General features: G+C 68.6%; 45 protein-coding genes, 2 tRNA genes and 1 pseudogene (2 of these 48 cut by a window edge). 20 read left to right on the plus strand and 28 right to left on the minus strand.

All coding sequences use genetic code 11. The features are described from left to right. A protein-coding gene (locus GPX89_RS23000; protein ID WP_157389631.1) for an isochorismate synthase crosses the window boundary here: on the minus strand, positions 1-274 show its beginning. The gene continues 818 nt to the left of window position 1, outside the view; only the first 274 of its 1,092 coding nucleotides appear in the window; its start codon is at positions 272-274; the stop codon falls past the left edge of the window. Between the two features lie 135 nt (positions 275-409). After that, positions 410-898, minus strand: coding sequence for a universal stress protein (locus GPX89_RS23005; protein WP_157389632.1), 489 nt, complete (start codon positions 896-898; stop codon positions 410-412). A gap of 234 nt (positions 899-1,132) precedes the next feature. Between GPX89_RS23005 and GPX89_RS43905 the strand changes: the two genes are divergently transcribed. Both GPX89_RS43905 and GPX89_RS23010 read left to right on the plus strand, forming a co-directional pair. Beyond that, positions 1,133-1,573, plus strand: a complete 441-nt coding sequence (locus tag GPX89_RS43905) for a hypothetical protein (protein ID WP_198347545.1) — start codon at positions 1,133-1,135, stop codon at positions 1,571-1,573. Further along, complete coding sequence (locus tag GPX89_RS23010; protein ID WP_198347546.1) at positions 1,570-2,904, plus strand: ADP-ribosylglycohydrolase family protein; 1,335 nt, start codon at positions 1,570-1,572, stop codon at positions 2,902-2,904. The genes GPX89_RS43905 and GPX89_RS23010 overlap by 4 nt, the downstream gene beginning before the upstream one ends. Before the next feature lie 14 nt (positions 2,905-2,918). Here GPX89_RS23010 and GPX89_RS23015 read toward each other — a convergent pair. Together GPX89_RS23015 and GPX89_RS23020 are read right to left on the minus strand one after the other, a co-directional pair. After that, positions 2,919-2,990 (minus strand) — tRNA-Val (locus GPX89_RS23015). Positions 2,991-3,100: 110 nt separating this feature from the next. After that, positions 3,101-4,423, minus strand: coding sequence for an acetyl-CoA C-acetyltransferase (locus tag GPX89_RS23020; protein ID WP_328602198.1), 1,323 nt, complete (start codon positions 4,421-4,423; stop codon positions 3,101-3,103). 174 nt (positions 4,424-4,597) lie between these two features. On the opposite strand from GPX89_RS23020, the gene GPX89_RS23025 reads away from it, so the two are divergent. Next, positions 4,598-5,956, plus strand: a complete 1,359-nt coding sequence (locus tag GPX89_RS23025; protein ID WP_328602199.1) for a 3-oxoacyl-ACP reductase — start codon at positions 4,598-4,600, stop codon at positions 5,954-5,956. Then, positions 5,953-6,822, plus strand: a complete 870-nt coding sequence (locus GPX89_RS23030; RefSeq protein ID WP_157389635.1) for a MaoC family dehydratase — start codon at positions 5,953-5,955, stop codon at positions 6,820-6,822. The genes GPX89_RS23025 and GPX89_RS23030 overlap by 4 nt, the downstream gene beginning before the upstream one ends. Before the next feature lie 271 nt (positions 6,823-7,093). On the opposite strand, the gene GPX89_RS23035 is transcribed toward GPX89_RS23030, so the two are convergent. From GPX89_RS23035 to gnd, 7 genes are all read right to left on the minus strand, one after another. Continuing rightward, the gene (locus GPX89_RS23035) at positions 7,094-8,695 is read right to left on the minus strand and encodes an FAD-dependent monooxygenase (protein ID WP_157389636.1); all 1,602 of its coding nucleotides are present in this window, start codon (positions 8,693-8,695) and stop codon (positions 7,094-7,096) included. 55 nt (positions 8,696-8,750) lie between these two features. Then, positions 8,751-10,550, minus strand: a complete 1,800-nt coding sequence (locus GPX89_RS45530) for a DUF5685 family protein (protein ID WP_328602200.1) — start codon at positions 10,548-10,550, stop codon at positions 8,751-8,753. Positions 10,551-10,610: 60 nt separating this feature from the next. Then, a complete protein-coding gene (locus GPX89_RS23045; RefSeq protein WP_235947765.1) occupies positions 10,611-11,594 on the minus strand; it encodes a zinc-binding alcohol dehydrogenase family protein in 984 nt (327 codons plus the stop codon). A 2-nt stretch (positions 11,595-11,596) separates the two neighbouring features. Continuing rightward, a complete protein-coding gene (locus GPX89_RS23050) occupies positions 11,597-12,052 on the minus strand; it encodes a MarR family winged helix-turn-helix transcriptional regulator (protein ID WP_157389638.1) in 456 nt (151 codons plus the stop codon). 160 nt (positions 12,053-12,212) lie between these two features. Then, the gene (locus GPX89_RS23055) at positions 12,213-12,821 is read right to left on the minus strand and encodes a TetR/AcrR family transcriptional regulator (RefSeq protein WP_157389639.1); all 609 of its coding nucleotides are present in this window, start codon (positions 12,819-12,821) and stop codon (positions 12,213-12,215) included. A gap of 146 nt (positions 12,822-12,967) precedes the next feature. Next, positions 12,968-14,134 (minus strand): glycoside hydrolase family 3 N-terminal domain-containing protein, encoded by a 1,167-nt coding sequence (locus GPX89_RS23060; RefSeq protein ID WP_157389640.1) that lies wholly within the window; start codon positions 14,132-14,134, stop codon positions 12,968-12,970. 72 nt (positions 14,135-14,206) lie between these two features. After that, complete coding sequence (gene gnd, locus GPX89_RS23065) at positions 14,207-15,235, minus strand: phosphogluconate dehydrogenase (NAD(+)-dependent, decarboxylating) (RefSeq protein ID WP_157389641.1); 1,029 nt, start codon at positions 15,233-15,235, stop codon at positions 14,207-14,209. A gap of 346 nt (positions 15,236-15,581) precedes the next feature. Here gnd and GPX89_RS23070 point away from each other — a divergent pair, with 346 nt between their 5' ends. Then, on the plus strand, positions 15,582-17,273 hold the full coding sequence (locus tag GPX89_RS23070; RefSeq protein WP_157389642.1) for a VanW family protein: 1,692 nt from the start codon (positions 15,582-15,584) through the stop codon (positions 17,271-17,273). Between the two features lie 122 nt (positions 17,274-17,395). Here GPX89_RS23070 and GPX89_RS23075 read toward each other — a convergent pair whose 3' ends face one another. Next, a complete protein-coding gene (locus GPX89_RS23075) occupies positions 17,396-19,222 on the minus strand; it encodes an acyl-CoA dehydrogenase (RefSeq protein ID WP_157389929.1) in 1,827 nt (608 codons plus the stop codon). A 471-nt stretch (positions 19,223-19,693) separates the two neighbouring features. Here GPX89_RS23075 and GPX89_RS23080 point away from each other — a divergent pair, with 471 nt between their 5' ends. After that, positions 19,694-20,299, plus strand: coding sequence for an alpha/beta hydrolase family protein (locus GPX89_RS23080; RefSeq protein WP_157389643.1), 606 nt, complete (start codon positions 19,694-19,696; stop codon positions 20,297-20,299). Positions 20,300-20,308: 9 nt separating this feature from the next. On the opposite strand, the gene GPX89_RS23085 is transcribed toward GPX89_RS23080, so the two are convergent. Next, positions 20,309-20,881: a TetR/AcrR family transcriptional regulator gene (locus GPX89_RS23085; RefSeq protein ID WP_157389644.1), complete on the minus strand. Its 573-nt coding sequence runs from the start codon at positions 20,879-20,881 to the stop codon at positions 20,309-20,311. Positions 20,882-20,959: 78 nt separating this feature from the next. Between GPX89_RS23085 and GPX89_RS23090 the strand changes: the two genes are divergently transcribed. After that, positions 20,960-21,850 (plus strand): SDR family NAD(P)-dependent oxidoreductase, encoded by an 891-nt coding sequence (locus tag GPX89_RS23090; protein WP_157389645.1) that lies wholly within the window; start codon positions 20,960-20,962, stop codon positions 21,848-21,850. 92 nt (positions 21,851-21,942) lie between these two features. On the opposite strand, the gene GPX89_RS23095 is transcribed toward GPX89_RS23090, so the two are convergent. From GPX89_RS23095 to GPX89_RS23110, 4 genes are all read right to left on the minus strand, one after another. Next, the gene (locus GPX89_RS23095) at positions 21,943-22,671 is read right to left on the minus strand and encodes a class I SAM-dependent methyltransferase (RefSeq protein ID WP_157389646.1); all 729 of its coding nucleotides are present in this window, start codon (positions 22,669-22,671) and stop codon (positions 21,943-21,945) included. Positions 22,672-23,057: 386 nt separating this feature from the next. Further along, positions 23,058-24,146 (minus strand): DUF4185 domain-containing protein, encoded by a 1,089-nt coding sequence (locus tag GPX89_RS23100; protein WP_235947920.1) that lies wholly within the window; start codon positions 24,144-24,146, stop codon positions 23,058-23,060. A gap of 174 nt (positions 24,147-24,320) precedes the next feature. Further along, on the minus strand, positions 24,321-25,079 hold the full coding sequence (locus GPX89_RS23105; protein WP_328602202.1) for a crotonase/enoyl-CoA hydratase family protein: 759 nt from the start codon (positions 25,077-25,079) through the stop codon (positions 24,321-24,323). Between the two features lie 9 nt (positions 25,080-25,088). Further along, positions 25,089-25,868: an alpha/beta fold hydrolase gene (locus GPX89_RS23110; RefSeq protein ID WP_157389648.1), complete on the minus strand. Its 780-nt coding sequence runs from the start codon at positions 25,866-25,868 to the stop codon at positions 25,089-25,091. Positions 25,869-26,035: 167 nt separating this feature from the next. Here GPX89_RS23110 and GPX89_RS23115 point away from each other — a divergent pair, with 167 nt between their 5' ends. From GPX89_RS23115 to GPX89_RS23130, 4 genes are all read left to right on the plus strand, one after another. Further along, positions 26,036-26,260 carry a hypothetical protein gene (locus GPX89_RS23115; RefSeq protein WP_157389649.1) on the plus strand — a complete coding sequence of 75 codons (225 nt, stop codon included), beginning with the start codon at positions 26,036-26,038 and terminating at the stop codon, positions 26,258-26,260. Further along, a complete protein-coding gene (locus tag GPX89_RS44755; protein WP_235947768.1) occupies positions 26,247-26,543 on the plus strand; it encodes a hypothetical protein in 297 nt (98 codons plus the stop codon). The genes GPX89_RS23115 and GPX89_RS44755 overlap by 14 nt, the downstream gene beginning before the upstream one ends. Before the next feature lie 49 nt (positions 26,544-26,592). Next, positions 26,593-26,931: a hypothetical protein gene (locus GPX89_RS23125; RefSeq protein WP_328602203.1), complete on the plus strand. Its 339-nt coding sequence runs from the start codon at positions 26,593-26,595 to the stop codon at positions 26,929-26,931. A gap of 77 nt (positions 26,932-27,008) precedes the next feature. Further along, the gene (locus GPX89_RS23130) at positions 27,009-27,443 is read left to right on the plus strand and encodes a hypothetical protein (RefSeq protein ID WP_157389651.1); all 435 of its coding nucleotides are present in this window, start codon (positions 27,009-27,011) and stop codon (positions 27,441-27,443) included. A gap of 53 nt (positions 27,444-27,496) precedes the next feature. Here the strand turns inward: GPX89_RS23130 and GPX89_RS23135 are convergent. Further along, positions 27,497-27,567, minus strand: a tRNA-Gly gene (locus GPX89_RS23135). Between the two features lie 302 nt (positions 27,568-27,869). Between GPX89_RS23135 and ctaD the strand changes: the two genes are divergently transcribed. The 3 genes from ctaD to GPX89_RS23150 all read left to right on the plus strand — a co-directional run bounded on the left by ctaD (position 27,870) and on the right by GPX89_RS23150 (position 31,758). Continuing rightward, on the plus strand, positions 27,870-29,615 hold the full coding sequence (gene ctaD, locus GPX89_RS23140; RefSeq protein ID WP_157389652.1) for an aa3-type cytochrome oxidase subunit I: 1,746 nt from the start codon (positions 27,870-27,872) through the stop codon (positions 29,613-29,615). Between the two features lie 15 nt (positions 29,616-29,630). After that, a complete protein-coding gene (gene dcd / locus GPX89_RS23145) occupies positions 29,631-30,203 on the plus strand; it encodes a dCTP deaminase (protein ID WP_328602204.1) in 573 nt (190 codons plus the stop codon). 226 nt (positions 30,204-30,429) lie between these two features. Beyond that, positions 30,430-31,758: an Hsp70 family protein gene (locus tag GPX89_RS23150; protein ID WP_157389653.1), complete on the plus strand. Its 1,329-nt coding sequence runs from the start codon at positions 30,430-30,432 to the stop codon at positions 31,756-31,758. Positions 31,759-32,080: 322 nt separating this feature from the next. Here GPX89_RS23150 and GPX89_RS23155 read toward each other — a convergent pair whose 3' ends face one another. Continuing rightward, positions 32,081-32,530, minus strand: a complete 450-nt coding sequence (locus tag GPX89_RS23155) for a hypothetical protein (RefSeq protein WP_235947770.1) — start codon at positions 32,528-32,530, stop codon at positions 32,081-32,083. Between the two features lie 255 nt (positions 32,531-32,785). On the opposite strand from GPX89_RS23155, the gene GPX89_RS23160 reads away from it, so the two are divergent. From GPX89_RS23160 to GPX89_RS23170, 3 genes and pseudogenes are all read left to right on the plus strand, one after another. Continuing rightward, positions 32,786-34,162 (plus strand): ABC transporter C-terminal domain-containing protein, encoded by a 1,377-nt coding sequence (locus tag GPX89_RS23160; protein WP_157389654.1) that lies wholly within the window; start codon positions 32,786-32,788, stop codon positions 34,160-34,162. Between the two features lie 46 nt (positions 34,163-34,208). Then, entirely contained in the window at positions 34,209-35,471 is a 1,263-nt protein-coding gene (locus GPX89_RS23165; RefSeq protein ID WP_328602246.1) for a pyridoxal phosphate-dependent aminotransferase, read from the plus strand. A gap of 416 nt (positions 35,472-35,887) precedes the next feature. Continuing rightward, positions 35,888-37,171 (plus strand): annotated as a pseudogene (locus GPX89_RS23170) (YibE/F family protein); the annotation flags it as partial. Between the two features lie 590 nt (positions 37,172-37,761). Here the strand turns inward: GPX89_RS23170 and GPX89_RS23175 are convergent. The 3 genes from GPX89_RS23175 to GPX89_RS23185 form a co-directional block, all read right to left on the minus strand. Then, positions 37,762-38,610 (minus strand): lytic polysaccharide monooxygenase, encoded by an 849-nt coding sequence (locus GPX89_RS23175; protein WP_328602205.1) that lies wholly within the window; start codon positions 38,608-38,610, stop codon positions 37,762-37,764. A 250-nt stretch (positions 38,611-38,860) separates the two neighbouring features. Next, a complete protein-coding gene (locus GPX89_RS23180) occupies positions 38,861-39,619 on the minus strand; it encodes a copper homeostasis protein CutC (protein ID WP_157389655.1) in 759 nt (252 codons plus the stop codon). A gap of 183 nt (positions 39,620-39,802) precedes the next feature. Beyond that, positions 39,803-42,982 (minus strand): (Fe-S)-binding protein, encoded by a 3,180-nt coding sequence (locus GPX89_RS23185; protein ID WP_157389656.1) that lies wholly within the window; start codon positions 42,980-42,982, stop codon positions 39,803-39,805. Positions 42,983-43,356: 374 nt separating this feature from the next. Here GPX89_RS23185 and GPX89_RS23190 point away from each other — a divergent pair, with 374 nt between their 5' ends. Beyond that, entirely contained in the window at positions 43,357-44,115 is a 759-nt protein-coding gene (locus tag GPX89_RS23190; RefSeq protein ID WP_157389657.1) for a hypothetical protein, read from the plus strand. A 166-nt stretch (positions 44,116-44,281) separates the two neighbouring features. Here GPX89_RS23190 and GPX89_RS23195 read toward each other — a convergent pair whose 3' ends face one another. The 6 genes from GPX89_RS23195 to GPX89_RS23220 all read right to left on the minus strand — a co-directional run bounded on the left by GPX89_RS23195 (position 44,282) and on the right by GPX89_RS23220 (position 54,086). After that, positions 44,282-45,115 carry an NRDE family protein gene (locus GPX89_RS23195; RefSeq protein ID WP_157389658.1) on the minus strand — a complete coding sequence of 278 codons (834 nt, stop codon included), beginning with the start codon at positions 45,113-45,115 and terminating at the stop codon, positions 44,282-44,284. Positions 45,116-45,338: 223 nt separating this feature from the next. Further along, positions 45,339-46,679, minus strand: coding sequence for a S1 family peptidase (locus GPX89_RS23200; RefSeq protein WP_235947773.1), 1,341 nt, complete (start codon positions 46,677-46,679; stop codon positions 45,339-45,341). A 171-nt stretch (positions 46,680-46,850) separates the two neighbouring features. Continuing rightward, positions 46,851-48,203 (minus strand): S1 family peptidase, encoded by a 1,353-nt coding sequence (locus GPX89_RS23205; protein WP_157389659.1) that lies wholly within the window; start codon positions 48,201-48,203, stop codon positions 46,851-46,853. A gap of 117 nt (positions 48,204-48,320) precedes the next feature. Then, positions 48,321-49,460, minus strand: a complete 1,140-nt coding sequence (locus GPX89_RS23210; RefSeq protein ID WP_157389660.1) for an Hsp70 family protein — start codon at positions 49,458-49,460, stop codon at positions 48,321-48,323. 44 nt (positions 49,461-49,504) lie between these two features. Further along, on the minus strand, positions 49,505-52,471 hold the full coding sequence (locus GPX89_RS23215) for a LuxR C-terminal-related transcriptional regulator (protein WP_157389661.1): 2,967 nt from the start codon (positions 52,469-52,471) through the stop codon (positions 49,505-49,507). 22 nt (positions 52,472-52,493) lie between these two features. Next, positions 52,494-54,086: an Hsp70 family protein gene (locus GPX89_RS23220; protein WP_198347547.1), complete on the minus strand. Its 1,593-nt coding sequence runs from the start codon at positions 54,084-54,086 to the stop codon at positions 52,494-52,496. A 468-nt stretch (positions 54,087-54,554) separates the two neighbouring features. Here GPX89_RS23220 and GPX89_RS23225 point away from each other — a divergent pair, with 468 nt between their 5' ends. Next, positions 54,555-56,657, plus strand: coding sequence for an IniB N-terminal domain-containing protein (locus tag GPX89_RS23225; RefSeq protein ID WP_157389663.1), 2,103 nt, complete (start codon positions 54,555-54,557; stop codon positions 56,655-56,657). Positions 56,658-56,710: 53 nt separating this feature from the next. After that, positions 56,711-57,671: the 5' portion of a dynamin family protein gene (locus tag GPX89_RS23230; RefSeq protein WP_407939472.1), read on the plus strand. It continues 932 nt past the right edge of the window; only the first 961 of its 1,893 coding nucleotides appear in the window; it begins with the start codon at positions 56,711-56,713; its stop codon lies beyond the right edge, outside the window.

The following is a 57,671-nucleotide window of genomic DNA, read 5'->3' on the forward strand; positions in this document are numbered from 1 at the left end:
CGACATGCTCTGTGGCGCTGGGTATTTCGGAGATGACCCGGACTTCCGGCAGCTCCGGCAGCGCCGCGGGCCGCCACGGTCCGGCGGTGTGGGCGGCCTGTTCGGGGGCGACCAGGGCGGCGGGACGGCGGGGATCGAAGGGCAGCGCGCCGACGATCAGCTCGTGCACGCCGGAACGCAGCGCCGCGCTCGCGGCGGCCGCCGAGGCGAAGGCGGCGCGGGTGCCCGAGGTGCGGACGACACCGTCGGGTGTCGCGAGCAGAAATCCGTCCATGGTCCGAACATAGTCCCGGCCGTCGGCGTCGCGCCCCGGGGAGCGACGCATATCTCAAGGTGCCGGAGGTCACGAACGGGCTAATGTGCTGCGCCCCAGCATCTTTCCCGCAATTCCGGATCCGGGCCACCGCGTTCAGGTGTGTTTCGCGTCCGGCTCCCGTCCCGGCGGCACCATGAGGACCGGCCGGTGGCAGTGCTTGAGCACCGCGTCCGCGACGCTGGAGTGCATGAGGGCGCGGATGCCGGTGGCTCCGCGGGTGCCCGCCACGATGATGTCCACGTCCAGCTCGTCAGCGACCTCGACAATGGCCGTCCAGATGGTGGTGGTGCACTCCACGGTGCGCGCCTCGGCGTTGAGACCGGCCAGTTTGGCCAGTCGCACGCCCTCGGCATTGATATTCCGGGCGTCCGCGAGCGCGACGTCCTCTATTTCGTCGTCGGTCATCCATTCGGGCTGCATCACCCCGGACAACCCCGACAGCCGTGCGGCCTGCCGCACCATCGGCTCCCACGCGGTCAGCACCACGGCTCTGTCGGCGGCCAGGAACCGTCCCGCGTATTCGACGGCCCGCCGGGCGTTCTCGGAACCGTCGTAGGCGATCAGCATCAAATCGCAGGGCATGACGAACCTCCTGGTGGGAACGTCTGTCTGTACCCCTGAGGCTACCTCTGAAACCGACCGTTCAGTGGACTTGGCAATCCTCGCCGCGTCGCAAGTTCTCCACAGTTCGCCAACGATTTACCCAAACCGGTGGTGTGCCGGGGGCTCTGGGTTTTCACTGAATTCGTCGGTTGTTGCCGGCGTTCGACATCGCCGTCGTTGGAGCAGGGCCCGAACGAGGGGTGGAATGTGCGGTTGGACGAGCTGACGACCCCGCAGGAGTGGGCGCGTGTATACCGCTCCCTGTTCGGTCTCCCCTACGTGCACGTGACCACCCCCGGATTCGTGGTGCTACCGCTGAACGACACCATCGCCGCGCTGAATACTCCGGAATCGCTGGGGGCCTTGATACTTGACGAGCTGGTCGGGCAGGGGGTGCCCGGTCCGGTGCTGGTCCGGGACAAGCCCCCGCGCCGAACATTCCTGGCGGTCTTCGACGGCTATCCCTCCGACGAATGCCTGGAAGTGCTGGAGCGCAACAGCATCGACATCGGCCCGCATCGCAGCAACGTCATCCTGCCCACCGGATTCGGCCGCCACACCCACGAGGGCCGGTGGTGGGCGCGGCCGCCCCAGCGCGACGAATCCCTGCCCCTGCTCTCCGAGGTGGTCGCGGCCGCCCAGGCGGTGCTGTGACCATAGAGTCGGCCTTCTTCGGCCACCACGAGGCGGATCCGCGCGCCCTGCTGTACTACGAATGGTGCCAGCGCACCGAATCCGGTTACGCGGTCGATGATTTCGCGGAGGAAGTGCGGGAACTGACGCACACCGAGCATCCGCTCCCGGGCGCGTGCTGGCGCCTGCTGGATCGCGTCGAGCGGGCGCGCAGGCTGCCGGACTGGCCCTACACCGAATGGGCGGACGCACCGTGGAGCGCGAATCTACCTGATGACGAGCAGGATTCGCCGAACTCGATCCCCGCGGCGGAGCTGCTGGACCGGATCCACGGCGGCTGGCTCGGCCGCTGCACCGGTTGCACACTCGGCAAGCCGCTGGAGAACGGCTTCATCTGGACGCCCGAGAGCATCCGCAGCTATCTGGAGCCGTTCGGCGCGTACCCGTTGCGCGATTACGTGCCCGTCTCCGATCCGGTGCCGTCGGAGATCACCAGCCGGAGGGATTGGCGCGCAGCCACTCTCGGCGGCATCGACGGATGCCCGCGCGACGACGACATCGACTACACCATCCTCGAGCTGCACCTGCTGGAGCAGCGCGGCCCCGGCTTCACCGCCGACGACGTCACCGACCTCTGGCTCGAACGCCTGCCGTTCCTGCAGACCTACACCGCCGAACGCGTCGCCTACCGCAACCTCATCGACGGCTATGCCCCACCCGACACCGCCACCTACCGAAACCCCTACCGCGAGTGGATAGGTGCGCTCATCCGTGCCGACATTCACGGCTACAGCCATCCCGGTCAACCCCGCCGCGCCGCCGTGGCGGCCGCTCGCGATGCCTCGGTCTCCCACGTGGGCAACGGTTTATGGGCCGCGATGTGGTCGGCCGCTCTGGTCGCGGCCGCCTTCACCACCCCCGGCCCCGGTGCCGCCCTGACCATCGCCGGATCGGTCATCCCCGCCCGGTCCCGCCTGGCCGTGGCCCTGTCGGAAGTGCTCGACGACCACCGCCGCGGCGACTCCTGGGAACAGGCCGTGGCCGCCGTCCGCAGCCGCCACGCCCACTACAGCTGGGTCCACGCCATCGGCAACGCCTGTCTCATCGCCGCCGGGTTGCTCTGGGGCGAAGGAGATTTCACGCGCACGATCGCCCTCACCGTCGAGGGCGGCTGGGACACCGACTCCAACGGCGCGACCGCGGGCTCGGTGGCGGGCATCCTCACCGGAGCCGCCGGGATCCCCACCCACTGGACCGCCCCGTTCCACGACACCGTGCACAGCTCGGTGGCCGGCTACGACGGCAGCCGCATCTCCGACCTGGCCCGCCGTACGTTGAATCTGGTGCGCTGACCGACGAATCGGGGCCATGGAGGCGGGGATCGAACCCGCGCCCTCCGCCGTGTCGTGCCGGTGATCTACCGCTGATCTACTCCATGGCCGCTACCCACGATAGCGACGAGGGCGGTGCCCCGGTTCGCGATATCCGACCGGGGCACCGCCCTCGTTATGGTCCGCGCCTACCGACCGGCGCGAAATCGGTTGTGCGTCAGCGCTCGACGATCGCGACGACGCCCTGGCCGCCCGCGGCGCAGATGGAGACCAGCGCGCGGCCGCCACCCTTCTCGGCCAGCTGCTTGGCGGTCTGGGCGATGATGCGGCCGCCGGTGGCGGCGAACGGGTGGCCCGCGGCGAGCGAGGAGCCGTTCACGTTCAGCTTGGAGCGGTCGATGGAGCCGAGCGCGCCGTCCAGGCCCAGGCGCTCCTTGCAGTACTTGTCCGACTCCCACGCCTGCAGGGTGGCGAGCACCACGGAGGCGAACGCCTCGTGGATCTCGTAGTAGTCGAAGTCCTGCAGGGTCAGGCCGTTGCGGGCCAGCATGCGCGGCACCGCGTAGGTGGGGGCCATGAGCAGGCCGTCGGGGCCGTGGATGTAGTCCACCGCGGCGACCTCGGAGTCCACCAGGTAGGCCAGCGGCGACAGGTTGCGCGAGGCCGCCCACTCCTCGGAGCCCAGCAGCACCGCGGACGCGCCGTCGGTGAGCGGGGTGGAGTTGCCCGCGGTCATGGTCGCGTCACCCAGCTTGACGCCGAAGACCGGCTTCAGGGTGGACAGCTTCTCGATGGTCGAGCCGGGACGCAGGTTGTCGTCGCGGGTCAGGCCGAGGAACGGGGTGATGAGGTCGTCCATGAAGCCGCGGTCGTAGGCGGCGGCCATGTTCTTGTGCGACAGGAAAGCCAGCTCGTCCTGCGCCTCGCGGGAGATGCCGAATTCCTTGGCGGTCTGCGCGGCGTGCTCACCCATCGACAGGCCGGTGCGCGGCTCGGCGTTGCGCGGGATCTCGATGCCGACCATGGACGGGCGCAGGCGGCCGACCAGCTTCACGTAGTCGGAGTTCTTCTTGGCGCGGTTGGCGTCGAGCATCCACTCGCGCATGCCCTCGCTCACGCCGATCGGCGCGTCGGAGGTGGTGTCGGTGCCGCCGCCGACGCCGTTCTCGATGCGGCCCAACGCGATTCCGTCGGCCACGGTGACGATGGACTGCAGGCCGGTGCCACACGCCAGCTGCAGGTCGTGGGCCGCGGTGTACGGCGACAGGGTGGAGCCGAGCACGCTCTCGCGGATCATGCCGTGCTCGCCGACGCGCTTGAGCACCGCGCCGCCGACGACCATGCCCAGGCGCTCGCCCTGCAGGCCGAAGCGGGAGACCAGGCCGTTCAGCGCCGCGGTGAACATGTCCTGGTTGGAGGCGTGGGCGTACTTGCCGTCCGAACGAGCGAACGGGATGCGGTTACCGCCGAGGATGGCAACCGGGCGCGCCTGCTTGGTGGTCTTGGCCGCGGCCTTCGCCGAACGGGCTTTGGTGGTCACTCGAGTCTCCAGTGTCTCGTCGGTGGAATTTCCGCCACGCGCCATCCCTGGGGACGCGCGTCACTCGGTTTACATTAAACTTACTCTGGAGTAAGTTCATTTGTCGACACCGTACCGCGCATGTGTGCGCAATACCGCTTTTGGCGGGCCGAAACCAAGGAGAAGGTAGGAAACGTGGCTGCCAGCAAGAGCAAGGGCGCTCCCAACCTCTACGGATCTTTCGTTCACTCCGCCCCCGGCGCGTTCCTGGCCTCGAAGCTGGGCCTGCCGCAGCCGGAGACGCTGCGCCGGTACAAGCAGGGTGAGCCCGCGCTCCCCGGTCCGGTGCTGCTGGGCGGCAAGGGCCGCGTCGCCGACGCCGTGCGGAACCTGCTGGGCGACTACACCTTCGTGGACTCGGTCACCCCCGGTGTGAAGTTCGGCGCGCTGGTGTTCGACGCCACCGGCATCAAGACCATCGAAGAGCTCGAGCAGCTGTTCCAGTTCTTCCAGCCCGCCATGCGCAGCATCGCCGCCTCCGGCCGCGTGCTCGTCGTCGGCACCACTCCGGAGCTGGCCGGTTCGGTCGACGGGCAGATCGCGCAGCGCGCGCTCGAGGGCTTCACCCGCTCGGTCGGCAAGGAGCTGCTGCGCGGCGCCACCTCCAACCTGGTCTACCTGCACCCCGAAGCCGCCGCTGCCGCAACGGGTCTGGAGTCCACCCTGCGCTTCGTGCTGTCGGCCAAGTCGGCCTTCGTCGACGGCCAGGTCTTCCGGGTCGGCAAGGACGACGCCACCGCCCCGGCCTCGTGGGACAAGCCGCTCGAGGGCAAGGTCGCCGTGGTCACCGGCGCCGCCCGCGGCATCGGCGCGACCATCGCCGAGGTCTTCGCCCGTGACGGCGCGACCGTGATCGTCGCCGACATCCCGGCCGCCGGTGAGGCGCTCTCGGAGACCGCCAACAAGGTCGGCGCCACCGCGCTCGCCCTCGACGTCACCGCCGCCGACGCCGCGGAGAAGCTGGCCGAGTTCGCCACCCAGCGCTTCGGCGGCATCGACATCGTCGTCCACAACGCCGGCATCACCCGCGACAAGCTGCTCGCCAACATGGACGAGGGCCGCTGGAACTCGGTGCTGAACGTGAACCTGGCCGCGCCGCACCGCATCACCGAGGGCCTGGTCGCCCGCGGCGCGCTGCGCACCGGCGGCCGTGTCATCGACGTGTCCTCCATCGCGGGCATCGCGGGCAACCGCGGCCAGACCAACTACGGCGCCTCCAAGGCCGGTGTCATCGGCATGGTGAACGCCGAGGCCCCGAAGCTGGCCGAGCAGGGCATCACCATCAACGCGGTGGCCCCCGGCTTCATCGAGACCGCCATGACCGCCGCCATCCCGCTGGCCACCCGCGAGGGCGGCCGGCTGCTGTCCTCGCTGCTGCAGGGCGGACAGACCGTGGACGTCGCCGAGACCATCGCCTACTTCGCCTCCCCGGCCTCGAACGCGGTGAACGGCAACATCGTTCGCGTCTGCGGCCAGGCCATGATCGGAGCATGATGACCCAGACGCTCAACCTCACCGAGGTGCCCAAGAACAGCGGCCTGTTCGTCAAGGCCGCCCTGGGCGCGCTGCCGGTGCCGGGGCTTTCGGCCCGCAAGTCCACCGTGCCGGACCGCAGCGTCCGCCTCGAGGGCTTCAAGGTCGACCCGGACCACCTGGCCGCCTACTGCCGGGCCACCGGCCTGCGCTTCGGGGACTCGCTGCCGCTGACCTACCCGTTCGTGCTCAGCTTCCCGCTGGCCATGCAACTCGTGGTGGCGCGTGACTTCCCGTTCGTGGCCGTGGGTGCGGTGCACGCGCAGAACGTCATCGAGCGCACCCGCGAGATCTCGGTGTCCGAGCCGCTGGACTTCGAGACTCACATCGAGAACCTGCGCGAGCACCCCAAGGGCCTGCTCGTGGACGCCATCACCGAGGTGAACGTGGGCCGGGAACTGGTGTGGCGTCAGGTCACCACGTTCCTGCACCAGCAGCGGACCTCGCTGTCGGGCGGCCCGAAGCCCGAGCCCAAGCCGGACGAGGTGCCCCCGCCGCCGCTCAAGGCGCTGCGCGTCGATCAGAAGACGATCACCCGCTACGCCTCCGCCTCCGGCGACCACAACCCGATCCACACCTCGGCGTTGGGCGCCAAGGCCTTCGGCTTCCCCAAGCCGATCGCGCACGGCATGTGGTCGGCCGCCATGGTGCTCGGCTCGCTCGAGGGCCGGATTCCCGAAAAGGTCACCTACGAGGTGAAATTCGGCAAGCCGATCTTCCTGCCGTCCACGGTCAACCTCTACGCGGACCAGGTTCCCGGTGGGTGGGACGTCTCCTTGAAGAACCCGAAGAAGGGCTACCCGCACCTGACCGCTACGCTTCGCTGACAGTGACGAGCGTGTCACCCAAGAATTCGGGCCGGACCGCCCAGCGGCGTCCGCCCGGATGGGGGTGAAGGGCCGCACACTGTTTCGCACTCGGATGTCGCCACGCAGGGGTTTCTACATCCGATCGGGACAGTGTGCGGCTCTTGTATTTCCGTGCTCCCCGCCTCCCCGGAACTTCAGCGCACGGCTGAGAGCCGTTGGCGTTGGGCACGCGTGCCGGCTGCTGGGAGCCGAATCCATTGTGGACGTCCCCGGGGAGTCACCCCGACCGTCACCAAATCAGTGGTCGCGCTGGCATACGGGTATCGGTGATCAACTCCAGCGCATCGGCGAGCCATGCCGGGGTCAGGCCCGAATCCGGGCCCGCCGCGATGTGATGGTCGGGCCGGACCAGGAGCGCCTGACCCGGCGCCAGATTCGCGTGCTCGGCGCAGTCGGCCGCGGGGAGCGCGTGCACGGCGATATCGATGCCGGTGGCGCGCTCGGCCCGCGCGGCCGCCTCGCGCCAAGCCCCGGCGGGGCCCGCGATCAGCAGGGTGAAGCCCGGACCGCACAGGTCGAGGGTGGAGGTGGTCCACCACCCGGCGTCGATCCACCAGTGCGGCAGGCGGGTTCCCGTCTGGCCGCGCAGCGCGGGCACGTGCGGGGACGCATCGGAGGGGTCGAGCACGGCCGCCGAGGCGTACCGGTAGCGGGTCATCACCGTCGACAAGCCGAGCCGCCGGGCCAGATCCTCGGCATTGTCCGGGGTTTCGACGCCGTAGCGGGTCCGGAAGTCGGTGGCCAGCCGGGACTGCTCGATCGCGATCTCGGCGCGCGGCCGCCGCTCGGCCGCATAGGAATCCAGCAGCGCGGGACCGGCCGTGCCGCGCAGGGCGGCGGCCAGCTTCCAGACCAGATTGTGGGCGTCGGCGACGCCGGTATTGCCGCCGTACCCGCCCCAGGGCGCGTGCCGGTGCGCGGCGTCACCGACCAGGAAGACGCGGTCGCGACGATAGTCGTCGGCCACGAAAGTGCCCGTGTCCCAGGCGCTTCGGGCCAGAATCTCGACGTCGATATCGGGTGTGCCGATCATGGTGCGGATCGCCTCGACGCAGCGCCGATCCGACCAGTCGGCCGGTGATTCGAGGGCCGGATCGTATTCGATGTGGAAGGACCACTCGTCGGTGTTGTTCTTCGCCAGCACCAGTCCCCGCACCTGCGGGCCGGTGATCTCACACTGGCTGAATCCGCGTCCGCCGAGAATGCCCGTGAGATCGGTGCGGGCGAACACATTCAGGTAGTGATGCGTCGCGGGCAGCTCGGTGCCCGTAATGCCCAGGGCCCGCCGAATCGGGCTGCCCGCACCGTCGGCCGCGATCAGGTAATCCGCGCGCAGCATCGAACGCTCGCCCGCGCCGTCCCGCAGCACCGCGGTCACGCCCTCGGCATCCTGCTCGAATTCCACCAGCTCCGTGCCGAATCGGAGATCACCACCGCGTTCCCGCGCGGCCTTCGCCAGCACCGGTTCGAGCTGATCCTGCGGCAGGAACAGGAACTTCGCCGGACTCGGGTCCGTGTCCGCCCCGGTCGTGCCGAACGCCGACAGATCCAGCGACTCGGCCGTCCGCACCGACGATCCGGTCAACGCCCCACCGAACGTCCCCGCCTTCAGCGCCCCGGCCGCGGCCTCCAGAATCCGGCCCTCGATCCCCACCTGCCGATACATCTCGCTGGTGCGAACGTGCAGCCCCCGCGACCGCGGCAGCGTGGACGCCGCCGCCCGCCGCTCCACCAGAACATAAGGGACACCGTGATCTTCGAGGAACAGCGCCGCGGACAATCCCACCAGACCGCCGCCGACCACCAGAACCGGAACCTGTGCCGTCGTCATGCCCCCACCCTGTGCTCGACCGCTTGCACGCCCCTTGCACGGTGATTACACGGCGTCAGCAGTTGCAATCGCAACCGCAGCAATCACAGTCACAGCAATCGCCGTCGCAGCAGTTGCAGTCGCAGGGACCGCAATCGCAGCCGCAGCACCCGTTGCCGTCACAGCAACCGCCGCCGCCGGCGCTCGCGGCATGGTGGTGACCGTCGCCGCAGCAGTCGCACGGGTTGCAGCAGTCGCAATCCTCTATCCACGGCCGCTTGCGCTGGCCGCTGCAGGGACCGGTGTGCCATGCGCAGCAGGCGTAGCCGGTGCAGTACTGGGTGCAGATGATCCCCAGCCCCTCCAGCAGACTCGGCGGCTGCGGCGGGGGAGGCGGAGGAACCCCGGGCCCGGGCGGCACCATCCCCGGCTGCGGCGAGAACGGCGCACCCGGCTGCATCGGCGGTGCGAATTGCGGCCCCGGTCCGGGGTATCGCGGTCCGCCCGGCGGGAATTGCGGCCCGGGCCCCGGCTGCCAAGGCTGCCCGGCGCGCGGTGTCATGGCCGCCCGCCCGGTCCGGAGCCGAATCCGATTCACCGCATCCGAGGCAAGAAATGTTGCGACCGCACGAGCGCGACTGGTCCTCCCGGCGCGCTGGTGACCGGAATCCGACGCGGTCAGGTGGATTCCACCCGAAGCGAAGTCGGCAGTACGGGATGGTCCGGTGAATCCAGACGCGGAGCCGCTATCGCGTGTGCTCCCCGGCAGACCCGTCGGCATCGCGTCGGATATCGGCGCGGTGCCCGTGTGGCAGGCACCCGACGCGCACACGTGGGCGGCGCCTTCGGGCTGGCCGCCGCCCTCGAACAGGCCCGGTCGAGTCTCGATCAACTCGGTCGGGACGTGTGCCACCATAGGTCCCGTTCCGGCCGGTGGCCCGGTGACATCGGCGGCGGTCGGGTCCGTGCCGGGCACGGCCTTGGCATGAGTGCCGCAGGCCCGGGTGGCGCAGGTGTGGGCGATGCCCGCGGCGCGGCCGAGCTTGCGGACCACGCCGCCGAGGGGGTCGAGCAGGATCCATCGGATCTCGGCGGTACGGTCCAGGGCCACGCGGGTCAGTGCGGCGCGCAGCAGTGAATTCGATTCGGCGACAAGGTCGTGTGCCTGTTCGGGCGTGGTGCCGGTGGCGAGCAGCGGGTTGTAGTGGCCCTGGGCGCGGTCGGTGTCGAGGTCTTCGATGGCGTCGGCGAGGTGGGCGATGCGGCCGAAATGCCATCCGGCTTCGCGCAGGGCGTCGGAATTCTCGGGCCGGTCGGCGAGGATCGCGGTGTGCGCGAAGAGCTCTGCCGCGCAGAGCTGGGTCGGTGCGGTCAGCTCGTCGAGGGTGCTGTCCGGCGAATTCTCCAGGTGCAGCTGGGATTCGATGGCCGCGAGGAGCGGTCCGACATCGAGTCCGAGGGGTGCGGCCGCCGCGCGCGCACTGGCGTGCCAGTGGGTGGAGACGCGGGTGAGGGGGCGGCGGGCCAGGCGATGGGTGTCGCCGTCGTCCACGTGGTCGCGAATCTTGGCCGCGCCCAGCAGGAGTGACGCGGTGGCGGCCAGCCGCACGCCGGGCGCTTCGGCGGCGACCACCTCGGTGCGCCGCATACCCCGCAGCGGGCAAGGCCCGGCGGCGGTGCGCGCGGAGGGCAGGGCCTGCTGGGCCTCGGTGAGGATTTCGAGCACGATGGCATCGGTATTGGTGGCCGCCCGAGCCATCTGGCCATGGCCGTCCCGCAGACCGAGGCACAGCCCGCACATATGCGTCTGCCACGCCGACGGGTCGATTCCATGCCGTGCGGCACTGTGCGCGCACGGTTTCAGCAAGCCGAACAACTACATCCCCGTTCCCCGGCCGCGTCGACCGTCCACGAACTCGATCGCAGCGACTCTAGTTCAGGGAACGACCACGAGCTTGCCGGCCGCCCGGCCCTCCTCCATGTAGGCGTGCGCCGCGCGGATCTCGTCCATGGCGAACACCCGGTCCACCGGAACGGTCGCGGTGCCCGCGGCGACGGCGTCGAGGAAGTCCTGCAGTACCGCGGCGGGCAGATCGCTCGCATCGCCGCCGTACGAGGTCAGCCGGACTCCGTTCGGGATGTAGCCGGTGGGATAGAACTTCTCGACGATCCACTCGTTGGACAGCATCCCGGTGAAGCAGACGGTCCCGTGAACCTTGGTGGCGCGCAGGGTATCCGGCAGCGTCGGGGTGCCGACCAGCTCGAGCGCCGTGTCCACGCCGTCGCCGAGGATCTCCCGTACTCGCGCCGCCACCGCGCCGTCGTCGATCACCACGTGGTCGACGCCGACCTTGGTCAGCGCCGCCGCCTTCGCCGGATTGCGGGTGGTCGACAGCACGGTCATGCCCCGCTGTTTCGCCAGGATCGCCGTCGCCATGCCCACCGAGGAGGTGCCGCCGCGAATCAGGATCGACTGCCCCGGCTGCCCGTCCAGGCCCACGGTCAGCGACCCGTAGGCGGTCTGCAGCATCTCCGGCACCGCACCGAGCGTCGGCCAGTCCAGCTCGCTGTGGAACGGAATCACCTGTGCGACAGGCACACACGTGTACTCGGCATAACCGCCGTCGAATACCCGCCCCATCCCGCCCATCATGGCCATGACCTGCTGTCCGGGTTCGAACTCTCCGCCCGGACTGTCGACCACGACCCCGGTCGCCTCGATTCCGAGTACCCGGGGAAAGGTCACGCCCTCGGCGAGCCCGAGCCGGGTATGCAGTTCGGATCTGTTGAGCCCGAACGCCTGCACCCGGATCAGGACCTGACCGGGCTCCGGGGTCGGGATCGGCAGTTCCCGTATGTGCAGTGCCGCAACGGGTCCGGGTGCGTCGAGTACGACGGCCCGCATGGTCTGTTCGGACATCGCTATGCCTTCCTCGCGTCGTCTTCGGCCCGATTCCAGGCACGCAGCAATCCGAGCATCGCGTCCAGCCGCGCCAGCGCCTGATCGCCGAGCACGCCCGCGAGCCGCCCGGACAATTCGTCCTCGACGCTGATCCGCGCCGCCCGCAATACCTTGCGCCCGTCCTCGGTGAGCGTGATGAGCGTCGAGCGCCCGTCGGCCGGATCGGCTTGCCGCCGTGCGTATCCCGCCGCCTGCAGCCGATCCACCAGCTTGCTGGACCCGCCCTCGGTAATGATCAGCCGCTCGGCGATGTCGCGCACCCGCGCCTGCCCGAGCTCGTCGATCACCCGCATGTGGTCGTACCAGGTGAGCGGTAGATCGTGTGCGGTGCGCAACCGCCGATCGACCGCGTCCCAGAGCAGGATCTGCGTGCGGACCAGATTCTCGAACACCGCCGCGGGTGTCGGCTCGCCCATGCCGTCGCCTCCGTGAATGCATTCCTTGTCAACGTATTCTGCTCACAAGATGGCTGTATTCGGGACCAATTCATCTTCCATGGAATGGAACATGGAGGCGTGCGCAAGCATTCCCGGGATATGAAAGAGCGAGTGAGGCAGGGCTGCGCCCCACCTCGGGTCAGACCTGTTCGGCCTTCTTCTTGCTGCCGGACAGACCCCGCCAGGCCAGATCGTCGAGCAGGTCCACGGCCTCGGCCATGTCGATCTGGCCGCTGGCGACCCGGTCGGCGATGGCCTCGCCCGCGCCGATGACCGCCACCGAGACCACCTCGAAGTTGGTGCCCGGTTCGGCGTACTTGGCGCTGGACTCCAGCAGCTTGGCGGTGAGCTCGATGACCCGGTCGCGGCTGTTGGAGATCTCCGAGGCGAAGGGCTGCTGACCCAGCGCCTGCCGGTAGAGGACCTGCCAGGACAGCCGGTTCTCGTCGACGTAGGTGAGGAAGGCCTCGAGGCCCGCGCGCAGCTGCTCGTGCGGGGTGAGCTTGGGGTTGCCCGCGACCGCGACCGCCTCGATGAAGCGCATGGCCTCGCGGTGGATGCACGCCCGGAACAACTCGTCCTTGGACCCGTAGTAGAGGTACAGCATCGGCTTGGAGATCTTCGCCTCGGCGGCGATCGCGTCCATGGAGGTGTCGTGATACCCCTTGCGCGAGAAGACCTCCACGGCGGCGTCGAGCATCTGCTGCTCGCGCACAGCGCGAGGAAGCCGTTTCGTTCCGCCTGCCATTCACTCTCCTAGGACCGGACAGTCGACGCCCTTGTGGAGCGTCGAAGCCCTTATCTTACTCCATGGTAAGTTCCGCGAGTGCGAATTGCCGGGGAATTGCCGATACCCGGTGGGGCTTGGTGCTGTGGCACAGTCGGGCGAGATTCCTAGCAGTGCGGCGCGGAGCCCTTGAACTTTGCCATGCGCAACACCGAAGCATCCACTTGGGCTCCCGACAGGCGGCCGGACTTGACCGCGTCCTCGAGCCGGTCGAGCACCTTCGGCACCGCGTCGGTGGTGATCCACAGGGCATTGTCGGCCCCCGCGATCAGGGCGTGTTCCACCGCTTCCTCGATGGTCATGCGATTGGTGATGGCCGCCATGCCGCCCAGATCGTCGGTGAAGATGACGCCCTCGAAGGGTGCCGCGCCGTAGCCGGTTCCCTGCCGCAGCAACTTCATGGCCTCCGGGCTGATGCTGGCCGGCACGTTCGGGGTGGTCAGACCGGGCACGTCGAGGTGGCCGACCATGACCGCCGCGCCCGAATCCACCAGCTGACGGAACGGCACCAGGTCCTTGTCCTGCATCTGGTCCAGCGGCGGCGTCTGGACCGCGCCGGTGTGCGAGTCGCCCGAGCCCGAACCGTGGCCGGGGAAATGCTTCATGACGCTGCCCAGCCCGGCGTCCTTCAGCGCCCGGATGAACGCGCCCGCGTACTGCACCACCGTGTTGGGATCGTCGGAGAAGGAGCGGTCGCCGATCACCGAATCATCGGGCTGGGCACTGACATCCACATCGGGCGCGAAGTCGACCGTCACCCCCAGCGCCTTCAACTTCTTCGCGCGATCCAGGCTGAAGTCGTAGAACTGATCCGGGCTCATGGTCTGGGCGATGACACGCGCCGAGGGCGCGACCCCGATCAGGTCCTTGGCCCGCGAGACCCGCCCGCCCTCCTCGTCGATGGTCACCATGAGCGGAATCCGCGAGGCCTTCTGGACCGCGTCGACCTGATGCTGGGCCAGCATCGCCTTGTCGGTCCAGCTGCCGATGAAGATGCCGCCGATCTGCTCGGTCTTCACCACGTTCGCGGCGTCCGCCTCGCCGGTGACGCCGACGGTCAGCAACTGGGCCAGCTTCTGCCGCTGCGTGAACTGCGACAGGTACATGGCCCCGCAATCCCCTTGCGTCGGAGTCGTCGTCGGCGGCGCGGTGGTGCTGCTGCTGGGTGCCGCGGTGCTGGTCGAGGCCGATTCGGTGGACGAGTTCGAGCCGCTGGAGCAGGCGGTCAGCGTGAGGGCGGTCACCGCGAGGACGATCCCCGGAACAAGGCGCATGCCTACCGACGGTAGTGGCAAACACCGAAACTCCGCCCACCGACACCGGGTGTGCCACGGCGCGTGGCGAATTCAGCCCTTGGGAAGCTCGTGATGCCCGCCGAAGGCCTGGCGCATGGCGGAGAGCAGTTTGTCCGCATAGACCGCATTGCCGCGAGAGGCGAAGCGCTGGAACAGCGCCGCCGCCAGGACCGGGGTCGGAACGCCCTCGTCGATGGCGGCGTCCACGGTCCAGCGGCCCTCGCCGGAATCGGAGACGCGGCCGGTGAAGGTGTCCAGATTCGGATCGGCGTGCAGTTCGGCCGCGGTGAGATCCAGCAGCCAGGACGCGACCACCGAGCCCCGCCGCCACACCTCGGTGACCTCCGGGACGTCGATGTCGTAGCGGTAGTACTCGGGATGCTCGAGCGGGGTCACCTCCGCGGAGTGCTCCGCGTCCGACTCGTTGCCGACATTGGCCTGGTACAGGATGTTCAGGCCCTCGGCGTAGGCCGCCATGGCGCCGTACTCGATCCCGTTGTGCACCATCTTCACGAAGTGGCCCGCGCCCGCGGGACCGCAGTGCAGGTAGCCCTGTTCCGCGGTGGAGGGCGTGCCGGTGCGGCCGGGAGTGCGGGGCGCGGCCTCGACGCCGGGCGCGATGGACTTCAGCAGCGGATCCAGATAGCCGACCGTCTCGTCCTCGCCGCCGATCATCAGGCAGAAGCCCCGGTCGAGGCCGAACACGCCGCCGGAGGTGCCGATGTCCACATAGTGAATGCCCTTGGGGCGCAGCGCCGCAGCGCGCGCGATGTCCTCGTGGTAGCGGCTGTTGCCGCCGTCGATGATGATGTCGCCGGGGTCGAGCAGCTCGGCCACGCTGTCGATGACCGCGCCGGTCGCGCCGGCCGGGATCATCACCCAGACCACCCGCGGGGTCTCCAGCATCGCCACGAACTTCTGGAGTTCGGTGCTGCCCTGGAAGTTTTCGCCGAGTTCGGCGGCGAGCTGGTCGATATGCTCGGTGCGACGTTCGAAGCCCACCGCGGTGTGCCCGTCACGGACGATGCGGCGCACGATATTGGCGCCCATCCGGCCTAGTCCGATCATTCCGAGCTGCATGTGCATCTCCTCGAGTCGTCCGGTCCCCGGTCCGTTCCGATTGTCCCAGCCGAAGCGTGTGAAATTTTTTTCCGATTGGATGGATCGGTGTGTAACGCCCTGAAACCGGTGTCGATAGAAGGGGTGGCTCCGTGCTGTTGCCAGACCCCCGACCCGGCAACCGCACGGAGCTCTCTGTACCGCCTCCCCGAAACTTCGGCGGGCAGCTGGGTGCCGTTGCCGGATTCGCATCCGAGCCTGCGTTGGGTGCCGAACCAATTTTGGACGTACCCGGTGAGTTACCCCGGTCGCAGCGAGATCAGTTGTCGCCTTTCGATACGCATCCTATGGTTGCGAGATATTCGCTATGCGCTCGGGAGGGTTGTTGTTGGACGGGAATGCAGCTCGTAGGGCGGGGATTGCCGTCGGCGTGCTGTTTGCGGCGGCCGGCATCGGATACGTGGTGGACTGGTCCGTTTCGTCCGGGCACGTCCCGCGTGGCGTGCAGATAGCCGGGATCGACATCGGTGGCTTGGATCGGGCCGCCGCGCGCGCCCGGCTGCAACCGGTGCTCGATCAGCGTGTGGCACAGCCGCTCACGGTGCGCGTCGAGGACGCCACCACCGACCTGATCCCGCGCGACGCGGGACTGGGCGTGGACTGGGACGGCACCTGGGCGCGGGTCGGCGGTCAGCCGAAGAACCCCTTCACCCGGCTCGCGTCGTTCTTCACGACCCGCACGGTCGAGCCCGCATCCACGATCGACTCCGCCGCGATGGACCGGCGACTGGAGGCGTTGCGCGCCCATGACCGCCAACCGGTCGAGGGCGGTGTCGTTTTCGAGGACACCACGCCGGTGGCGGTGCGCCCGGTGGCCGGTCATGTGCTCGACGTCCCCGCCGCGCGCACGACGCTGGCCGACCACTGGGCCGACGGCTCGGCACTGACCCTGCCCATCGTGCAGACCCCGGCGCGGGTGCGCGCCGACGCGGTCGACCGTGCCATGCGCGAGGTCGCCGAACCCGCGGTGCGGGCCCCGATCACCTTCACCGGCCAGGGCGGCGACGCCACCCTCGAACCCGCCGAGATCGCCGGAGCCCTCTCCTTCCACCCGAACGGCCAAGGCGGACTGGACCTCTCGATCGACAACGAGGCCCTGACCGCGGCCCTGGCCCCGCAACTGCGGCCCACCGAGGTGCCGCCCGCCGACGCGAGCTTCGAGCTGTCCGGCTCCCGCGCGAGCGTGCGACCCGCGGTGGTGGGCACCCTCGTCGACTGGGGCAAGACCCTCGACGGGCTGCCCGCGGTGCTGACCGCCCCGGCGAATCGTTCGAAAGCCGTGGTCTATCAGCAGGTTCAGCCCAAGTTGAGCACCGAAGACGCCAACAAGATGGGTGTCGTCGAGCCGGTCGGCTCGTTCACCACCGGCGGCTTCAGCGGCCCGTCCGGCGTCAACATCCGCGTGATCGCCCGCAAGGTCGACGGTGCGGTGGTGAAGCCCGGAGAGACCTTCTCGCTCAACGACTTCACCGGCCCGCGCGGTACGGCTCAGGGCTATGTGGAATCCGGCATCATCAACAACGGCCGCCCGGCCACGGCCGTCGGCGGCGGCATCTCCCAGTTCGCCACCACCCTCTACAACGCCGCCTACTTCGCGGGTATGGAGGACGCGGGCCACACCGAGCACAGCTACTACATCTCCCGCTACCCGGCGGCCCGCGAGGCGACGGTCTTCGACGGCGCGATCGACCTGAAGTTCCGCAACAACACCCCGTACGGCGTGGTCATCGACACCGTCGCCGACGACTCGTCGATCACCGTCCGCCTGTGGAGCACCAAAACCGTTGAGGTCGAATCCGTCACCGGCGACCGCACCAAGCCCACCGAATCGAAAACCGTCACCCTCCCCAAGGGCAAGGACTGCATTCCCTCTACCGGCGCACCGGGTTTCACCACCTCCGACACCCGGATCATCCGTGATGCCAAGACCGGCAAGGAGATCTCCCGCCACACCCGCACCGTCAAATACGATCCGGTCCCCACGGTCATCTGCGAATAGACGCCAAAAGCGGTGCGGCCCGGATGATCCCGGGCCGCACCGCCTTCTGTCGGGGGTTTGGGGGCTTGGCCCCCGAATTTCCTTCTAGGGGGTTTGGGGGCCTGAGCCCCCAAGACCCTTCGTCAGAAGGCCGCCTCGTCGAGCTCCATGATGTCGTTGTCGAGGTTCGACAGGACGGTGCGGACCGAGGTCAGCTCGGGCAGCACGTTGCGGGCGAAGAACTGCGCGGTCACGATCTTGCCCTGGTAGAACGCCTCGTTCGAGCCGTTGTCCAGCGCGTTGATGGCGACCTCGGCCTGCGCCAGCAGCAGCCAGCCGATGATCAGGTCACCGACGGCCAGCAGGAAGCGGACCGAGCCCAGGCCGACCTTGTAGAGCTCCTTCGGGTCCTGCTGGGCGCCCATCAGGTGCCCGGTCAGGGTGGCGGCCATGCCCTGCACATCCTCGAGGGCGGTGGCGAGCAGCTTGCGCTCGGCCTTCAGGCGGCCGTTGCCGCCCTCGCGCTCGATGAACTTCTGCACCTGGCCGGCCACGTGGGCCAGCGCCACGCCGCGGTCGCGGGCGATCTTGCGGAAGAAGAAGTCCTGCGCCTGGATGGCGGTGGTGCCCTCGTAGAGCGAGTCGATCTTGGCGTCGCGGATGTACTGCTCGATCGGGTAGTCCTGCAGGAAGCCGGAGCCACCGAAGGTCTGCAGCGAATCGGTCAGGTACTGGTAGGCCCGCTCGGAGCCGACGCCCTTGACGATCGGCAGCAGCAGGTCGTTGACGCGGAACGCGGTGTCCTTGTCGGCGCCCGAGACCAGCTCGGCGATGTCGGCGTTCTGGTGCGCGGCGGTGTACAGGTACACGGCGCGCAGGCCCTCGGCGTACGCCTTCTGCATGGCCAGCGAACGACGCACGTCCGGGTGGTGGGTGATGGTGACGCGCGGAGCGGCCTTGTCGGTCATCTGGGTCAGGTCGGCGCCCTGCACGCGAGTCTTGGCGTACTCGAGAGCGTTCAGGTAGCCGGTCGACAGGGTGGCGATGGCCTTGGTGCCCACCATCATTCGAGCGTTCTCGATGACGTCGAACATCTGCGCGATGCCGTTGTGGACCTCGCCGACCAGCCAGCCCTTGGCGGGCACGCCGTGGCCGCCGAAGGTGACCTCACAGGTGGCCGAGACCTTGATGCCCATCTTGTGCTCGACGTTGGTGACGAAGACGCCGTTGCGCTCGCCGAGGGTCTCGGTCTCGAAGTCGAAGTGGTACTTCGGCACGTAGAACAGCGACAGACCCTTGGTGCCCGGGCCGGCGCCCTCGGGGCGGGCCAGCACCAGGTGCATGATGTTCTCGAACAGGTCGTCGGAGTCACCCGAGGTGATGAAGCGCTTGACGCCCTCGATGTGCCAGGAGCCGTCTTCCTGCTGGATCGCCTTGGTGCGGCCGGCGCCGACGTCGGAGCCCGCGTCGGGCTCGGTCAGCACCATGGTGGCGCCCCAGTTGCGGTCGGCGATGATCTGAGCCCACTTCTTCTGCTCATCGGTGCCGTTGTTGTAGAAGACCTGCGCGAAACCCGCACCGGCGGCGTACATCTGGGCCGGCGGGTTGGCGCCGAGGATCATCTCGCCCAGGGCCCAGCCGACGACGGAGGGCGCGCCCAGGCCGCCCAGCTCCTCGCGGACCGGAACCTTGGACCAGCCGCCGTCCTCGAGGGCCTTGTAGGACTTCTTGAAGGATTCGGGGAGCTTGACCGTGTGGGTCTCCGGGTCGAACACCGGCGGGTTGCGGTCGCCGTCGACGAACGAGTCGGCCAGCGGGCCCTCGGCCAGGCGGCGGACCTCGTTCAGCATCTCCTTGACGGTGTCGGCGTCGAGGTCGCCGTAGGCGCCCGCGTCGAGCAGCTTCTGGATGCCCAGGAACTCGAAGAGGTTGAACTCGAGGTCGCGAACGTTGCTCTTGTAGTGACCCATGGTCGTACTCACTCTCCATTGAGATGGGTGCGGTTCGGTTGGTGCCGTTCCCGCCCGTTAGGTCTCCACCGGGTAGACACCGTAAAGCAGCGCTACTGGCGGGTAACTTATGCGCCATGTTACCGACCGGTAGGAGGGTCGCCAAGGTCAATCGGGCCGAATGTGACTGAAAGCACGCGCGTTGCCGGGACCCGGGGTTCCGTTGAGCCCGTGGGGATCCCGTTATCGCAGCTAGAGGCGGGTGCTGCGGAATGGGAGCGACGGGACATGAGTCCCTCGACACAGTGGCGGGGAACGGAGTAGGCAACCGCCGCGCACACTGGGTTCATGACCCCGGACCTGGTGATCCTCGGCGCGATCGCGAGTCTCGCCGGGCTGATCGCCGCCTGGGTGATCGAGTCGCGGCGTCGCCGATAGGCGTACCCGGTGTGCCGCCGGGAAGTCGCGAAAGCGGCTGGCTACGGTTCTTTCATGCGCATCGAGACGAGTGCCGGGCCGGCGGAGGTGGAGCTCGACCGACCGGGTCGGAACAAGCCGGGGTTCCTGCTGGTGCTCACCCACGGCTCCGGGGGCGGAGTCGATGCGAAAGATTTGCTGGCCGTGCGGGATTCGGCGATGCGATTGGGCGGCGCGGTGGCATTGGTCACCCAGCCCTACCGGGTCGCGGGACGGCGCGCGCCGGGCAAGGCCGACGTGCAGGACGCGGCATGGCTGGAAATCATTGCGGCGCTGCGCAAGAAGGTGCGCGGGGTGCCGCTGGTCCAGGGCGGCCGCAGCAATGGCGCGCGGGTGGCGTGCCGGACCGCGCGCGACGCGAAGGCCCGGGGCGTGCTCGCGCTGTCGTTTCCGCTGCATCCGCCCGGGAAACCGGAGAAGTCGCGGCGCGAGGAGCTGCTCGCGCCCGGAGACATCGAGGTCGTCGTCGTGAACGGCGCTCGTGATCCCTTCGGCATCCCGGATGCCGCCGACGCGACGGAGGTGCGTGTCATTGCCGGACAGGCGCATTCGTACCGGGCGGGCTTCGACGAGATCGTGGCCACGGTCGAACCGTGGCTGGAGCGCTGGTCCGCGAGCTGACTCGCGGCCTCAGCGGGCCATGGTCAGGTAGGCCAGCAGGTCGTCGACCAGGTCGGTGGGATCGGCGTGGCCCTTGCCGTTCGCGTTCAGGTGGCCGGACGAGGCCAGATCGGCCGCGCCGTGGGCGACCGAGCGCACCAGCGAGGCGAGACGCTCGGGGTCGGCGGCGGGCAGGCTGCCCGCCGCCTGGGCCTGTGCGACCAGGGCGATCAGGGCGGACTGGGCATTGCCGCCGGTTTCCGCGAGCTCGGGGGGTTCGTCGGTCCAGCGCCCGAAGACCAGCTTGAAGCGGGCCGGGTGTTCCAGGGCCCAGGCGATGTAGCCGTGCAGGACCGCGCGCAGCATCTCGAGCGGGTTCGGGCGGTCCTGCATGGCACGGGCGAATTCGACGGCACGCTCGGACAATTCGCGTTCGGCGACCGCGGCGAGCAGGGCCTCCTTGTTCGCGAAGTGTTTGTAGGGCGCGTTGTGCGAGACGCCCGCGCCCTTGCCGACCTCGCGCAGGGTGACGGCCTCCGCGCCGCCGGCATCGAGCAGGCGGAGTGCGGAATCGAGCAGCACGGTGCGGGTGGACGGCGGCATCGGCCCATCGTAATCGGCGGTTGACAGCGTCAACCAGCGCGCCTAGGTTGACGTTGTCAACCTCTGATGGGAGTGGGTATGGACCGGGGAACAACGGCCGTCGTCACGGGCTCGACGAACGGCATCGGGGAAGCGATCGCACGACAGCTGGCCGCCGCCGGGGCGGAGGTGGTGCTGGTCGGACGGGACGAGGGGCGATTGGACGCGGCGCGGGAGCGGATTCGGGCCGCCGTTCCCGGGGCCGAGCTGCGGGGCGAACTGGCCGACCTGTCACTGCTCGAGGATGTCCGGCTGCTCGCGGATCGCCTGCGGGACACCCGGATCGACATCCTGATCAGCAATGCGGCCGTCGTCGCCGACATCGCCGACCACACCTCGGAGGGGCTGCAGCGCACACTGGCCATCAATCATCTTGCGCCGTACCTGCTTCTGCGCACCCTCGGTGAGAACCTCGCCGCCGCAGGGAAATCCGCGCGAGTGGTGGTGGTCGGCGCGTCACCGGCCGCCCTGCGCCGGGTCCCCGTCGATCTCGACGATCTGAGCTTCGAGAACGCGCGCGCCCTCGGATTCCCGCCCAGCTTCCGGCCTTTCGTCGCCTATGGGCGGACGAAGAACATGAACGCGATGTTCGTCTACAGCCTGGCCGAGTACCTCGCGGACACTGACGTGACCGTCACCGGCGCGCATCCGGGCATCATTCGGCACACCGGGCTCGGGCGGGACTCCGCGCGCGGCCTGCTGCGGGCTTTCGGCTGGTCACAGTGGGTCAACCCGCTGCTGCCCGGTCCGGACGCCGGTGCGGACACCCCGGTGTGGCTGGCCACCGCGCCGGAGCTGGAGGGGGTGACCGGTCGATTCTTCGTGCGCCGCAAGGACGTTCCGACCGCGCCACACACCACCGATCCGGACCGCCGGGCCCGGCTGTGGGAGGAGAGTGCGCGGCTCACCGGATTGCCCGTCCGGAGTTAGCTCCCTCGTCATCCGGGCATGGTCTCGGCCGGGATCCCTCAGGCACAGCGGATTCCGGCAGAAGCGCGCCGGAATGGACGGGGTGGGGTCCGCTAGAAGATGTCGAGCGCGGGCGGCTGGGGAGCGCCGAGCGCGGGCGGGTCGGCCGGGGGTTCGGGGGCCGGTTTGGTCGCCACTACCAGGGCGTCGATGGCGTCGCGGTCCTCGGTGGGGCGATGCACGCGGTCGGCGATGCGAACGCGGATGTCGGGTTCGGCGGGGGCGAGGTCGGCGAGGATGTCGGCCGGGGTGAAGGTCAGGGCCGGATCCTGTTCGCCGCCATAGCCTTCCGTCAGGTTGAGGGTGTCATTGCCGATCACCAGCAGCGTGCCCTCGGGGGAGAGCATCTCGACGGCGTGGATCAGCAGGGCGCGGCGCTCGTCGGCGGGCAGGTGCACGAAGGCGAGCAGGATCAGCTCGTACGGGCCGGTGATGTCGGCGGCGTCCAGCTCGGTGACGTTCGCGTGCACCCAGTGGATGCGCCCGCGCACCGAACGCGAGAGCCGCGACGCGACGGTGCGGCCCTTGTCGATGCCGGTCTGGGAGAAGTCGACGGCGTCCACCTGCCAGCCGTGCGTGGCCAGCCACAGCGCGTTCCGGCCCTCGCCGCAGCCCAGATCCAGCGCCCGCGGCAGCTCCGGCCGCGGCTCGCCGATCCCGAACCCGCCGACCGGAAGCCGCCGCTCCAGCCCGAACACCTGCTCGACCACCGTCTCGTTCGGCGGCGCGCCCCACACCAATTCGGTCCCGGCGTAGTGCTCGTCCCATTCGGCGGCATCCATGAGCACGAGTCTAGAAGTCGGCTCGGCAGCGTCTCGGGCCGCGCAGACGACTCGGCCGCGAACTCGAGGGGAGTTCGCGGCCGAGTCGAACCACGACATCGTGGGCGCAGCCCCCTGGATCGACTCGGGGTGCGGGGCGGAGCCCCCCGGGTCACAAGGGGTCTCAAGGGCTTGCCCTCGGGAGTCCTGAGGTTGGTGCGGGGCGGAGCCCGGGGTCGCAAGGGTTTCAGGGGCTTGCCCTCGGGAGTCCTGAGGTTGGTGCGGGGCGGAGCCCGGGGTCGCAAGGGTCTCAGGGGCTTGCCCTTGCGAGTCCCGAGGTTGGTGCGAGACGGGCCCGGGGGCGCAAGGAGTTTCAGGGGCTTGCCCCTGAGAGTCCCGAGAGTTGGTTACAGCGTCGTGTGCATGAGGATCACGTTGTACTGGCTGTGGACCGTGGTCAGGAAGTACAGGTCACGGCCGGTTTGGTACGGGAAGATGTAGGGCGCGTAGGCCGTCGGCAGTTCCCGGGTGTCGATCAGGACCGAGGGCGCGCTCCACGGACCCTCGGGGCTGGGCGAGGTGTACATGACCACCGAGTTCGAGGGATCAGTGGTGAGCGCGATGTACTGGCCCAGGTAGTCGTTCCACTGCACGGACAGTTCGGAGACGCCGCCGCCGATGACCGGCTGCGCCGCGTTCACGTCCTTCTGCCACTTGCCGCCGTCCCAGTATTCGTACGCGCCCAGGTCGGTGACGCCCGCCTCGGGCACGCGGGCCACGAAAGCCGGGTGGTTGCGGCCGGATTCGGTGCCGAACTCGTAGAGGAACCCGTCGCGTTTGACGAAGGCGTTCATCTGGAAGTTGGAGTTGCCGCCGTCGTCCGGGCGACGCGTGGCAGGCAGCTCCACCCAGTTCTCGCCGTTGTCGCCGGAGACCGCGAGGCTGGAGTAGTTGGTGGTCCACTGGCCCGGCTCGTCCCAGCTCTTGACCGACATGAGGCTCAGGAACTGGGTGCCGCCCACCGAGATGCCCGCGGTCGGGATGCGGCTGATCTCGATGAAGGGGATCTTCGGGCTGGGGATGAGATCGCGGGCCTGGCCGAAGATGTCGCGCACCTGCGAGTCGAAGAAGATGCCGTTGGACGGGTTCTGGGTGTGTGAGCGCAGCAGGATGTTCGAGCGCCACGCCCAGGTGCTGCCGACCAGCAGGTTGGGCAGGCCGAGCCCGGCGGTGTCACCGAAAGTGGTGAGCATTTCGCCGTTTCCGTTGTCCCACATGATGCCGAGGTCGGTGCCGAGCACGTTGTAGTTCTCGGTGTGGTTGGGGCTGGCCATGCCGGTGACCTGGAAGACCGCCTTGGTACGGCCGGGCAGCTGAGGTAGGCCATTGGTGCCGTTGAGCACCGGAATCGGGTTGATCGCGTTGGGGTTGGCTGCGGCCGGTGTTGTCACGGTAAGGAGCAAGGCCGTGGCGCCTGCGACAGTGGACAGCAGCAGGGGGGCGGCTTTTCTCAATGCGGTGCGTCCTCCGGGTCTCGCCGAATAATGCGCGGACCACACCGTATGTGACGGGCCGCACAATGCGTTCGACTCGTTGGCAAAGTGTGAAAATGCTAACAGCGATACCCTGAAACTGGGGCTTGCACGGCGGATTGTTTGCCGTGAATTGGCTTACATCTCTTTTTTGCCGCCGCTCAGCGCCTGCCGGATGATGAGCGGCAGCTGGGTCGCGCGCTCGACCGCCAGGGTCCGCCGGATCGAGGCGTGCCAGCTGCGGTCGAACAGCTTCTTGGCGCTCGCCACCGCGTGCGGGGAACGGGTCGCGATCCGGTCGGCCAGCTTCTCGGCGGCGGCCCGCGGGTCCGCGGTGACCTCGGTGACCAGGCCGATGCGTTCGGCGTAGTCGGCGTCGACCGGGTCGGCGGTCATGGTGAGCAGCAGCGCCTGGTCGATGCCGATGAGCCGGGACAGGGTGGCCGCGCCCGTCATGTCCGGGATCAGCCCGTGCTTGGCCTCCATCACCGAGAATTCGGAATCCGGTGTGACGAAACGGAAATCGGCGGCCAGCGCGATCTGCAGCCCGCCGCCGTAGCAGCGGCCGTGCACCACCGCGATCACCGGCTGCGGCAGTCGCCGCCACGCCCAGCACGCCTCCTGGAAGGTATTGGTGCCGCGCCACGGCAGCGGGATGAAGTTGCGCACCACGTCGAGCGGATTGCCCATGGCCTTGGCGACATCCAGGCCGGAGCTGAAGCTGGGGCCGTTGCCGGACAGGATGACCGCGCGGATGTCGGAGCGTTTCCCGATGATCCCGGCGACCCGCACCAGCTCGTTCAGCATCTCGATGGTCAGGCCGTTGTGCTTGTCGGGCCGGTCCAGGGCGACGTAGGCGCGGTTGCCGTCGAAGGTCAGGGAAACGTTGTGGCTCACGGTTCTTCCTTATCCGAGCTGGTCCAGGAGCAGACGCGCGCAGCCGGCCGGGTCGTCGTAGAAGGGCGTGTGGCCGCTGCCGTGCAGGGTGACGTGCCGTGCGCCGGGCAGTTCCGCGCGGGCGCGCCGGGACTGGGTGGCGTACGTGAGCAGAATGTCACGATTGCCCCAGGCGATGGTGATCGGGATGTCGCCGAAGGCGGTGCGGTCGGGGAGCCGGTAGCCGGTGAAGGAGGCCAGCGCGGCGTCGAAGCCGGTCGCGCCGAGCAGGCCCTCGACGGTGTCCACGGCCACCTGGGGCTCGACGGCCCACGGTTTGCCGAACACCAGCCCGAGGAAAGTGGAACGGCCGACGGTATTTCCGAGCAGGGTCCCGACGGCGGGGTGCAGCACCTTGGTGAGTTGTTTGGCGCGCCCGAGCGCCTGCTGGCACCAGACGCGGCCCGCGGTGTCCCAGAACCCGATGGGCGAGTAGGCGGTGGCCGAGCGGGCCAGCCCGCGCGCGGCCAGGTCCAGCACGATGCCGCCGCCCATGGAATTGCCTGCCAGATGCGGATTTTCGATGCCCTCCGCGGCGAGGAAGTCGACCAGCGCGTCGGCCAGGGTGGTGACGGTGGTGTTCGTCAGCGGTTCGCTGCCGCCGAAGCCGGGCAGGTCCACCGCGATCACGTCGAAGGATTCGGCCAGCGTGGGAATGATCGGCTCCCACACCTGCCAGCGACTGCCCACACCGTGGACCAGCACGAGCGGATCTCCGCTACCGGCGCGATGGTGATTCAACTTCGTCATTGCCGCTCCCCATGACTCGATCCCTGCGGGTCTCACCCTAATGTGCGCTGTCGGCGTAGCCGTCCTCAATCCTGCGCACGGCCGGAGCGAAGGCGGAGGTACGCCTACAGTCGTTGACGTGTCGCCAACAGGCGGGAAATGCTGGTCCCGGCGGTACGATAAAAGGTATGGCAACCCGGAAAGTGACGCTGTCGCTGGACGAGGCGGCCTGGTCCTATGCACAGGATGCCGCCGCCCGCGCGGGCATGTCGCCCTCGGCGTGGATCTCCCGCGCCGCGCGTCGCGAGGCCGTGCGGCTGGGTTTCGGCCCGGTGCAGGACCCGGTCGAACTCGCCGCGGCCGACGAGGCGGAAATACTGGCCGCCGAGAAGGAGCTGCGTGCGCAAGGGTGAACTCTGGGTCTATCACCCACACGGCACCACCCGCACCCGCACCATCATTCTCATCTCGAGCGACGGCATCAACGAATCGCCGCGACCCTGGCTGATCGCGGCCGAGGTCGAGGCCGAGGATCCGCGTGACATTCTCGCGGTCCCGATTCCCGGCCACGGCTGGGTGCACGCCGGCAATCTGGGCCGTATCTATCGCGGCTGGCTGGACGAGCGGATCGCCGTGGTCGACAGCGAGACCGCCGAGCGAATCGACACAGCGCTGCGCGCCGCCATGGATCTGTGAGATCGTGCCTGCGGCAGTTTTCGTCTAGTCATTGAGAGTCGAGGCACCAGTGCGCCTTTCCTTCGTCGCCGCTGCGCTCGTCGCGCTCCCCTTGCTGGCCGCGTGCGGTGGCGGTGGTGGCAGCGACAAGCCCGCGGAGATCACCCAGGCCGATGTGTCCAAATCGCTGCAGACCGGCGGTCTGGACGCCAAGACAGCCGACTGCTCCGCGAAAATCTTTGTGGAGCAGGGTATCTCACAGGACGGTTTGCGCCGCATGCTCAAGAGTGACACCAAGTCGGGTGTCGTCCCGGATGCGCAGTCGGCCGGGCTGAGCAAGGACGACACGGACAAGATGCAGGCCGCGGCCATGAAGATCATCAGCTCCTGCATGCAGGCCAATCACTAGTCCCTTGTTAACCCTCCGGTGCCGGTGTGCAATTTCTGAATCGACCGGGATCGTCCCGGCACTCGGGAGGGATCACAATGCGGAAGTCCGTTGTCGTGGTGGCGCTGTGCGCGCTGCCCCTTTTGTCCGCCTGCAGCAATAGTCAGCAGGCGGCCACGCCCACACCCACCGCGCCTACCTCGGCCGTCGTGGCCGCACCGAGCACGACCGTGTCCGGTATGCCCACCACGGCTCCGGGCGGCAGCGGCGCACCGGGCGGCAGCGCGAGCCCGGGTAACGGCCTGACGGCCGAGCAGATCTCGAAAGCCTTGCAGGACAAGGGCAAGCTCAGCCAGGCGACCGCGGACTGCGTCGCCGACATCTACATCCAAGAGGGCCTGTCCGACAGCGGTATTCAGAAGATCATCGACAGCGCCAACGGCACCAACCCGGCCAAGGTGAGCCTCGGCAGCGACGACCTCATCAAGGCGGGGAAGGCCACCAAGCGGATCGCGACCGAGTGCACGAAGTAGCGCCCTGACATGCGAAAAGCCCCCGCTCGCAGGAGTGGGGGCTTTTCGCTTTGAGCCGATGACGGGAATCGAACCCGCGCTACCTGCTTGGGAAGCAGGAGTTCTACCATTGAACTACATCGGCAGCGTCTTACTCGCGCTCGCGACTCTATCAGACCCGCTGTGACCCGATGCAACTCTTTACCGTTCCCCCTGGTCCGGCTCGGGTTTTCCGATCGTGGGGCGGCGCATCCGTGATCAGGTCCGCGCGTCGGGCGCGGCGCGCCGAAGATCGCGGGGTTCTTTCGCCGAAGCACCGAGTTTCGATTACGCGCGGTCGTAGACTGTGCTCCGGGTCGAAAACCCGTCCACCACAAGTAGTTTGGATGCGCTGAACGTTTGCTGGCGCGCGCTCAGTGCTTCCTGCTCGGCGGTCGAGGAGGACGTATGACCGCGGTGCCCGCTCGTGAATTGCCCGAGCTCGAACCCGTGCGGCCTTATCCGCGGCGAATGGGCCCCAAGGGGTCCTTCCTGTGGAAGGCGCTCACCACCACCGATCCCAAGGTGCTCGGGATCATGTACATGTTCACGGCCATCACGTTCTTCCTGGTCGGCGGCTTGATGGCGCTGCTGATGCGAGTGGAGCTGGCCCGCCCGGGCATGCAGTTCCTGTCACCCGAGCAGTTCAATCAGCTGTTCACCATGCACGGCACGATCATGTTGCTGTTCTATGCGACGCCGATCGTCTTCGGGTTTGCCAATGCGATACTGCCCCTGCAGATCGGCGCCCCGGACGTGGCGTTTCCGCGATTGAACGCGCTGAGCTACTGGATGTACCTGTTCGGCGCGACCATGGCCACCGCCGGATTCATCACCCCGGGCGGGGCCGCGGACTTCGGCTGGACCGCCTACATGCCGCTGGCCGAGCACGTCCCGGGCATCGGCGCGGACCTGTGGGTCATGGGTCTGGTGGTCTCCGGCGTGGGCACGATCCTCAGCGGGGTCAATTTCGTCACCACCGTGGCCTGTCTGCGTGCTCCCGGCATGACCATGTGGCGGATGCCCATCTTCACCTGGAACATCATGGTGACCAGTGTGCTTGTGCTGCTGGTGTTTCCGATTCTGGCCGCGGCGCTCATGGCGATCGAGTACGACCGGCACCTGGGCGGCCACATCTACGACGCCTCCAATGGCGGCGCGATTCTGTGGCAGCACCTGTTCTGGTATTTCGGCCATCCGGAGGTGTACATCATCGCGTTGCCGTTCTTCGGCATCGTGACCGAGATCTTCCCGGTGTTCAGTCGCAAGCCGCTGTTCGGTTACACGACCCTGGTCTATGCGACGCTGGCGATCGCCGGCCTGTCGGTCGCGGTGTGGGCGCACCACATGTATGCGACGGGTTCGGTTCTGCTGCCGTTCTTCTCGTTCATGACCTTCCTCATCGCGGTCCCGACCGGTGTGAAGTTCTTCAACTGGATCGGCACCATGTGGCGCGGTCAGCTCACCTTCGAGACGCCGATGCTGTGGGCGGTCGGCTTCCTGGTGACCTTCCTGTTCGGCGGTCTGTCCGGGGTCGTCCTGGCTTCCCCGCCGCTGGACTTCCATGTGTCGGACACGTATTTCGTTGTGGCGCACTTCCATTACGTGCTTTTCGGAACGATCGTGTTCGCCACCTTCGCGGGCGTCTATTTCTGGTTCCCGAAGATGACCGGTCGCCTGCTCGACGAACGGCTGGGCAAACTGCACTTCTGGACCACGTTCATCGGCTTCCACACCACGTTCCTGGTGCAGCACTGGCTGGGCAATATGGGTATGCCGCGTCGCTACGCGGACTATCTGCCCAGCGACGGATTCACCACGTTGAACACCATTTCCACGATCGGTTCGTTCATTCTCGGGTTCTCGATGATCACGTTCGTCTGGAATGTCTTCAAGAGCTACCGCTACGGCGAAATCGTGACCGTGGACGATCCGTGGGGCTACGGCAACTCCCTCGAATGGGCGACTTCCTGTCCGCCGCCCCGGCACAACTTCTACGAACTCCCGCGCATCCGCTCCGAGCGACCGGCCTTCGAACTGCACTATCCGCACATGGTCGAGCGCATGCGCGCCGAGGCGCACGCGACATGGGGTCTGCGCAAGCCGAAGCAGGTCACCGAGACCGGGCCAGTCGATTCGCCGACCGAACATTGACATACGCTCTAGCCCGTGCTGCTTAGTGATCGGGATATCCGCAAGGAAATCGCCAATGGGCGTCTCGGGCTCGAGCCGTTCGATGAAAAGCTGGTGCAGCCGTCGAGTATCGATGTGCGGCTGGACAGTCTGTTCCGGGTGTTCAACAACACCCGCTACACCCATATCGATCCGGCGCAGCGGCAGGACGAGCTGACCACGCTGGTCGAACCCGGCGCGGGTGAGCCGTTCGTGCTGCACCCCGGCGAATTCGTGCTCGGCTCCACGCTCGAGGTGTGCTCGCTGCCCGACGACCTGGCGGGACGGCTCGAGGGCAAGTCCAGCCTGGGCCGGCTGGGTCTGCTGACGCATTCCACCGCCGGGTTCATCGACCCCGGATTCAGCGGGCACATCACCCTGGAACTGTCGAATGTGGCGAATCTGCCGATCACGCTGTGGCCGGGGATGAAGATCGGCCAGCTGTGCCTTTTCCGGCTCACCAGTCCGGCCGAGCATCCGTACGGCAGTGCCGCGGTCGGATCGAAATATCAGGGTCAGCGCGGGCCGACGCCGTCGCGTGCGTACCTGAATTTTCCTGTGTCCAAGTGAGCGCCCTGCGGGGATCCGAATGATCTGCGCTCCGGGCTCGAGTGAGATGCGTTACGGGCCGGAAGTTCCTATCGGGCGATCGGCGTAAATCGGCCGCTGCCTGGACAGTTGACCGTCTGGAGTGGCGCGAATACGCCGACCGATGTGTGGGCTCACCGGGTGTACGGATGGCGCGGTACGTCGTAAGGTGACGGCGACAGGTGTGCGGAAACGAGATGGGCAGCGGATGAGTTCGGTTCTGGGAGTTTCGGTGGGGGCGGGCGCGGTTCGCGTCGCACGTCCGATCGCCGGGGATTCCGCCGAAACGCCTGCCTTCGACGTGCAGGCCGTGCCGGTCGGGGAGCGGCGGGTCGACGAACTGGCCGCCGACGTCATCGGCGCGATGCTCGCCGCGGATTCGCGGATCACCGCCACCGCCATCGCCTATCGCGACGAGAACCACGCGCGCGGCATCCGGGCCGAACTGGCGCGGCGGCAGTTCACCAATTACGAACTCGTGCCGGATGTGGTGGCGGCGCTGGAATTCCTCGAATACACCGGGGAGCTACAGGGTTTCGGCACGGTCGCGCTCTACGATCTCGGCGCGTCCGGTTTGTCCGTGACGGTGGTGGATACCGCCACCCGTCAGGTCTGCTTCAGCGAGCGCACCAGCGATATCAGCGGCGACTACCTGGATTCGCTGATCCGCGAGCAGCAGATCGCCTCCGGGCGCATCGCGCATCCGCCGGACCACACCGGACTGGCCGCCCTGGACGCGCTGTGCCGCCAGGCCAAGGAACAGCTCTCGGGCAGCAATGCGGTGGCGCTGCCCTCGACCGAGGGCCTGGTGCTGCTGTCCCAGGAGAACTTCGAGGCCCTCATCATGCTGGCCGTCGAGTCCTCCGCGCGCATGACCCGCGATGTGATCCTGCGCTCCGAACAGCCGGTGCAGGCCGTCGCCCTGCTCGGCGGCTGCGCCCAGATCCCGCTGGTGGCAAGGGTTCTGCGCCGCTGGCTGGGCGTCCCGGTCATCGTGCCCGCCGCGCCCGACACCGTGGTGACCCGCGGCGCGTCCATGCTGGCCCGCCCGGTCCGGCACCGCCCGGCGCCCGCGCCCTTCCCGGCCGCCCACGAGCACACCCCGCCGCCGCCCGCGGAGCCGTCGCAGCTCTGGTCGCCGGACTCGGAAACCTTGGACAAGCACGGCCGCCGCCGCGAGGTCAGCCTCGCGGGAGTGGCCGTCGGCGCGCTGGTCGTGGTGGCCGCCATCGGCGTCACCCTCGGCTGGGGACCTCGTGTCCTGGAACATGATTCGCAGAGCCAGGACGCCGTCACCAGCTCGGTGCCCAGCACCACCAGCCGCCCGGCCGAATCCGCGACCGTCGCGCCCACCACCACGGACGCCACCAACGAGTCCCTGGCCGCACCCCCACCGCGCGCCTACCCCACCACCACGGACGCCCCGACCACCGTCGCGGGCCCGAACACCATCACGATCATCCCCGGCCTGCCCCCGGTCATCGTGCCGACCATCCCCCCACTCTTCCCCCCGGCCCCGCCCGCGCAAGAGCACTGATACACAGGGCCTTTGAGGACCCAGGCCGTGCCCCCATGAATCTCAGGGGGTGGGGCGTGCCCCATGAATCTCAGGGGTGGGGCGTGCCCCCACGAATCTCAGGGGTGGGGCCGTGCCCTCATGAATCTCAGGGGTGGGGCTGTGCCCTCATGAAATCTCCGGGGTTCGGGGCGCAGCCCCAAGTCCGCTCCTGGGGGTTCGGGGGCGAAGCCCCTGAGAGTTTCGAGAGTTGAAATGCGCCGAGTCCGCCCCGTCGACTGCCAGAAGGGGGCGGACTCGGTGGGGCCGGCGCGTTCAGCGCCGGTGCGAGGACCGGCTGCGTTCAGCCCTCGCTTCCGGTTCCCACCGCCAGAGCTGTCGTGATGATTGCCGACAGGGGTGGGAGTTTCGCGTCGCGCGCGGGCGGCGTCACCCAGTGACACCCTTCCCGCGTCCAACGGCCCAGTCCGGTGGGCAGCATGACCGCGCTGCCGACCGCCGGGATGCCGATATCGAGGCGGTTCAATACCTCCAGGATCTGTTCGCCGGGCCGGGAATCCGGTTCGGCCAGGAAGCTCCAGCGAATCTGGCGGGCCAGCATGGGCCCGTCGCGGTGCTGCTGTTGCAGTGCGGCGCGGACCTTTTCGGCGCACGCGACCGGCAGATGCACGACCGCGACGTGCGCGGTGACGGGAAGCATGACGAATCCGCCGCGTTCGGTGACCGGCAGCCCGAACTCGTGCCGGTAGTAGGAAACCCAGTCGTCGACTGTTCGGAGCTTGTCCGCGTTCACTTCCCCGCCTCCTTCCCCTGACCACCAGGGTGGCGTGCGGCGGGCGCTGTGAAAACGCCCGCACACCCGCATTCCACTGCCTTTCCGCCGCCACTATTACCGATACGTATAAAGCCTGGTACCAGCTGGGTTTCGGAAGTGGTCGCGACCAGTTTCCGCTCGTACCCTGGACATCGGAGTTCGTTCGGAAGGGATGGCACCGTGGTCCGGCACTGGTCAGGCAAAGAGGCCCGGGCCCTCCGCGATGCCAAGCGCATGAGTATCCGGGAGTTCGCCGCCCACCTGGGCGTGCACGAACGACTGGTCTCGAAATGGGAGGCCGGGGGCGATCGGGTGCATCCCCGTCCCATCAATCAGGCCGCCCTCGATACTTCCCTTGCCAGGTCCGACGATGTTGTGCGGGCACGGTTCGCGGCCTTGATCGACCAGCCTTCGAGCGACCGCCCCGCCGTTCCCGGTTTCGATGTGCGCCACAACGGTTCTGAGGTTCGGGGTTCCGAACTGTGGAACGCGGTGCCGGCGCAAGCCAGTTATTCCAGCGACGCGGAACTGCTGGCACTCGTCGATACGGGTGCGATGAGGGGCGATGCGTTAGCGGCGATTTCGGAGAGGGATCTGATCATGGCGGCTGCCCACGAAGCAAGCGAGCACGCCGGTAGGGCCGAGAGCACCAATGTGGGTGCGACCATGTTGGAACAGCTCGATGCCGATGTGACACGCATTGCCAATGAATACGTCCATATGCCACCGGTGCCGATGATGGTGGAGATGCTGCGGGTGCGGCGGCGGGTGTACCGGTTGCTGGAAGGTCATCAACGGCCCGCCGATACGTCTCATCTGTACCTTTTGGCCGGTACCTTGTCCGGTCTGCTGGCGAATGCCAGTACGGATCTCGGCTATTTCGACGCCGCCGGTGAACAGGCCAGGGCCGCTTGGGCTTACGCCGAACTGTGCGAGCACAACCCGCTGCGGGCCTGGACCCGCGGCATGCAGGCGCTCATCGAATATCGTGCCGAGCGTCCCCGCCGGGCGGTCCTGCTGGCCCAGAGTGGGCATCGCTACGCCGAATCCGCGACCTCGCGGGTGCGGCTGCTCAATATCGAGGCCCGCATCTGGTCGCGGCTGGGCAGCACCCACGACACCGAACGCTGCATCCGCGCCGCCGACGACGCCCGCGACGGCGAGTCGAGCGACACCCTGCACGACGAGGTCGGCGGCGTGTTCGGGTTCAACCAGCCCAAAAGCCATTACTACGCGGGCGCGACCTATATCCACCTCGGTCAGGCCGAGCCCGCCCTGGAAGCCACCAGCCGCGCCATCGACCTGTACGTGAACGGGCCCACCGACAAGCGCTCCTACGGCGCGGAATCGCTGGCCCGCGTGGACAATGCGGCCGCGCACCTGATCAACGGCAGTCTCGACGGGGCCGCCGCCGCGCTCGAGCCGGTGCTGGAACTCGACGAGGACAAGCGGATCGCGCAGCTCGAGGAACGACTATCGGCCGTGCGCCAGCGCTTGGCGAGCCCGGAGTTCCGGGATGCGGGCGAAGCGCAGGAGCTGGACGAAAGGATCGAGGAGTTCTGCGGCTCCACCGCGGCCCGCAGCGTGCTGCCTCCCGATACCGCTCGGTAGCTTCTGTGCCGGACGCGAAAAAAGCTGGTTGCGAGCCAATGGCACCATTGAACGGGTGAGCCCTCAGAGTCACCTACCGTCGCATCGGTCCCCGCGCGTTTTGGAGCAGTCCACCAAACTCCAGAACGTTCTCTACGAGATCCGCGGGCCGGTACACGCACACGCGGCACGGCTGGAGGCCGAGGGACACCGGATTCTGAAGCTGAACATCGGCAATCCCGCGCCGTTCGGCTTCGACGCGCCTGACGTCATCATGCGCGACATCATCGCGGCGTTGCCGTACGCGCAGGGTTACAGCGAGTCGAAGGGCATCCTGCCGGCGCGCCGGGCCATCTTCACCCGCTACGAATTGGTGCCGGGCTTCCCGGAATTCGACGTGGACGACGTCTACCTGGGCAACGGCGTCTCCGAGCTGATCACCATCGTCATGCAGGCGCTGCTCGACAATGGCGACGAGGTGCTGATCCCCGCGCCGGACTATCCGCTGTGGACGGCCATGACCTCGCTCGCGGGCGGCACCCCGGTGCACTATCTGTGCGACGAGTCCAATGACTGGCAGCCGGACATCGCGGACATGGAAGCCAAGATCACCGACAAGACCAAGGCGATTGTCGTGATCAACCCGAACAACCCCACCGGCGCGGTGTACTCCGCCGAGGTGCTGCAGCAGGTGGTGGACCTGGCCCGCAAGCATCAACTGCTGCTGCTGGCCGACGAGATCTACGACAAGATCCTCTACGACGGCGCCAAGCACGTGTCGCTGGCCACGCTCGCGCCGGACCTGCTGTGCCTGACCTTCAACGGCCTGTCCAAGGCGTACCGGGTGGCGGGCTACCGCTCGGGCTGGCTGGTCATCACCGGCCCCAAGGATCACGCGGGCGGTTTCCTGGAGGGCATCGATCTGCTGGCCTCCACCCGGCTGTGCCCGAATGTGCCTGCGCAGCACGCCATTCAGGTCGCACTGGGCGGGCATCAGAGCATCGACGACCTGGTGCTGCCGGGCGGGCGGCTGCTGGAGCAGCGGGATGTGGCCTGGGAGAAGCTGAACACGATTCCGGGCGTCTCGTGCGTGAAGCCGCAGGGCGCGCTGTACGCGTTCCCGCGGCTGGATCCGGAAGTCCATGAGATCCACGACGATTCGAAACTGGTGCTGGATCTGCTGCTGCAGGAGAAGATCCTGATGGTGCAGGGCACCGGCTTCAACTGGCCGCACCACGACCATCTGCGCATCGTCACGCTGCCCTGGGCGCGTGATCTCTCGGTCGCCATCGAGCGATTCGGCAACTTCCTTGCGAGCTATCGGCAATAATTCCGGATAGAAGTTCCGGTACGCTGGGTGCGCGCCGAGTACGTGATAGTACTGCGCGCACCCTCTTTGACCTGCGAAAATGCGATTCTGTCCGTCACGCGACATCGCCTCTCGGGGGCCTGGCGCAGGTGAGACCCTGGCTAAAACAAACCGCTGGTACGAAAAAGCAGGGTTTTTAGAGACTTAGCTAGCGCAAAGAACCGTCTTTTGTGTACAGTGGTCCTCGGCACTCAGAGTGCCCCGGCCGGACCGCCTACCCCCCCTGGGCCGTCCGGCCCTGTTTCAGCCGGCCTACCCCCCCTGGGCCGCTGAGACCGGGCGGCGGAGACATCCCCCTGCTCTCCGCCGCCCCTCCCGCAAATTCTTGCGAACAACCTCTCAGCATGTCAGAAATCATTTTCGTTTAGGCTCGGCGCGTGAGCGATCACCATCACCACCATCACGACCATTCCGGACCTATCGAGATCGGGGCGAACGCCGCCCGCGTGGTTATCGGGCTACTCGCCGCAATCGGTGTGGTGGTGGTGGCCGGGTTGATCTGGTTGTGGCCCAGTGCTCAGCACGTCGACATTCCGCTGCCCATGCAGGGCGCGGGTGGCGGCGCGGTGGCGACCGAGGCCGGGACGGTGATCAAGCAGGATCTCGGGACGTGCGGGGACGCGCTGAACGGTCAGGTCCAGTCCAAGGAGCCCGATCTGCTGCCCGCCGCGCAGCAGCAGTGCACGCGCAGCGTCGTCGCCATCGGTTCCGGGACGGATCAGGGCAAATGGACGATCCTCGTGAACTCGCCGACGCCGGATCAGCCCAATCTGCGTGTGGGGGACAAGATTCGCATTGCGCCGCAATCGGTTCCGGATCCGAAGAATCCGAACGGCCCCAAGATCACCATCTACACGTTCGACGACTACTCGCGCGGGATGCCGCTGACGATCATCGTCATCGTCTTCGCGGTGGTGATCGTCGCGGTGGCGCGGTGGCGGGGTCTGCGGGCGCTGATCGGACTCGTCATCGCGTTCGGTGTGCTGGTCGTGTTCCTGCTGCCCGCACTGCTCGACGGGAAACCGGCCATACCGGTGGCCATGGTCGCGGGCGCGGTAATCCTCTACGCCGTGCTGTATCTGGCGCACGGGGTGAATCTGCGGACCAGTTCGGCGCTGCTGGGCACGCTGACCTCGATGGTGGTCGCGGCGGTGCTGTCCTGGGTGGCGCTGAAAATGACGCACCTGACCGGGTTGTCCGAGGAACAGAACACCAATGTCGCGGCCTATGTCCAGCATGTGAGCATCACCGGATTGCTGCTGGCCGGATTCATCATCGGTTCGCTGGGTGTGCTCAACGACGTCACCATCACCCAGGCCTCGGCGGCCTTCGAACTGGCGGCGCTGGACCCGAAGGCCAACCGCCGCGGCATCTTCGCCGCGGCGATGCGGGTCGGGCGTGACCACATCGCCAGTACCGTCTACACCCTGGTGCTCGCCTACGCCGGTGGGGCGCTGCCCCTGCTGCTGCTGTTCACGGTCGCCGGTCGGCCCATCAGCGATGTGCTGACCGGCGACGCGGTCGGCATCGAGATCGCGAGGTCCGCGGTCGGTGGCATCGCGCTGGCGCTGTCGGTGCCGCTGACCACCGCCATCGCGGTACTGCTGGCCCGCCCGCTCGGCGCGAAGCCCGCCGAGGCGCGCGCGGGTGCGGGGCGGTCGCGAAGCGCCGGGGCGCAACGGAATACGCCACGACGGGCCGCCGGAACACGGACGGGTGCGCAATCCGCGGCCACGCGGACCGGCTCCCAGCCCGCGACCCGGCGCACCGGAAATCCACGCACCGGTGAGCAATCGGCCGGGCCGAGCACCGGGTCGCAACCGGTCGCGCGCCGGGGCGACGACCAGGGCGGGCCGTACTCCGGGGAGCAGGCGGTGGCTTCACGCCGTGAGACCCTCGAGTCGCCGACCGTGCCGAGAACCAGTGTGGTGCAACCGAATCAGCCGGAGCAGCAGCACACTACCTCTTCCTGGTTCAATCGGAACGAGCCGTGGTCGGAGCCGGAACCGCGGGCGCAGACCTGGTCGCCGCAACCGCAGGACCAGGGGTGGCCGTCCGACGAGGGAGATCAGGGCTGGCCGCCGGAGCCGCCCCGCGGTGGGCGGCATTCCCGGCCGAACTAGCGAAATTCGTTGCGAGGGGCGTGTTCCGGAGGGAACACGCCCCTCTCCGTCGGGAGCGGGTGGTCGCTGAGCGGCGGGCCCGATTCGGCGGTTTCGAGCCCGCTACCCGCCCCGGCGGGGCCTTCGGATCAGTCGATCATCTGCCACAGCGCGGGGGCGGCCCCGGGATTCCAGCCCGGGTCGTAGACCGTGTGCGCCTGCAGGCAGCGGTAGCGCATGCCGTCGTAGGTGACTATGTCGCCGACGCTGTATTTCGCGCCCACCTTCCACGCACTCGCGGTCGCCTGGCCGGTGGTGGTGGGAGGCGTGGTCGTACCGCGAGGGGTGGTCGTCGGGGGAGCGGTGGTCGTGGTCGGCACGACGGTGGTCGTCGTCGCGGGCGGAGTCGTCGTGGTGGTGGGAGGCGTTGTGGTGGTGGGAGGCGTTGTGGTGGTGGATGTTCCGCCGCTACCGCTACCGCTGCCGATCTGCAGGTCGACGCAGGAGTAGAAGGCGTTGACGGTGTCGCCGATGTTCCAGACGGCCAGCAGCTTCTGGCGGCCGCTGAAGGCGCTGAGATCCACCGTGTGGCTGACACCGGAGGCCGGCGGGGGATTGTCGCCGCCGTCGAAGGTGGCGACCTTGGTGCCGCCGATGTAGTACTCCCAGTTCAGCGTGCGGTGCAGCGCGGTGAAGGTCCAGGTGAAAGTGACTGTGCTGCCGACGGATTGGACCTGCCACGGCTTGCTGTCGTCGTCGAGCTCGGGGAAGCGGCTGTTGCCGCCGCTGCATTTGTTCGAGCCCTTGGGCGCTTCCACGCTCTGTGGCTCGTATTTGATGTCGCCGCAGGATAGGAGGCCCTTGGCGCATTGCGCCTGCCTGCTCAACGGCGAGGAGATGTAACCGTGGGCGTGTGCCGCGGCGGCGGGCAGGATGGCGACGATCACCGGTGCGATGCCGACGGCCCCGAGCATGGACAGACTTCTTCTACCGAACACGTGAAACCCCTTGTGAGAGTGGGGCAGCGGGGGCCGGCATGCTGTCCCGTGACGGATCTGTGATGTGATCCAGACCACTTTGTAGCAAAAGCGTGCTCTAAAAGATATGACTCAGCAACGCTTTGGTCAAGCGTCCTATCACGGGTGACCGAATTATCCTGTTGCGCAGCAAACATCGCAGGTCGTCCAGCAAACTTCACTCGGGAGTAGCGGGAAAACCCAAGGGCTGGAACCGCATTTGCGGAAATGCTCAGAGAGCGGTGCGCGCCGCCTCGCACAGTGCCGCCACGCCATCGGCGTCGGTCGCGAAATGGTCGAAGCCGCTGGGCACTCCGAATTCGGCGAAGGTCACCTCGGTGTCGGGCTGCGGGCGGCCCGGCACCGGAATGCGCACGGCCGCATGCAGATCCCGGGTCCCGGTCAGTTCGATCACCCGGCGGGCATTGTCGGCGCGCAGGCCGCCGCAGGCCATCACGTCGATGCGGCCGTCGGCCAGGGTCACCAGCCGGGAGATCAGGGACGCGCCGTCCAGTACCGAGTTCTGGCGGCCGGAGGTGAGCAGCCGGGTGAAACCCAGTTCCAGCAATTGATCGAAGCCCTCGGCGGGATCGGCGCACACGTCGAACGCGCGATGGAAGGTGACCTCCAGGTCGTCCGCCGCAGCGAGCAGCTCGGTATTCGCGGCGGGGTCGATGTGCCCGTCCTCGTCGAGGACGCCGATCACCACCCCGTGCGCGCCGGCCGCGCGCGCCCGCTCGATATCGGTGCGCATGAGCGCCACCTCGTCGGCCGAATAGCGGAAGTCACCGGGGCGCGGGCGAATCAGCACATGGATCTGCGTGTGCCCCGCGGCGGCCACGGCCCCCTCGATGAGGGCGATACCGGGCGTCAGACCGCCGACCGTCAGACCCGAACACAATTCCACCCGTGTGGCCCCCGCCTGTTCGGCTATGCGGACCCCCTCCAGAGACTCCACCCCGATCTCCACCCGCACCCGCGCATCCGTCATACCTTGCAGTATGGCGAACTCCCGCCAGGTTTGTTGCCCGAGGTTAGCCAATGCCGCTGGAATGGCCGGTGAAATTCGGCGTGAATGCCCTGGTAGGACCATGTGAACGAGAGGGGCGGCGCTATCCGAAGATAGCGCCGCCCCTCTCGATCAGGTTCGGCTGTCCGGTCTTTGGAACCGGGCCTAGTTCTTCTTGCCCGGCGCCTTCATGCCCGACTTGAAGCCGAGGCCACCCGGCTTGGCGGCCGGCGGCGTGGCGGAGCCATTGCCCTCCGAGGTGCCGTTGCCCTCCGTGGTGCCGTTGCTCTCGGCGGCGGCCGGCTCGACCGGAGCCGCGGCGGGTTCGGCGGCCGGAGCCTCCGGAGCCGAATCGGCCGGGGCGGCAGGCGCTTCCGGAGCCGGAGCGGCAGCCGGGGCCGCAGCAGCCGGAGCCTTCGGGCCAGGCCGCTTCAGACCGGACTTCATGGCCAGACCCTTGGCCGCGATGGTCGGCTTGGCCTCGGCGGCAGGAGCCGGAGCGGCGGCAGCCTCGGCAGCCGGTGCGGCGGCTTCCGCCGGAGCCTCGGCCGGAGCGGCCTCGGCGGCGGGCTTGGCGCCCGGAGCCTTGGCGGCACCCTTCATGGCCAGACCGCCGGGCTTCGCGCCCGGAGCCTTGAGGCCGCCCTTCATGGCGAGTCCGCCCGGCTTGGCGGCCGGGGTCGCGGGAGCCTCGGCCTCGGCGGGAGCCGGAGCGGCGGAAGCGGTTTCGGTCTTCGCGCCCGGGGCTTTGGCGGCGCCCTTCATCTGCAGGCCCTTGCCGCCGGGAGCTTTGAGGCCGCCCTTCATGCCGAGTCCGCCCGGCTTGGCGGTCGGCGTCGCCGCCTCGGCGGTGGCTTCCGCGGGAGCCTCAGCGGCAGCGGGAGCCTCGGCCGGAGCCTTCGCGCCTGGTGCCTTGAGTCCGCCCTTCATGGCCAAGCCCTTGCCACCGGGTGCCTTCGCGCCGCCCTTCATGCCCAGACCGCCACCGGCCGGAGCAGCCTTCGGCGCGGCCTCGGCAGCCGGGGCTTCGGCGACGGTGGTTTCGGCCTTGACCGGCTCCGGGGCCGGGACCGGTTCGGGCTCTTCGACCTTCGGGGTCTGAACCACGCGCAGGTTTTCGGTGAGGGTGGCGGCGTCGACGCGGGTGATGGATTGGAGCATGAGCTGGGCGACGTCGACGACCTCGACGCCCTGGCCGACTTCGCCGCTGTCCTTGCGGGCGGTGACACCGTCGGTGAGCATGACGCGGCAGAACGGGCAGCCGGTCGCGATCATCGAGGGCTCGTTGCCGCCCTTCAATGTGTCGAGGGCTTCGTCGACGCGGTCGATGTTGATGCGTTTGCCGAGTTGTTCTTCCATCCACATGCGGGCGCCACCGGCGCCACAGCACATGGAGCGTTCACCGTGACGGGGCATCTCGACCAGGGTGGAGCCGGAGGCTTCCATCAGCTCACGGGGCGCGTTGTAGATCTTGTTGTGGCGGCCCAGGTAGCAGGGGTCGTGGTAGGTGACGTTCTGGGCGACCGGTGAGACCGGGACCAGGGCCTTGGCGCGGACGAGGCGGTTGAGCAGCTGGGTGTGGTGTACGACCTCGTAGCTGCCGCCGACTTGGGGGTATTCGTTGTTGAGGGCGTTGAAGCAGTGGGCGCAGGTGACGACGATCTTCTTCTTGGCCTGCTCGACACCGTCGAACACCGTGTTGAGTAGTTCGATGTTCTGCATGGCGAGCTGCTGGAACAGGAATTCGTTGCCCGCGCGGCGGGCGGAGTCACCGGTGCAGGTTTCTTCCTGGCCCAGGACCATGAACTTGGTGCCCGCGGTGGCCAGGAGTTCGGCGACGGCTTTGGTGGTCTTCTTGGCGCGGTCTTCGTAGGCGCCGGCGCAGCCGACCCAGAACAGGTATTCATACCCGTCGAAGGAGTCGGCGTCGCGGCCGTAGACGGGGACCTCGAAGTCGACTTCGGAGATCCAGTTCAGGCGGTCCTTGGCGTTCTGGCCCCAGGGGTTGCCCTTGTTCTCGAGGTTCTTGAACAGCCCGGCGAGTTCGGAGGGGAATTCCGATTCGATCAGGACCTGGTAGCGGCGCATGTCGATGATGTGGTCGACGTGTTCGATATCGACCGGGCACTGCTCGACACACGCGCCACAGGTGGTGCAGCTCCACAGGACCTCGGGGTCGATGACGCCGCCCACGTCCTCGCCGCCGACCAGCGGCCGCTCGGCCTCGGCGCGCGCGGCCTCGGAAATCTTCGCCAGCGCACGCTCATTCGGCTTGCCCTCGGCGTCCACCAGGCCGATCTCGTCGCCGCCCATGTCCTTGCGGCCACCGGCCAGCAGGTACGGGGCCTTGGCGTAGCCGTGGTCGCGCAGCGACATGATCAGCAGCTTGGGCGAGAGCGGCTTGCCCGTGTTCCAGGCCGGGCACTGCGACTGGCAGCGACCACATTCGGTGCAGGTGGTGACGTCGAGGATGTCCTTCCAGGAGAAGTCCTCGAACTTGCCGACGCCGAAGGTGTCGTTGTCCGGGTCCGCGGTCTCCATCTCGATCGGCTTGCCGTTCGACATCATCGGCTTGGCCGCGCCGAGTGCGACGGAGCCGTCGTCCTCACGCTTGAAGTAGATGTTCGGGAACGCCGCGAAGCGGTGCCAGGCCACACCCCAGGTGGTGTTGCGGCCGACCAGCAGCAGGAACAGCGCGCCGGAGCACAGCTTGATGAACGCGAAGACCGACACCATGGCGATCGACTCGGGCAGCAGCTTGGCCACCTGCTCGGTGAAGAAGTCGCTCCAGGTGTGGGATTCGTGGTACGTCGCGATCTTGCCGGCCTTCACCATGACCATGCCCAGGCCCTCGACCAGGACGATGGACTCGATGATGTAGGCGGGCGCGAACTTCGAACCGCTGAAGCGCGACAGCCGCGCGGGCACGCGCGGGTGGTTCAGCTGGCGGATCGCCATCAGCACCAGAATGCCGACGACCGTTCCGATGCCGAGGATTTCGTCCACCAGGTGGTAGATGCCCCAGGAACCGATGATCGGCCAATGGAATTCGGGGTCGAAGATCTGACCGTAGGCCTCGAACCACAGGATGAACCCGAGCAGGAAGCCGATCATGACGAGCCAGTGGGCCCAGCCGACCGTGCGGAATTTGTTCATGCGCGTGTGCGCGATGAATTCCACGAACATGGTCTTGAAGCGGGGGAAGAACGGCCGCCAGCGATCGGGCGCGGACTGCCCGACCATGACGGTGCGTGCGATGTTCCGCACACCTCCGATGAACGATGCCCAACAGAAGACTGTGAACACCGCCCCAATCGTGCCCAGCGTCACTGTCAGGGCATTCATGTCGCGACCTCTCTTACGGCTCTACGGGCCTCTCGCGAGACGGCCTGGTTCCGCCTCGAGTTGCACGTATCCTAATGGACGGTAAGTTACCCGCCGGTAACTTAACTGTCCAGGGTTTCCCACACGGTAAATCCCGGCAAAACGGCGCTGTAACCAAGGGCAGGCTTACTTTGAAACACCCTGTCCTGCAGAAAGAAACGAATCTCGCAAATCGTAAGTTGATCGACTAGGCTCACGCTGTCCGACAGCTGTGCGCGTCTTCACATGCTCGGGGAGGACTCGTCCTAGCGCGTGGCATGGCCCGAGGGAAGCCGGGCCTCGCGTGGCGAAGAGCGCACAGCGGATTACCTGATGACGGATTGGAAAACAACCGAATGAAGCTTCGCAGTACGACTGCGTGCGCTGCCCTGGTCATCGGCGCAATGACCACGGGGATGACCATCGCCCACGCCGACGACGCTCCCGCTCCCGCACAGCCTGCTGGCATCAACTACTCCAGCAAGCTTGTCGACGGCAAGACCATCGTCACCACGTTGAAGAACGGCACCTTCGAGCTCGCCCAGCAGGATGGCGCGAAGCCCGAGGACCCGAAGCAGACCGTGGTGAACGTCAAGGACGAGCAGGGCGCGACCCAGCTGTCCTTCCCGCTGAAGTACAGCGTCTCCGGCAAAGACATCGCCGTGAAGTCGGAAGTCAAGGACAACGGCAAGGTCCTCGAGGTCGTGCCCGAGAAGCCGGCCGACTTCCAGCCCGGCACCGAACCGGTTCAGGCTCAGGCCCAGCCGGTTGCCCAGCTCAAGGACATCGCCTCGGACTCCGAGAACCAGAAGGCCATGAACGACTTCTCCACGAAGTTCAGCCTGGCCCTGGGCATCGGCAGCTTCGTGGGCACGGCGCTCGGCGCGATCATCGGTTGCGCCGTGACCTTCGTCGCCGGTTGCGTGCCGGGCCTCGTCGCCGGCGCGGGGATCGGCGGCATCCTCGGCACCATCGCCGCCGGTGGTCCGACCCTTGCGGCCGCGGGCTTCGACTTGATCAACACGCTGCAGGCCCCGGCCGGCACCACCAAGTGGTCCGACGCCGCTCAGGCCCAGCAGCAGGCCGCTGCTCAGCAGCCGGTCAACCAGAACTGAAGACCTCGAGGGAGAAACCATGAACGTTCAGGCCCTGATCACCGCACTGCTCAAGATGATGTGCACGGCGTCCAGCGGTGGCGCCGGTTGTAGCGCCTGGGGCGCGTAGTCCCGAACTCGAATGGCCCATCTCCGGTACGGAGGTGGGCCATTCGGCTTTTGTGCCTCAGGGCAATTCGAGGCGGCCCTCGAGCGTCACCGTCTCGCGGGGGTGGCCGAAGCGGGCGAAGGTGCGCTCCACCATCGCGTAGCCGCCGTCCTCACGGACCAGAAGCACCGTGCTGCATCGAGTTCCGTGCACGGGATGATTGACGAAGCGCGCCGAGGCCGCGCGCTCGGTGAGGCGGTCCAGGCCGGTCGACGGCAGTTCGCCCGCCGCGGCGGGGGTGCGGTCTGCCAGGACGGCCAGATAGCCCTCCACGTCGCCGGGGTCGGCGGCGGCCACCGCGGCCAGGGTGCGCACGCCCTCGCGCGCCTTGGGCCAGGCCGGTTCGGCGGTGCCGGAGGTCACGCTGCCGTCGCGTTCGAGCGAGCCGACGAGCGCGTTGTTGGTCACGGCGTGGAAGCCGGGCGGTAGTTCGCGCGGGGTGCCGTCGCTCCGATTGCTGTGCCACCACAGCGTTTCCAGGTCCGAGACGATCAGGTTGAAGCCGTTGTAGTCGTCGGGGGCGGCCGCGATCCCGCGCACGGACTTCTCCGGGACCGAGTCGCCGCGCAGGAAGTCCATCAGCAGCGCGCCGCGGGAGCGGGCGTCGGGGCGGAAGTCGCCGGGGCGGCGCACATTGGTGATCGCCGCGAAACGGTGGTGATCGGGCAGCAATCCGAGCCAGGTGCCCGGTATCGGACCGGCCGCGCCCTGATCCCGGCCCGCCAGCATGCCGGGCACCTCGTCCCAGTGGCGCAGCGATTCGGTTGGGCGGGTGAAGAACTCATCTCGATTGGCGGCGACGATCAGCCGGTACTCCGGATGCGCCCGCCACCCGAGCAACACCAAACACATAGCTCTATTATCGGCCTCCGCTCCGCTACGGCGGGTTCGCGGCCCTGTTACCTCGTTCTTCCCTCCTCCGCTCCTCCGCTTCGCTCCCCCGCTCCGTCAGTCCAGAACGAGGCGGGCCGCGAACTTCCAGTGCTCCATACGCATTTATGGGAGGGCGTGGGTACCCCGGACAGCGAAAAGGCCGGTAGCTGTTGAGCTACCGGCCTTTTCGGGGGTGCCGAGATCACATGGTGCGAACGCTGAGCCCAGGGTTGTCCGAGAGCACCGTGCTCACCGGCTGCGCGAACAGCTGCGGGGTGTTGCCGGTGATGAGGCCGATCAGGTTCGGGATCTCGCAGATCGGGTAGTCGGCGACCGAGGAGGCGCTGGAGATGCCCAGGGCCAGGGTGCCGGTCACCAGCGGGCCGCCCGAATCACCGGGCAGGGCGCAGATATTGGCGGAGAAGGACTGGGTGAGCATGCGGTCGCCGACCTGGACGGTCTGATCGACGGCATTCACCACGCCGCAGCTGAAGCCGGTGCGGGCGCCGGACTTGCAGACCGGAGCGCCCACGACGGGGACGGCCACGCCGGTGACATTGACCGGGGCGGCGCCCGGGACCGCCACCATCGGGTTGGAGAAGGCGTCGCGGAACTGGTCGTTGATGCCGATGATCGAGTAGTCCTCGTTGCCCAGCACCGACTTCTGGAACACGCCGACCTGCGGTCCGCGGCTGTCGCCGACCAGCGAGTACACGGCTGGGGCGTTGGCGCCCGGGGTGGCGGCGATATTCGGGTTGCAGTGGCCCGCGGTGATATTCACGACATTGCCGTTGCCGTCGGTGCCGTTGAAGCCGAGCGAGCAGCGCAGCGACATGCGGCCGGCCACCGACGCGTAGGCGTCACCGGCGGCCATGGCGTGTCCCGCACTGGCGATGTCGCTCGCCTGCGGCACGTCCTGGCCCTCGCCGCCCACCGGCGGAGCGGTCATGACGATGACGCGGGCCGGGTCCACGAAGCCCGGCAGCGGCAGATCGGGCTTGTCCACCCGCACCGCGATGCTGTTGTTCAGGGTGTCGATGGCCACGCCCCGGATGGCCTTAGACACGGACTCGGGCTGGTCCTTGAGCCACTGCTGGAAGGCGTTCTTCTCGCCGCGCAGGGTGGTCTCGCTCTTGCTGACGTCCTTGGCCACGAAGCCGGCGTCCTGCACGGCCTTGCGGGCCTGGTCCACGCCGTCGCCGGGGGCCAGCGCCACGATGGCCTTGCCGTTCTCGTCCAGCCACGCGCCGCCGAAGATGTCCGGGAACTGGCGCTGGGCGGTGGTGGCGAAGGTGGCCACCTTCTGCGCGGTGTCCGCGCGCTGCAGGTAGTCCTGCGGCGAGATCTTGAGGTCGCGGGTGATGGCGGCCACCAGCTGGGCCGGCAGATCCGGGGTCGCGGGGGTCGCGGGCTCCGCGTGTGCGCTTGCTGCCAGGGGTCCGGCAACGAGCACAGTGGTGGCCGCGATCGCCGCAGTACGGACAAGGGACCGTGGGCGTCGGCCCGCGGCAGGCATGGAGAAGCGCATACGTGGCAGGAGCATGGCCCCGACTATATGGTGTCCGGCCCGTTATGCCTACTTATTGCGAGGTGACGTTTCGGTATTCACGGGGCAAACAGCGGGCTTGTCGGATTCAGGCGCATTGGGGCAGATGTCCGATTTACGCCGAAGGGATCCGCACTCGGCGAATCCCTTCGAGTCTCGGACTATCCCTCAGGCGTTCGAGCGCGTCCGCACCTGAATTCCGCTGCCGACACCACCACCGGAATTGGCGTCGATTTCGGAGAGAATCGCGCGCACCGGGATGCCCAGCGACGCGGTTCCACCGTACTGCGCCAACTGCGTATTGGCCTCGTTGCAGTTCGGCGCGTCGGCCGCGTTCGAACCACTGGTGATGCCCAGGGCCAGCGTGCCGGTCACGATCGCGCCGCCGCTGTCACCGCCCAGGGTGCAGGCGCTGGAGGCGAAGCCGCGCACCGTCTTGGACTGGCCCTCGGCGGTGAACAACTGCGTCTCGACCCGGTCGGCCACCACGAAACCGCAAGTGAAGGTGGAGGATTGACCGGACTTGCAGACCGGCGCACCGGTGATCGGGTCGGCCACACCGGTGATGGTCAGGGTGGTGCCGTTCGCGCCGCGCACGTTCGGCTGATCCATGCCCGCGCGCACCGCGTCGTCGTTCAGCTTGATGACCGAGTAGTCGAGCGCGCTGCTGCCGCCCAGATTGGAGGAGACGAAGCTGCCGGCCTTCGGGCTGGACACAAGGTTTTTCACATTCGGAATGTAGACATCGGCACTCGTGCCCTTCTCCACATTCGGATTGCAGTGCCCGGCACTGATGTTCAGCGCGTTTCCGGCCGAATCCACGCTGTTGAAACCGAACGAGCAGACATCCACGCTGCGCAGCGCGGAATCGCTGAGCGGAGTCGGCGCGGTGATGTAGGTGTCGCCGCCCATCGGCCGACGTTCGACCGGGCCGCCGGAATCGGGGGACAGCATCACCTTGATATTGGCGATCAGCGTCGGCAGATTCAGCAAATGGCCCGCGGGGGTGTTCGCGACGCTGAGCACCAGCTGGCTGTTGAGGAAGTCGATGGCGACCGAATTGACGGCGCTGGACAGATCATGCGGCAGGCTGGTGATCCACATGTTCAGCTGATCGGCCGAGGTCTCCAGCTTGTCGGCGCTGATCGGAGCCAGGTGGGTCTGGTAGCCGTCGGCGGCGGCGATCTTGGCGGCATCGAGCGAGGTGACGGCCATGACCGGCTTGCCGTCGGTACCCAGCCACGCGCCCGCGAAGTCGTCGGGGCGCTGGCTGCGGAAAGTCTTTGCGTAGTCGCGCAATTGCTGGGCCTGCGCGGCGCGGTCGAGGTATTCGGCGGGCGTCATCTTCAGATCACGCTGGATGGCGGTGACCAACTCCGGCGGAAGGTTCTCGGCGGCAAGCTGATCCGGGGATACCGGGTCCGCGGTGGCGGTGCTGAGCAAGGGAGTGAGGAGGACGGTCGAGGCGAAAGCGACGGTGGCTGCTCGAACCGTGGCGCGGCGCGCCATGAACTTGCGCATGGAGTCCCTTCGTAGTGCACCACCAGACCGGCGTTCCCGGACGAATATCCGGTTACCGTCCGGAAGGTCGGTCAGCGCACCACTTTAGGGCACAAACCACGGAAGGTCCCTACGAAATCAGTACGGATTCTGTCCCCACGGGTACGGCATCACCGGCGGCTGCGGCATTTCGAAGGTCGGCACCGGCGGGTACTGGTAGATCGGCGGATACGGACGTGTCGTGGTGGGCGGCGTGGTGCGGGTGGCGCTGCTCGGCGGCGGCGTCGAGGCATCCGTGGTGGTCGGCGCGGGTGTGGTGGTCGGCGTTTCGGAGGTCGTCGGCGCGTCCGCGACATCGGCGGGCGGCGCGGCCGCGGTCGGATGGTCCGATCCGGTGGGCGGCAGCAGCGACGGTTGCGCGCCCGCGCCCGCGGTGCTGCCGCTCGGATCGGAGCGCACCTCGCCGCGCGGCGGCCCGGGGGTGGAATTGTCCTGGCGCAACACCGCGGCCACCCCGATGCCACCGAGCAGCAAACCGACCATCGCCGCGATGGCGGCGATGATGTAGAGCCCGCGGTTCGCCCGCGGCGCGTGGGTCACGGGTACCTCGGGCGTGCCCCGGGTGACCGGCGGCTCGGCGGTGGTGACCGCCGGGACCGCCTCCGAATACGCCTGGGCGTGTTCGGAATTCCGCAGGGCCGGCAACACGTCGGTGACGTCGGCGGCGTTGACGGCGGACGCGGTGGCATCGGGCGGGGTGAGACCGGCCGGGGTCGACAGCACCGCCGCCAGCGCCGCGCGGGCGGCTTGATAGGCGAGGGTCTTGCCGGTATCCGCGTCCGCCGGGGGTAGGTCGCGCTCGGCGACCAGCACCACCGACTTGAGGCCCAGGTAATCCAGGGCCTCGCGCAGGGCGCGGATATTGGCCTCCGGCCAGCCGGTCGGGTGGGTGAGGTAGAACTCGGCCGGGCCGTTGAGGTGCTCGGCGGCCTGGCCGATGAGGCAGAAGACGGCGGTGGCCATCAGGTCCTCGGCGCGGTACGCCTCGCCGTCGTCCACCGCCAGCCCGGCGGGATCGCCGACCGCGCCGACGAAGCCCCGGATGGAGTGCGAATAGCCCTCGGGGGCTTCGCCGCCCAGCACGGCGTCACCGTCGTCCGACATGTGCAGTACGGACTCGCGCACGGTGTAGTGCACCGGGAGTGTGGCGTCGTCGCCGGTCACCACGGCAACGACGGATTCGTCGTCCGCGATCCGCAGGCCCACCCCAGTGGCCATTCTCGTTACCTCACTCCGTGCGTTCAGTGTCCTCTCGCGCCGGGTCAGACGAGGAGTGAACCGTGACCCATGGCTCGAAGCATTGACAATAACTCCGAACGCGAGCCCGCACCGATTCGACGTCTCATCCGAGCCACGTGATGTTCCACGGTCTTGGCCGAGATATAGAGCCGGGCCCCGATCTCCCGGTACGTCAAGCCGAGCAGCACCAGTTCGGCGACCTCGCGCTCGCGTTCGCTCAGCACCGTATCGGTGATCGGTTCCGGATGCGGCTGCGGGGCCGCGGGCGCCGGCGCCCGCACCGGCGCTTCCTGGGGACGCGCCTGCACGCGCAGGGTGCGGGCCAGCTTGAGCAGGGCCGTCGCGGTGGCCGAGTCACCGGCCGCCAGCGCGGCCTCGCTGGCCAGCCGGGCGGCGTCCCAGCGCAGGCCGAGGCCCGCCAGCCGGGCGACCGCGCCCTCGATCTGCTCCCGCACCACCTGACCGCGCAACACCAGCACCCAGGTGCGGCCCGCGTCGGCCAGCGCGGCGGCCTGCGGGTCGCCCGCCGCCGCGGCCGTCTTGAGCCGATGGGCGTGCGGCAGCAGGGCTTCCGGGCTCTCCTGGGCGATAGCGGCCTGAATCGCGTACCAGTGGAAGGCATTCGACCAGGCGGGCGGCTGACCGAGCCGGCGCAGCAGTTCGTCGGCGCCGGTCACCAGCGCGGTCATGCGGGCCTCGTCGCGCAGCCGGATACCGGCCAGCCACAGCTCGCCGATGGGCAGCAGCGCCAGCAGGTCCGCGCCGACCTCGTCGAACAGCGGCGCGGCCTGGTGCCACGCCAGCGCGAGGGCCGCGTGGTCGCCGTTGCGCCGGGCCAGCCCGACGAGCACGCCGTGCGCGAGCAGGCGGTCGCGCGGATCCAGTTGCGCGAGCGGGACTTCCGCCATGAGGGTGGCGGCCGAGTGCTCGTCCCCGCCCAGCATGGCCACCCACGCGCCCAGCACCAGGCGCTGGGGATCGCGGGCGGGACCGCGCAGGGCGTCGGCGGCGCGCCGCGGATCACCCATGCTCAGGCACAGCAGCACCGCGATCGACACCGCCGAGCACGGGAGGAAGCGGTCGCCGCCGTCGTCGGCGGGTGCCGGGCCGGAGTGCGCCGCGTGCATCAGGGCCGACGCCGCGGAGACGGCCGCGCCCCGGTGGGCCTGCGCCGGCGACGCGAAGCGCTGGGAGGCCAGCGTGGTCGGCGCGATGGCCCGCATCTCGCCGGTGAATCCCGTTGGCGCGGACACGGCTCCGAAGGCGGGCGGGGTAGCGGACCCGGGCCGGGCCGCCGCACTTTGCGACTGATCGGCCGGGTCCCCGGTCGTCCGGTGGCCGGGATCCGCCCCGCGGCTCTGGATTCCGGCCGGAAGCACGCCGGACTGGCGGGGAGGCACGAGGGTCGGAGGTTTGATGCGTTCCCGGCGATCGTGGTCGGCACCGCTGGAGCCCGCCGAATGCGTCGAGGATCGGTTCGCGGCCGTGAAAGACGTTGGCGGCGGCACGTATCCGATATCGCCGGGTGCGCGCCGCGCGCCGCCGTGGCCGGATCCGGGCGAGTCGGTGGGACCGCCCGTGAGGCCGGGGGATCCGATCGAGTCGAACAGGGCGTTGGCGATCAGCGCGGCGCGCGAAGTGGCCTCGGTGGGCGGCCACTGGGCGGCGTTCACCGAAAGGATCTGTGCGCCTTGGGCGTCGCCGGACAAATACAGCGCGGTCGCGGCGACCGCCCAGTCCGGGCCGACCCGGGTGGGGCCGAGCCAGGTGTAGAGCTGCGCGGCGCGATCGGCGAGACCCCGGCGGGTCCACACGCCCGCGCAGATGCGGACCGCGGCGGCCAGGTCGGCCAGCGGAATGGCCGGATCGGCCAGGGTCGGCTCGGCCAGGCGCAGCGCGGTGTCGCCGTCCCCGGCCCGGGCCGCGGCGTCGGCCCAGCGGACCGCGAGCGCGTCGGGATCGGCTCCGGCGGCGGCCGCGGCGGCGTAGTGCCGGACCGCCTCGTCGCCCGCCTTCTCCGCGGCGGCGCAGAGGAATTCGGCGAGCCGCTCGTCACGGACACCGGACTCGGCGAGCAGCAGCGCGGTGTGAGCGCGCAGTAGACCGGCGTCCAGGCGGGCGTGCAGCAGGCGGCGCGCGACCGTCAGGAAGCGGCGGTCGCCGACCAGGGTGCGCAGCGGCGGGACGGCCGGGGCGAGCAGCAGATCGGCATCGGTGACGAGGGCGCTGCCGCGGGCCCGGTCCACCAGATCCTGTGCGGCCGCGGGGGTCAGGTCGAGGACCTCGGTGAGTTCACCGGTGTCCAGGCCCGCGCCGATGGCCGCCACCACGAGCGCGTCCAGCAGGTCCGGATCGGCGTCGTCGAGACGGGCCCGCGCCCAGGCGGTCACCGCCTGGTCCACCGCGCTCACGCCCGCGTCCAGGCGGGTCGCGCAGGCGGCGGTCAGGGCCGCCACCACGCCGCCGTGGATGCCGGCGGTCTGGCGGTGGATGTGCTGGGCCAGCCCGCGCGGCACCATCATGCCCAGTTCCCGTGCGAACGGGGCGATCTCGGTCGCGCCCAGGGCGCGCAGATCGATCACCCGGCCGCGTCGCGCCACCAGATCGGTGAGGCCGCGCAGGCGCGGGTCGTGCGGTCGCGGACGCAGGCCGATCACGACCGGGAACTCCCCGGCTTCGGCCGCGGCGCACAGTAGGTCGAACTCGGCCGCGCCCAGGGTGTGGGCGTCGTCCACGATCAGGGCGATCCGGGCGCGTCCCGGATGGCCGTCCGGGCGCGCCGCGCCGGATGGACGCAGCGCCTGCGCCGGACTGTCGGTGAGCGGAACGCCGCGGGCGCGCAGCCGGGCCCGGATGGCTCCCAGCAGCGTGGACTTACCGGTGCCGGAGCGGCCTCGGATGAGATACAGCGCCGCGGTGGAATCGTCGGAATCCAGTTCCCGGAATATCTCTCGCGCGCCCGGGAGCGAATCGAGCGCGACTGGGGTCATGCCTGTCACGAAGAACCAACTCTCAGCCGCCGGTGTGCGGAACTACTTGCGGCACCGCCGGGAGGGCGTTGCCGAGTCCGTCGACGGTGTTGTTCAGGGCTCCGGGGAGCGAGGGGGCCGCGGGCGCCTGGGGGACCTGCGGCTGGGTCGGCTGGGGCAGTTGCACCTGGGTCGGCGGCTGCGGGTCGGGGGTGGACTGCTGAGTCGACGGTGACTGCTGAGCCGGATTCTGTTGCGGGGCAGGGGTATCGGCCTGGGCGCCCGGGTCCGTGGCCGCGGGGGCGGCGGCATCGGTGGTCGCCGGCGCGCCCGCGCCCGGTTGTTGCACGGGCTTGGTGGCGGCGATCGGACTGCCCGGCACGGGCGAGGGCCGGCCGGGGGCGGCGGCGCTGGTGGTCGGGGCGGGAGCGTCCAGTGCCACCGCCGAGGCCGAAGGAGACTGCGGCCCCGCGGGACTCGCGGGGGAGGACGGCGTCCCGGTGCCCATGGCCAGGGTTCCGGTGGCGACCGCGGCCACCGCGAGCGCGGCCGCGCCGAAGACGGCCAGCCGCTTCCAGTGGCGGAAACCGGCGGTCGGCTCCTCGGCCGGGAGGTCCGGCAGGAGCGGAACCCGCTGGGACTCGGTGGATTTCGTGGCGGCCGCGGTGTCGTGGGCCGCCGTGGGACCGGCTAGGGAGTCGGCGCGGACGCGTTGTGGAAGCCCGGCCGCGGTCCGCGGAGGGGTGGCGGCGGCCTGGGCGTATCCGGTCCGGCCGCCGGCGATGGCCGGGTGTGCCTCGGTCTCGGTGATATCGGCCAGCAGGTCCGCGGCCAGCAGTGCCGCGCCGTGCGCGCTCAGCTGAGCGGGATCGGCGGCGGCCGCGACCGGAATGCCGAACTCGGTGGACAGCAACTCGGTTACCAGCGGGATGCTCGCACCGCCGCCGGTGAGCAGGAAGCCGTCCAGATCGGCGATGGAAACACCGGCGCGGCGCAGGGCCTCACGAACCAGATCGGTGGATGTGAGCAGTGGGCCGCGCAGCAGTTCTTCGATATCGTCGCGAACAAGTCGTACGTCCATATTCCCCAGGGCGGGCAAACGCACGGGGACCACGGTGGCGGTATTTGTGGAGAGGGATTCCTTCGCAATTTTGCAGCGAAGGCGGAGTGCCGCTAATTCTTGTTCCACCAACGGGTCGAACGGATCGAAATCCTTTTCGCCTACCGCATGGGCGAGCACGTAACGCATTGTCAGCAGATCGAATTCCGAACCGGCCACCGCAGTGGTACGTACCGGTTCGCCGAGCAGGCCCGACATGGCCCCCGTGCGTGCGATCGAAACGGTCAGACCGGTCGCTCCCAGGTCGTATACCGCCATCGCGCCGTCGTGGCTGGACTCGTGTACCTCCTGCAGCCAGCGCATGGCCGCCGCGGGCTCCGGAACCAGAGCCACCGCGTCCAGCCCGGCCGCGGTCAGCGCGGTCCGCTGCACCTCCACCGTGTGCTGCGACCACCACGCCGGATAGCAGGCCACGACCGCGTCGGCCGGACCCGCCTCGTCCATCGCGCGACCGACGGCCGTGGCCACCAGATCCGCTGCGCGAACAGCGGATCCGTCACGAGTGCGAATATCCACGGGATCCCCGACCCGGGACAGGAAACTATCCGGAACTTCCGGCTCCGCGCCCAACATGCTGGGCCGGCTCTGTGCTCTGTGCTGTCCCCCCGAAGTAGTCACGGCAACGGTATTCGACGACCCGACAGTGATGCCGAGCGCCAGCCCCTGACTCATTCGAGTTCCCCTGTCATTACCAACCACGCGTCGACGAGAGCGCGTGCCGAAAGCTCTTCGGTCCGATATGTACGAAAACCTCGGTCTAGGCCGGGCGGCCCACCGATCCTGTCGGTAGCTGGGGGGATCTTGTTACCGATTCCCCGACAGGTATGGGGAAATTCCCCTAATGTCCACCTTCCCCCGTAGCTGGGAGTTACCGAAGTTGGGGGAGTTCACCCCGTTACGCGTAACGCGTCGCGTTCCTAACGTGAAAGGAAATTCGAGCAGTGCGGGTCAGCGGGGCCCGCCCATCCAGGGAGACGATTTGCCATGAGCCCCAACGCAATTCTCGAGTTCATCCTCAACCTGCTGCGTGACCACGAGGCCGCGGTGAGTTATTGCACCAATCCGGGCGCGGCCCTCGCCGCCGCCGGACTGGACAACGTGACCCCGGAGGACATCGCGGCCGTCGCGCCGATGGTGGCCGAGTCCGCGCTGGTTGCGGGAGGTTCGCAGCTGTCCGACATCATCGCCGCGGGCGGTGCGACGGGTGCCGACACCGGACTGGCCGGCTCCACCGGGCTGGGAGCCGACACCGGTGTCGGCGCCGACGTGAGCGGCGGCACGAACGGTTCCGCCGCCCTCGGCGACACCGCGGGCGTCAACCTCGGCACCACGGCCGCCACCGGAGTGGTCCTGAACGGCGACACCGCCGCGGGCCTGGACCTGGGCCTGGCGAACAACATCGGTGCGGCGGTCGGCGCGGCCACCGACCTGGGTGCGGGCCTGTCCGCGGGCCTCGGCGGCGCGCTCGGCGTGGCCGGTGATGTCGCCACCGGGCTGGAAACCAACCTGGGCGGCGTCCTCGGTGCGCAGGCCGCCGCCGACCTGACCTCCGCCCTCACCGGCGGCCTCGACGCGGGCGCCGGCCTGCAGACCGGCTTGGCCGCAACCGTCGACGCGGCCGCGGGCCTCGGTGCGGGCCTGTCCGGCGCACTGGATTCGGCGGCCGGAATCCAGACGGGCCTGAACGGCATGGTGAATACCGCGGCCGATCTCGGCGGCCAGCTCGGAACCGGCCTCGGCGCAGGCATTTCCGGCCTTGCCGACGCCGCGGCGAACGTCGGCGCGGGCCTCGGCGCGGGGCTTTCCACGGGTATCGACAGCGCGTTGAACGCGGGTCTGGGCGTGCAGACCGGTCTCGGTGGTGCGGCGAACGTCGGCGGGCAACTCGGAACAGGTTTGGAGACCGGCCTTTCCGGTGCGGCCGACAGCATCGTCGGCGTCGGGAGCCAGCTGGGTGGCGACCTGAACACCGGCATCGCGGGCGGCGTGAACGCGGGCACCGGCCTCAATGCCGGAATCGACAGCCTGCTCGGCGTCGGAACGCAGGCCGAGGCGGGCTTGCAGACCGGTCTGAACGCGGGCGGAAACCTGGGCGCTCAGGTCGGAAGTGGCCTGGACACCGGCATTTCGGGCGTGACCAATACCGCGGCGGGGATCGGTACGGGCCTGCAGGGTGGGCTCGGCGCGGGTCTCGATACCGCGATCGGCGTCGGCGGCCAGCTCGGCACGGGTCTCGACACCGGAGTGCACACCGGTGCGGATCTGGGCGCTCAGCTCGGAAGCGGTTTGGAGACGGGCATTTCGGGTGTCGGCAATGCCGCGGCCGGGGTCGGCGCGGGGCTCGACACCGGCCTGCACACCGGCGCTGATCTCGGCGCTCAGGTGGGAAGTGGGCTGGATACCGGGATTTCGGGCATGGGAAATGCCGCGGCCGGGGTCGGCGCGGGGCTCGACACGGGCCTGCACACCGGTGCGGATCTCGGCGCTCAGGTGGGAAGTGGGCTGGATACCGGGATTTCGGGTGTGGGTAATGCCGCGGCCGGGATCGGGACGGGCGTTCAGACCGGGGTTGGTGCGGGCCTGGATACCGGCCTGCACACCGGTGCGGATCTCGGTGGGCAGCTCGGAAGCGGTTTGGAGACGGGCATTTCCGGTGTCGGCAATGCGGCTACCGGGGTCGGGGCACAGGTGGGGAGTGGCCTGGACGCGGGCGCGCATTCGGCGGTGGGGGTCGGGTCGCAGCTCGGATCGGGCGTGGATACCGGGCTGACCGGGGTCGGGCATGCTGTTGCCGGGGTCGGAACCGGTTTGGACGCGGGTGTTTCCGGCGCCGGGCAGGGCGCGGGTGGTGTGCAGGTGGGCAGTGGCCTCGATGGAGGGGTGCACGGCGGGACCGCGGTGGACACCGGGCTGCACGGAGTCGGCGGCAATCCTTGGGCGGGAGTGGATGTTTCGCAGGCGTTCGGCGGCGGGGTGCACGCGACCGGGCCGGATGCGTCGCTGTTCGGCGACACCACCGCGCACACCGGGGCGGATCTCGGAGCGCACGCCGGCGGGGACATCGTCGGGGACATGCTGCACTCGTAGTTTGAGGGGTCGCTCACCGCGGCTTCGTCGCGGTGAGCGGGTTCTCTCGGAACATGGACGGCTGGAATAGGTTCGGTGAGCAAGCTGTGACGGGCATGGTGGCGGCGAATCCGCTGTTGACGATGGTGTCGGAGACCATCGAGGTGGCGCGGGCCGCGCGTCGCGGGGACCTGGTCGCCAGGCTGGAGACGGTGGCGGGCAAGGTCCGGGATCCGCGGCGGCGGATCGTGGTGGCCGGGTTGGGGAACCAGGGCAAGAGCCGGTTCGTCAACGCGCTCGTCAATCTGGAGGTCTGCCCGGTCGCCGACGACGCGACCACCCGGGTGACCACCGTGCTGTCCTACGGCGAACAGCCGCGCGCGACCGTCGTCGCGGCCGGGGCCGACGGCGGTGAGAACACCCGGGAGCCGCTGCCGTTCGAGGCGATTCCCGCGGTGACCGCGCGCAGCCCCCAGGGCCGCGCGGTGCTGCGGCTGGAGCTGGAAGCGCCCAGCCGGCTGCTCGCCGACGGCATCGTGATGGTCGACACCCCCGGACTCGGTGCGCACGGAACCACCGGCGCGGCAGCCGTTCTCGGTCAGGTCCCGGCGGCGGACGCGGTACTGGTGCTGACCGACGCCTCCACCGAGCTCACCGAGACCGAGGTGGATTTCCTGCGCCAGGTGCGCGAACTCTGCCCGGCGGTGGCGGTGCTGGTCACCAAGATCGACCTGTACCCGCACTGGCGGCAGGTGTTCGAGGCGAACCGCAAACACCTGCGCGCCAACGGGCTCGAGCTGCCGATGCTGCCGGTGTCGGCGGTGCTGCGCGCCCACGCCATGCGCCTGCGCGACGAGGGCCTGGGCCGCGAGTCCGGATTCGGGCTGGTGTTCCAGTTCCTGCGCGAGCAGGTGGTGGCCCGGGATCAGGCGGCCCTGCAGCGCGCGGTCGCCCTCGACATCTCCTCGGCCGCAGAGCATCTGGCCCTCGCGCTGGGTAGTGAGCTGGTGGCGCTGCGGGATCCGGAGCGGGGTG

This window comes from Nocardia terrae (assembly GCF_009760405.1).
GTDB classification, from domain to species: Bacteria; Actinomycetota; Actinomycetes; order Mycobacteriales; family Mycobacteriaceae; genus Nocardia; species Nocardia terrae.

Excerpts from the sequence above, each read along its gene's own strand:
- GPX89_RS23030 (WP_157389635.1), top strand. The coding sequence starts at position 5,953 with ATGATGACCCAGACGCTCAACCTCACCGAGGTGCCCAAGAACAGCGGC.
- gnd (WP_157389641.1), bottom strand. The coding sequence starts at position 15,235 with ATGCAGCTCGGAATGATCGGACTAGGCCGGATGGGCGCCAATATCGTG.
- GPX89_RS23200 (WP_235947773.1), bottom strand. The coding sequence starts at position 46,679 with ATGCTCCTGCCACGTATGCGCTTCTCCATGCCTGCCGCGGGCCGACGC.
- GPX89_RS23115 (WP_157389649.1), top strand. The coding sequence starts at position 26,036 with ATGGCAACCCGGAAAGTGACGCTGTCGCTGGACGAGGCGGCCTGGTCC.
- GPX89_RS23050 (WP_157389638.1), bottom strand. The coding sequence starts at position 12,052 with ATGGGCGAGCCGACACCCGCGGCGGTGTTCGAGAATCTGGTCCGCACG.
- GPX89_RS23215 (WP_157389661.1), bottom strand. The coding sequence starts at position 52,471 with ATGACCCCAGTCGCGCTCGATTCGCTCCCGGGCGCGCGAGAGATATTC.
- GPX89_RS23210 (WP_157389660.1), bottom strand. The coding sequence starts at position 49,460 with ATGGCCACTGGGGTGGGCCTGCGGATCGCGGACGACGAATCCGTCGTT.
- GPX89_RS23045 (WP_235947765.1), bottom strand. The coding sequence starts at position 11,594 with ATGTCCGAACAGACCATGCGGGCCGTCGTACTCGACGCACCCGGACCC.
- GPX89_RS23180 (WP_157389655.1), bottom strand. The coding sequence starts at position 39,619 with ATGACGGATGCGCGGGTGCGGGTGGAGATCGGGGTGGAGTCTCTGGAG.
- GPX89_RS23060 (WP_157389640.1), bottom strand. The coding sequence starts at position 14,134 with ATGCGCCTTGTTCCGGGGATCGTCCTCGCGGTGACCGCCCTCACGCTG.
- GPX89_RS23190 (WP_157389657.1), top strand. The coding sequence starts at position 43,357 with ATGAAGCTTCGCAGTACGACTGCGTGCGCTGCCCTGGTCATCGGCGCA.
- GPX89_RS23095 (WP_157389646.1), bottom strand. The coding sequence starts at position 22,671 with ATGGATGCCGCCGAATGGGACGAGCACTACGCCGGGACCGAATTGGTG.
- GPX89_RS23090 (WP_157389645.1), top strand. The coding sequence starts at position 20,960 with ATGGACCGGGGAACAACGGCCGTCGTCACGGGCTCGACGAACGGCATC.
- GPX89_RS23110 (WP_157389648.1), bottom strand. The coding sequence starts at position 25,868 with ATGACGAAGTTGAATCACCATCGCGCCGGTAGCGGAGATCCGCTCGTG.
- GPX89_RS23195 (WP_157389658.1), bottom strand. The coding sequence starts at position 45,115 with ATGTGTTTGGTGTTGCTCGGGTGGCGGGCGCATCCGGAGTACCGGCTG.
- GPX89_RS23130 (WP_157389651.1), top strand. The coding sequence starts at position 27,009 with ATGCGGAAGTCCGTTGTCGTGGTGGCGCTGTGCGCGCTGCCCCTTTTG.
- GPX89_RS23075 (WP_157389929.1), bottom strand. The coding sequence starts at position 19,222 with ATGGGTCACTACAAGAGCAACGTTCGCGACCTCGAGTTCAACCTCTTC.
- GPX89_RS23205 (WP_157389659.1), bottom strand. The coding sequence starts at position 48,203 with ATGCGCAAGTTCATGGCGCGCCGCGCCACGGTTCGAGCAGCCACCGTC.
- GPX89_RS23085 (WP_157389644.1), bottom strand. The coding sequence starts at position 20,881 with ATGCCGCCGTCCACCCGCACCGTGCTGCTCGATTCCGCACTCCGCCTG.
- GPX89_RS23160 (WP_157389654.1), top strand. The coding sequence starts at position 32,786 with ATGAGTATCCGGGAGTTCGCCGCCCACCTGGGCGTGCACGAACGACTG.
- GPX89_RS23035 (WP_157389636.1), bottom strand. The coding sequence starts at position 8,695 with ATGACGACGGCACAGGTTCCGGTTCTGGTGGTCGGCGGCGGTCTGGTG.
- GPX89_RS23055 (WP_157389639.1), bottom strand. The coding sequence starts at position 12,821 with ATGGCAGGCGGAACGAAACGGCTTCCTCGCGCTGTGCGCGAGCAGCAG.
- ctaD (WP_157389652.1), top strand. The coding sequence starts at position 27,870 with ATGACCGCGGTGCCCGCTCGTGAATTGCCCGAGCTCGAACCCGTGCGG.
- GPX89_RS23185 (WP_157389656.1), bottom strand. The coding sequence starts at position 42,982 with ATGAATGCCCTGACAGTGACGCTGGGCACGATTGGGGCGGTGTTCACA.
- GPX89_RS23070 (WP_157389642.1), top strand. The coding sequence starts at position 15,582 with ATGCGCTCGGGAGGGTTGTTGTTGGACGGGAATGCAGCTCGTAGGGCG.
- GPX89_RS23150 (WP_157389653.1), top strand. The coding sequence starts at position 30,430 with ATGAGTTCGGTTCTGGGAGTTTCGGTGGGGGCGGGCGCGGTTCGCGTC.
- GPX89_RS23225 (WP_157389663.1), top strand. The coding sequence starts at position 54,555 with ATGAGCCCCAACGCAATTCTCGAGTTCATCCTCAACCTGCTGCGTGAC.
- GPX89_RS23080 (WP_157389643.1), top strand. The coding sequence starts at position 19,694 with ATGCGCATCGAGACGAGTGCCGGGCCGGCGGAGGTGGAGCTCGACCGA.
- GPX89_RS23005 (WP_157389632.1), bottom strand. The coding sequence starts at position 898 with ATGCCCTGCGATTTGATGCTGATCGCCTACGACGGTTCCGAGAACGCC.